The following is a 43,562-nucleotide window of genomic DNA, read 5'->3' as shown; positions in this document are numbered from 1 at the left end:
CACGATGCGCGCACTTGTTTCTACACGATCCGGGTGCAACCAGCTGATCTATCTCGGGAAAACGTGGGGAAACCTCAGGTGCTGCATGGGATTTCGCGCCTGCCCGAAGGCGGCACGCTGTACCTGTCGCTGCGTCAGCGCGGCAGCCAGTTGCAGATCCGCATCGTCAATCCGGCCCCGCAGCCGGGTACTCAATTGCCGCTGCTCGCCGGCGCCGGACACGCCCAAGCCAGCATCTCGCACCGCTTGGCATTTCAGTTCGGTGCCGGGGCCCGGATGGCGGCCAGCTGGGCTGAAGGCTACTATGCCTGTGAGATCACATTGCCGCTGCCGTGAAGGGGAACGTCACTGCAGCGAGGGGGAGTCCATGACGGCCACGCAAGTGCGGGTGCTGATCGCCGATGACGAGCCACTGGCGCGCGCGCGCCTGCGCCTGTTGCTGGGCGAACATCCGCACGTCGACGTGATTGGCGAGGCCGAAAACGGCCAGCAGGTGCTGCAGCAATGCCAACACCTGCATCCGGACCTGGTGCTGCTGGACATCGCCATGCCCGGCGTCGACGGCCTGGAAACCGCACGGCTGCTGCGCCAAAGCCAGCCCCGACCGGCGGTGGTGTTCTGCACCGCCTACGACCAGCACGCGCTCTCGGCCTTCGACGCGGCCGCACTGGATTACCTGATGAAACCGGTGCGCCCGGAACGGCTGGCCGCCGCACTAGACAAGGTGGCCACCTTTCTGGCCGGGCGTGCGCCCAGCGCCACGCCGCCGCCATTGCGCACGCATCTGTGCGCACGTCTGCGCGGCAGCCTGCGGCTGATCGCCATCCAGGACATCCGTTACCTGCAGGCCGAAGAAAAGTACGTCATCGTCCACCACACCCGTGGCGAGGACCTGATCGAAGAGTCGCTCAAATCGCTGGAAGATGAATTCGCCGACCGTCTGGTGCGCATCCACCGCAACTGCTTGGTCGCGCGCGCCGAGCTGGTGGAACTGCGCCGTAGCGGCGATGGACAGGTGCACGCGGTGCTGCGCAACGTGCTGCAAACCCTGGAAGTGAGCCGCCGCTGCGTGGCCAGCCTGCGCGAGCAACTGCGCTAGGTAGGCGTTATGCGTCCGGTCCGTGATAATGGCCGGATGACCACGCTCCGCATCGCCACCCGCAAGAGCCCGCTCGCCCTTTGGCAGAGCGAACACGTCGCCGCCGCGCTGCGCCAGCACCATCCCGGGCTGGAGGTCGTGCTGGTGCCGATGAGCACCCGTGGCGACGAGGTGCTGGACCGCTCGCTGGCCGCGATCGGCGGCAAGGGCCTGTTCCTCAAGGAACTGGAGCTGGCGATGCTGCGCGGCGAGGCCGATTGCGCAGTGCATTCGCTCAAGGACGTGCCGATGGAACTGGACCCCCCATTCGTGCTGCCGGCGATTCTGGAGCGCGGCGATGCGGCCGATGCGCTGGTCTCCAATCTCTACGCCACCTTGCAGGCGCTGCCGCTGGGCGCACGCGTGGGCACCTCTTCGCTGCGTCGCCAGGCGCAGTTACGCGCCGCGCGCCCTGATCTGGAACTGATCGACCTGCGCGGCAACGTCAACACCCGCCTGGCCAAGCTCGACAATGGTGGCTATGACGCCATCGTGCTGGCCTGCGCCGGTTTGCAGCGGCTGGGTTTCGCTGCGCGCATCACCGAGCGACTGGACGTACCGGAGTGGTTGCCTGCACCTGCACAAGGCGCAGTGGCGGTGGAATGCCGTGGCGACGATGCGCACATTCATGACCTGCTGGCGGTGCTGGATGCCGGCCGCACACGCGCCTGCGTGGAAGCCGAGCGGGCGATGAATCGCGCTCTGCACGGCAGCTGCCATGTGCCGGTGGCTGCCTTCGCGCGCTGGGAAGGCGAAGGATTGTTCCTGCAGGGCATGGTCGGCAGCGCCAGCGACGGACGCCTGATCCACGCCGAGGCGCACGGCAGCGCCGAGGACACCGAAGCACTCGGCCGCTTGGTCGCGCAAGGTCTGTTCGACAAGGGCGCCGGGCAGTTGTTGGCAGAGCTGTAACCACAGCGCGTCAAGCGTGCGAACGGCGCAAAGGCCTAAGTGAGCTGCACGCGCATGCATGATTGGAATGCGCGCGTGCGGCGCGATGAAGCGCTTTGATCAAGCCTCACCGCGCCGCAGTATCCTGCAGGTGCGTATCGATCCGGTAGCCAGCGCCGGCTGCGCGTTTCTTTTGCAGTCGCGCTTATTTGAACGTATAGACCAGGTTGACCGTGGTCAGCGTGTCGGTCTTCTTGTCGCCTTCGCTGACCTCGCTGTTGTGGCGCATCTGCCACGCGGCCTTGAGCGCGAAGTGCGAGTTCATGCTGACCTGCACGCCGAAATCGTTCTGCGCATAGGTGTTGTATTCGCCCGATTCCACCAGCAGCGTGTTGATCAGGTCGGTGTTGTCGGTGACGGTGTATTTGAGGTCGAACAGGCCGCGCCCGATCAGGCCGGTCTCATTGCGATCTTCGTCGCTGTTGTGCGCGCGGCGGATACCTGGCCCCACCTGCGCATCCAGATAGAAACGGTTGGCGTTGATCAGGCGCGTGCCGTAACCGATACCGAAGGTGGCTAGGCGGTCATAGGTGGCGAAGTCATCCATTTCGTAGCGACCGGTGGCGGTCAGCTGGCGGTGTTCGCCCAGCTGCAACGCACTGCCCACGCTGCCGGTGTAACGCTCGGCGGTGGTCTGGCGTTCGCGTTCTGTGCTGCCGTCGTCATTGGTATTGGTGTACTCCGAGCTCGACCGCAGCGCGGTGGCATCCAGGCTGTGGATCCAGTCGCCATCGGTATAGCGCAACCGGACACGGCCGTTGAGGCTGTCGGTGGTGCTGTTGCCGTGGGCGGCGGCATAGCCGAGCTCGCCGCTGCTACCGCTCCAAGGTGAGGGCATCAGCGCCGCAGCCGGATCCACCGGCACCGGTGCGACTGCCTGGGCCCAGACGATGGGCGTGATCAACAACAGCGGCAGCAGGGCAGACAACAGGGCACGGCGGGGCATGGGCAGCTCGTTCTGGAGGAGTAGGGTTTATGGGTGTAAGCGGTTTCATGATAACGGACTGGGCGTCTGCGTCATGGCCGGGTGAGCGCCGCGCTTCATTGGCGGTTCGGTCGATGGCCTTAGATGGCGGTCGATTGGGCTGATCGGGCTGATCGGGCGCGCCATGATCAAGCGTGACACTTCCGCCAGTGTCACTTAAGAGCGATACGGCACCGCAGCGGGGCAGGCCAGGCGCGGGTCTGCGCATGCGGACGGCCTGCCATCGTGGGTTCCGCCCATCCACGCTCACCCTGCCGCGCAAAGACTCGGACATAATCGACGCATGGACCGCTACGAACGCATCAACTCCCTGCATCGCTTGCTCAAGTCGGCACGCTACCCGGTCACGGTGGCGCGGCTGCAGGATGAGCTGAGCTGTTCCCGCGCAACCGTGTATCGTGATCTGGCGTTTCTGCGCGATGCGCTGATGGCGCCGGTGGAAGGCGACGGCGAGTCGGGCTTTCGGTATCTGTCCGGCGAAAGCGACCGCTTCGAGTTGCCCGGCCTGTGGTTGAGCTCGGAAGAGTTGCACGCCCTGCTGGCCTCGCAGCAATTGCTCGCGCGCACCGGCGGCGGGGTGTTGTCGTCGATGCTGGCGCCGCTGCAGCAACGGATCGAAGGGTTGCTGGCCGCCCAGGCCGGTGTGTCGCAATGGCCGGTGGACCGGGTGCGGGTGATTCCGCATCGCGGCCGCAAGCTGGACGAAGCCAGCTTCCGCACCGTGGCTTCGGGCGTGTTGGAGCGCAAGCAATTGAGCTTCGATTACCGGGCGCGTTCAACCGACGAATCGACCAAGCGCATCGTCTCCCCGCAGCGCATCACCCATTACCGCGACAACTGGTATCTGGACGCTTGGGATCACGGCCGCGATGGCGTGCGCAGTTTTGCAGTGGACCGCATCAATCACGCGCGCCTGCTCGAAACCGTGCCGCGCGATGTGCCAGACAGCGAATTGGACGCGCAATTGGCGGCCAGCTACGGCATTTTTTCGGGTGCGCCCAAGGGCTGGGCCACGATCGCCTTCAGTGCCAAGGCCGCGCGCTGGGTCGCCGACGAGCACTGGCATTCCAAGCAGCAGGGGCGCTTTCTGCCCGACGGCCGGTACGAGCTCAAACTGCCGTACAGCAACTCACGCGAATTGCTGATGGACGTGCTGCATTACGGCTCGGATGCAGAAATTGTCGAACCGGTGTCGCTGCGCGAGCAGGCCAAGGCGTTGTTGTCGCTGGCGCTGAGCAATTACGACTGAGCGTGGCTGGGCGGTGGCTAACTTGTAGCGAGCCGGCGTGCAACAAGCGCGTGCGCGCAGTGCCACGCGCCTCTCTTGCGCAGCGCTTGGCACTGCGGCCAGAGCCTGTATCGGCTGTTGGCTGCGCACCGCCTTATGCAACCGCGCCAGGCGCGGGCTGATGCTCTAGAAATCACAACGCTGACGACGACGCATTGCATCTGATCTTCCTTCGACCGGCGCATCTGATTAGCTGACGTCTTAACAGCCGAATCTTGCCAGGCAACCGATCGACACGCCAACGTCAGCGCTTGTTCGGTACTTCAAAGCCCAAGCGGTCAACTTGATCGCGAAGCTGCGGCACGCGCTTGAGTTTGTCGGTATAGATCGAATAATCGTCGCGCATCTTGTCGACCAGCTTGCGGTACTGATCGCGGCTCATGTCCGGCTTGCGCGCGAAGATCCAGGCCAGATCGCGCCCGGGGTAGGAGATCAGCATCCAGGAACCATCCGGTGCGATTTCCAGAATGCGCTGCTTGGCTGGGATGACCCTGTAGAACCACACCCGCCAATCGCGGTTGCCGCTCTCCGCATCCACCGACGCGCGTGCGCTGACTTCTTTTTCCGGCTCGCCAAAACCATCGCGATACAGATAGCGCACCACCACCTTACCGTCTTCGACCAGGGTGTACTCGTCGCGGCTGGTGACATGGCCGCGTTCCACCGGATTGGGCATGCGCGCAATCACGTACCAAGTGCCCATGATCTTGGACAGATCGACCGCCGGTTCATCGGCAGACGTGTCCTTGGCGGATGCCACGGGCAAGCCGAGGATGAACAGAAAAGCGAGGGCGATCGTAACGGTCAGGCGCATCGCAACATCACAAAAAGGGCGGTTGAAGCAGTGCACTATCGCATGAAGGGGGCAAAGTTCGCGTCAATGATCGGTTCTGGCGTCGGTGGCCGCATTTTGCTCGCAGGGCCGATGGGCATTGCGATCAGGGTACCGGTGTGCGCTTGGCGCAGCTAACGTCTGCTGTGCCAGCAATGTGGGTGGCTTGAAGGGTGATCGAGCGGAGTCTGGCCTCGGCATGACCAGCCGGGAGGGGCAGCGCAGAAGAGGCCTGTGCGGGCACTGGCTTGTGGGGGGATGCGGTGGCCGCAGCTGCCTGGACATGTTGGCGGCGATCGCATCCGCATCGACCGCGCCACGGCCAGGTCGCAGTCGGTGAGATGGGCGCAGGCAATCCTGCCGGCTTATTGTGATCCTTCCTGCCACGGAGTGCCGCCATGTCGCATCGTTATCCCCTTCGTTCCGAACGTCCCGACCCGGCCGTGCTGCGCCCAGTCCGGCAGATCGCCCTGGCCGGGCTGGCCCTGGTGCTGGTGTGGCCGGCCGCGCGCGGCCACAGCGAGTGGATCGGCTGGCTGCCGCTGTGGCTGGTCGGTATGCCGATGCTGGCGTGGTGGAGCCTGCACCGGTTCGCGTTGCCGACTCTGGTGCGGCCCGGTGCGCGACGCGCTGCGCCACGTCGGCGCGGGCCGCAGGCGCAACGCCGGCGCAGTACTTCACGTGTGGCGACACAGGTGCGCGCGGCCTGACCTTCGGCAGGGCCGGGCGGGCGGAGGGCTGTGCTACGGTCCGGCCGTCCGCTCGTTCTCTCGGAAAATTCATGTCCAAGTTCGCCTCGATCTGCCTGGTTGCCGGCCTGATCACCGCTGGCGCCGTCTCTGCAGAGGAAACCGCCGTGCCCAACGATCCCTACACCTGGCTGGAAGATGTCACCGGCGCCAAGTCGCTGGAGTGGGTGAAGGCGCAAAACGCCAAGACCGAAGTGCGGCTGGCCGCCACCCCGGCGTTCACGCAGATGGAAACCAGCATCCGTGAGGTGCTGGATTCGGACGCGAAGATTCCCGGCGTCCAGAAGATCGGCCCGTATTACTACAACTTCTGGAAGGACAAGCAGCACGAGCGCGGGCTGTGGCGGCGCACCACGCTGGACGAGTACCGCAAGCCGGCGCCCCAGTGGGAAACCGTGCTGGACCTGGATGCGCTCAACAAGGCCGAAGGCGAGAACTGGGTCTGGCACGGCGCCGATTGCCTGCGCCCGGATTACCAACGCTGCCTGATCTCGCTGTCGCGCGGCGGCGCAGATGCCGATGTCACGCGCGAATTCGATCTGGCCGGCAAGCAGTGGGTCAAGGACGGTTTCTTCCGTCCGGAAGCCAAGGGTGGCCTGGGCTGGATCGACAAGGACACCGTTTACGTCTTTACCGATTTCGGCCCCGGCGCACTGACCAGCTCCGGCTACCCGCGCATCGCCAAGCAGTGGAAGCGCGGCACCGCGCTGAGCGCCGCCACGGTGGTGTACGAAGGCAAGCCGACCGATATGTACATCGCCGCCATGCACGATGACACGCCCGGATTCGAGCGCGATTTCGTCAGCCGCGCGCTGGCCTTCTACAACGACGAGATGTATCTCAAGGGCGCCGACGGCAAGCTGGTCAAGGTGGATGCGCCAAATTCGGCCAGCAAGTCGGTCAAGCGGCAATGGCTGACCCTGGAACTGCGCGAACCGTGGACGGTGGGCGGCAAGACCTACAAGGCCGGCTCGCTGCTGGCGACGCGCTTTGACGACTTCATGGCGGGCAAGCGCAACTTCGATGTGCTGTTCGAGCCCACCGACACCACCTCGCTGGCCGGCATCGCCTGGACCAAGTCGCACCTGGTGTTGAATGTGCTGGAAGACGTCAAGAACCGTCTGAGCGTGATCACCCCCTCGCAGGATGGCTGGAAGAAGAGCGCCTTCGTCGGTGCGCCGGCATTCGGCACCGTGGATGTCAGCGCGGTGGACAGCGATGACAGCGACGCGCTGTGGTTGACCGTCACCGATTATCTGAACCCCCACCACGTTGTCGTGGGGGGAGGTGGGCACCGCGCCGCAGCCGCTCAAGACCATGCCGGCGTTCTTCGATGCCGGCAAGGACAGCATCGAGCAGCACTTCGCTACCAGCAAGGACGGCACCCGCGTGCCGTATTTCCTGGTGCGCCCGAAGGCGTTGAAACTCGATGGCAGTGCGCCGACGTTGCTGTATGGCTATGGCGGCTTCGAGATTTCGATGACGCCGAATTATTCCGGCTCGATGGGCCGCGCCTGGCTGGAAAAGGGTGGCGTCTACGTGGTGGCCAACATCCGCGGCGGCGGCGAATACGGCCCGCGCTGGCACCAGGCCGCGCTCAAGCAGAATCGCCACAAGGCCTACGAAGACATGGCTGCAGTGGCCAAGGATCTGGTCGCGCGCAAGATCACCTCGACCAAGCATCTTGGCGTGCAGGGCGGCAGCAACGGCGGCCTGATGACCGGCAACATGCTGACCCAGTATCCGGAACTGTTCGGTGCGGTGGTGGTGCAGGTGCCGCTGCTGGACATGAAGCGCTACAGCCACCTGCTGGCTGGCGCCTCGTGGATGGCCGAATACGGCAACCCGGATACCGACGACTGGAAGTTCATCCAGACCTTCTCGCCGTATCATCTGTTCGACCCGAAGAAGACCTACCCACCGGTGATCTTCCTCACCTCCACGCGCGACGACCGCGTGCACCCGGGCCACGCGCGCAAGATGGCCGCCAAGATGATCGAGGCCGGCAAGGACGTGACCTACTACGAGAATATCGAAGGCGGCCACGGCGGTGCGGCCAACAATGCGCAGGCGGCGCACATGGCGGCGTTGGCCTACAGCTTCCTGTGGGAGCGATTGACCGATTGATTGCTTCAGTTTCGGTTAGCCGGCTGGCTTTGGCTTTGCCCATGCCCAGTCCGGCAACGACTGAATAATTTAGTGCGGCGCAAAACGGGTTGAATTTTAATTTCAATGGGTGTATCAAGAAATATCGGGTGTCCGGATGTATGGCGTCCCGAACTGGAAACTCCCAAAGGGAGTGTTGCGATATACATTTTGATAATAGGAGATATTATGAAAATTATGAAAATTGCAGCGATGGGTATGATTTATTGCGTAGTATCCGGTGTTAGCGCTCAAGATGGAGGGGGGGGCTAATGAGACTATAAGGGCGGCGCTGGACCAGCGACTAATGGATCAGGAGGTTGCTCCGATTCGCTCTCAAGCGGAATTACAAGAATATTTACGGGTTCTGCCTGCTCGATCACCTTTGAAATTTTTGTCTCCTGTGGCGAGAGAAAAGTTTTTAAACAGCCTAGTCTTTTCGCGAAATGGCCTTGCGAGCTATTCGTACAAGGATTTGGCGATCGAGTTGACGGCGCTTGAGGCATATAAAGTTCTGGCGCTGTTTGGTCAGCAGGCAACAGTCACACTCATTCCTGGATTGAGGCAGCCCGATGGGTTTAGCAAGACGATCATGTCTTCTGCAGGTTCCCGTGCATTTGCAAGTCCAGGCGATGGGAGATGCAGCCCGGAAGCGAGCAGTAAAGCGGATTACCCTGACCATGCTTGCGTAGCCAGGGCTACCTGTGTGGAAGCTCTCGGGAAAATTTGTGTTGGCGCCAACTGCTAGTCAGTTCTAGCGCTGGCGTTCGCCAGGCCGCATCGATACATTATGATTGGGGCATGGCGTTTTTTGCCGATGTGGAGAGATGCAAAAGGTGAGGGCGGCTTCCCTTTCTGATTCAGGCCATTGGAGGCTGATGTCATGTCGATTGGTCAGTACCGGTTCCGCTGGGTTCTCGCCCCGGTGTTTCTGCTGGTTACGTGGGTGTGCCGGGCGCAGGGTCCTGCGGAGCCGCTGAATGATGCTTACCGCCGCTTGGTTGAGCTCGATGATGCGACTCTGAGCCTTCCCCGTAACGAACGCCTGCAACGTCTGGCGGATGCTTACGACACTGGTTTTGCGCCTGCGGTCAACGCGTCGCACTTGATTGACGTCTCTGCGGAGGACCTGGAGATACTTTCGCAGGCGAGCCAGCGCCTTGCCTACTACACCAAAGACGAACGCTATTTGCATGACATGATCAAGGTCATGGACGCATACGGCTCATCCGCAGGGCCCGATGCAGTGAAGCGCTACCACCAGACGCTTCTACAGTTCCGCCGCTTCGCTGAGGCAAAGCGACTGGCACTGCATCATCCCGACTTGGCGTTTGAGCCAGTACCCGATGTAGTAAGGGCGGCGTCCGCTGTTCGGCCGAATGCCTATGCCATCGATCAGGACAAGAGGCGGCTGCGCGAAATCCAGGTGCCGTTGCGCGGAGACACACTGGTCGTGGTCGTCCTTCCGCACTGCAGGTTTTCAGTGAGAGCCATGGACGATCTGAGGCATCATCCGCTCTTGCGTGGCGTCACCCTTGTATGGTTGGCGCCTGTTGGGCTGCGTCTTGATTACGAGTTATTTGAAACTTGGAATAAGACGCATACGGATCAATCCATCGTACTGGCACGCCACACTGCGGATTGGTCAATGATCGACAGTTGGGGTACGCCGACCTTTTATCTGATACATGACGGAAAGGTGGTTGCCAATTTCTCAGGCTGGCCGCAGGAGGGAAACTGGACGCAATTGCAGGTGCTGCTTGCCAAACGGTCCGAGGGGCGCATCGAGTCGGCGGCTACGGCAGACAGTGACGTGGGCCAAAGCACGCCAGTAAAGTAGGCACGCAGGCCGCACTGTCAGATGGATGGCGTGAGCGCGTCTGGTACCTCTGTTCCGATGTGCCGCAACCCACGCGCAATGCGCTCAACCGCCTGTCCCAGCCGCGGCAGGCTCTGCGTATACGCGATGCGGACATGCTGGTTGGCGCGGTGGTGGCCGAAGTCGATGCCTGGGGTGAAGGCGACATGTTCGGTTTCCAGGAAGTGGGCGCAGAAGGCCTTGGCATCGCCGGAGAATGCGCTGATATCGGCGTACAGATAAAACGCGCCTTGCGGTTCGACGTCGATTTTGAAGCCTAATGCGCGCAAGGCCGGCAGTAAATAATCGCGACGTTGTTGAAACTCGGCACGGCGGGCTTCGAAGATGACCATGCTTTCTGGCGTGAAACAGGCCAGTGCAGCGCGCTGGGCGATCGTGGAGGCGCTGATGTAAAGATTCTGCGCGAGTTTCTCCAATTCAGGCACCGCCTTGGGTGGAGCGATCAGCCAGCCCAGCCGCCAACCGGTCATGCCGAAATACTTGGAAAAACTGTTCAACACGAAGGCGCCATCGTCCACTTCCAGCACGCTGTGCGCGTCCAGCCCATAGGTCAGGCCGTGGTAGATCTCATCCACCACCAGATGACCGCCACGAGCCCGCAACGCCTGCGACAACGCGGCCAGTTGCGCGCGCGACAGCACACTGCCGGTGGGATTGGCCGGCGAGGCGACCAGTGCACCGACGCTGTCGGCATTCCAGCAGGCGTCGACCAGGCCTGGCGTCAGTTGGTAATCGGTATCCGCGCCAACCGGCACCAGCTGCGCGGCGCCTTCGACCAGACGCAGAAAGTGCCGGTTGCACGGATAGCCGGGGTCGGCGAGCAGCCAGTGTTTGTTCGGGTCGACCAGCAGGCTGCTGGCCAGCAGCAGCGCGCCGGAACCGCCAGGCGTAACCAGGATCCGTTCCGGATCGATATCGCACCCGTAGCGCTGCGCATAGAAACCGGCGATGGCTATGCGCAGTGCGGGAAGGCCGCGTGCGGCGGTGTAGCGGGTGTGCCCGGCGGCCAATGCAGCCTGTCCCGCGGCAACGATCGGTGCAGCGGTGGTGAAATCCGGCTCGCCGATTTCCAGGTGGATCACATCGTGGCCGGCCTGTTCGAGCGCGTTGGCGCGCGCCAGGAGCGACATCACATGGAACGGCGCGATGTCCTGGCTGCGACGGCTATACCCGGAGGAGTGCGGAGGCGTGGTATCCATCGGCAGGATGGTAGACCAGCCAGTGCACAGGTTTTGTTACCGCGCGGCAAAGATCACCGCGTGTTCGTGCACGTGCGAAACCATGGATGCCTGTGGGGACCAGGTGCGTGCTGGTCGAATGCGCGCAGTCCTTGCGCGCAGACACGCACGGCATCGGCATCGGGCGGTCGCTGCCCGCTCTGCCGCACGGCCACACACGATCATCCGGACCTGGGCCATAGGCCATGAGACATCGCCACTTCTCCGTTCCACGCGGTACCAATCTCCTGGCACATGACGCTGCGCGCCGGTCTCTTCTACACTCGGGCGCTGGGATGGCATTGCGTTCATCCAATGGCCCCCAATCTGATGAAGCCTGTCCTGACTCTTGTTGATCGCCAGCCTGATGACCACCTCTGCTCCTTCCGCCTTTGCAGCTCTCCCGTCGCCGCCGGACGTGGCCAAGCATCCGCATGTAGTCAAGACCCCGTTCGGTGCCACCCGCAACGACGACTACTACTGGTTGCGCGACGATAAGCGGCAAGACAAGGCGATGCTCGCCTATCTCACTGCCGAGAACGCCTACACCGACGCGTTGATGGCGCCGCTGAAGCCGCTGGAAGACACGCTGTATACCGAAATTGTCGGGCGCATCAAGCAGGACGACGCCAGCGTGCCGTATCGCGCACGTGGCTACTGGTACTACACTCGTTTCGAAGCCGGCAAGGATTACCCAATCCAGGCGCGCCGCAAGGGCAGCATGGAGGCGCCCGAACAAATTTTGCTGGACGTCAATCAGCTGGCCGAAGGCAAAGGCTATTTCAGTGTCGGCGATGCGGAAGTCAGTCAGGACAATCGCATCCTGGCCTGGGCCGACGACGCCGTGGGTCGTCGCCAGTACACGATTCGTTTCAAGAATCTGGACACCGGCGAGATCTACCCCGACACCGTGGAAGGCGTCGCGGCGAACGTGGTCTGGGCCGACGACAACAAGACCCTGTTCTATATCGAAAACGACCCGGAAACACTGCTCACGGTGCGCGTGAAGAAGCACGTGCTGGGCACGCCCTCCAAGAACGACGTGCTGGTCTATGAAGAGAAGGACGACAGCTTTTACATGGGCATCGGCCGTACCCGTGACGACAAGTACATCGTCATCGGCGTGGAAAGCACGGTGTCGTCCGAATCGCGCTACGCACCGGCCGACAAGCCCGAGCGCTTCACGGTGCTGGCCAAGCGCCAACACGATGTCGAATATCACCCCGAGCATTTCGATGGTCGTTGGGTGATCCGCACCAATGCCGATGGCGCCAAGAACTTCAAGCTGGTGACCGCGCCCACGGACGCGGCCACGCGCAAGCAGTGGACCGATTGGGTGGCGCACGACGACGCGGTCTATATCGAAAATTTCCAGTTGTTCGATGGGTTTACCGCGATCGAAGAGCGCTCCGGTGGGCTGGAACGCGTGCGACTTAAATTCAACAGTCCGCACATGGATGTGCGGGCTCTTGCAGGTGGGGCTCAATACGTCAAGGCAGATGAGCCGGCGTATTCAATGGGCCTGGCGATCAATTCCGAGCCTGACACCGCGTGGCTGCGTTACAGCTATACCTCGCTGACCACACCGGCAACGACCTACGAACTCAATACGCAGACCGGCGAGCGCAAGTTGCTCAAGCAGCAGCCGGTGATCGGCTACAACGCCAGCAGGTACGCTACCGAGCGCGTGTGGGTGACCGCGCGCGATGGCGTCAAGGTGCCGGTGTCGCTGGTCTACAAGCAGGGCTTCAAGAAGGACGGCACTGCCGCGTTGTTCCAGTACGCCTATGGTAGCTACGGTGCCTCGATGGACCCGGCGTTCAACCTGCCGGCAATCAGTCTGGTGGACCGTGGCGTGGTGTATGCCATCGCGCACATCCGCGGCGGCCAGGAAATGGGCCGCCAGTGGTACGACGACGGCAAATTGCTGCACAAGAAGAACACGTTCACCGACTTTATCGATGTCACCCGCGGGCTGGTTGCGCAGGGCTACGCAGCCAAGGATCGCGTCGCCGCGTCTGGCGGTAGTGCGGGTGGCCTGTTGATGGGCGCGGTGGCGAACATGGCCCCGCAGGATTACCGCGTGATGGTCGCGCAGGTGCCGTTCGTCGATGTGGTCACTACCATGCTCGACGCCAGCATTCCGCTCACCACCAACGAGTACGATGAGTGGGGCAACCCGCAGAACAAGGACTATTACGACTACATGCTGTCGTACTCCCCGTACGACAACGTGCGGAAACAGGCGTATCCTGCGTTGTTCGTCGGCACCGGTTTGTGGGATTCGCAGGTGCAGTACTGGGAACCGGCCAAGTGGGTCGCCAAATTGCGCGACGACAACACCGGTACCCAGCCGATCGTGTTCCGCACCAACATGGAAGCCGGCCACGGCGGCAAATCCGGCCGTTTCCGTCGCTATCGCGAGGCGGCCGAATCGTATGCGTTCGTGCTGGATCAGCTTGGGGTCAAGTAGTTGAGGGGCTGGGGTTGGGGGTTTGGGATTTGGGATTCGTAAGAGCAAGAATCTCCCGTCCCTGCGTGCAGACGTACCTTCATCCGCCATTTGGGCACCTTTTCCCGCTGGGAGAAGAGGATGCCCTGACCACCTCAACCCCGACTGGCCGTATCATTTCCCCATGACGCGACCGACTCGATTCCGCTGGGCCTGGTGGTTGCTGGCGTACGCCAGCCTGGCCACCGGTATCGTCGGTATTTTTGTGACCGGTTTGCCGACCACCGTTTTCATCCTGATCTCCGCCTGGGCCGCCTCGCATGGCTCCGAGCGTCTGCACAACTGGCTGCTCTCGCATGCGCGCTTCGGCCCGGCCATCGTTGAATGGCAGACGTATCTCGCGGTCAGCCGCAAGGCCAAATGGATGGCCACCCTCACCATGACCGTCTGCGCCGGCATCATGCTGTGGTGCGTGCCGGTATTCTGGCTCAAATACCTGTCGATCGGCATCATGGCGGTGGTGGCGATCTGGCTGTGGCTGCGCCCCGAGCCGCCACCGCGCGCGCTGCCCACTGCGCACTGAGCGCACGTCAGTCAGGGTGTTCTGGCTATACTTCGGTGCATGAGCCTTATGTCCCGATCGCCTGTTCGTCTCGCACTGATTGGTGCGACCTTTGCCCTGCTTGCCGCCTGCGGCAACAAGGGCCCGCTGGTGATGCCGCAGAAGCCGGTGCCTGTGGAAGCCCAGCCCGTGCCGCAGCCGCCGGACAAGTCGACGCCGGCACCTGCGCCGGTCGACACCGACGCTAAGCCCGCTTCCACTACCGACCAGCCCGCTAGCAGCGGCAATGAGCGCTGACGGTCGCAGCGCGCGTCTGCGTTTCACCAAAATGCATGGCGCCGGCAACGATTTCGTGGTGCTGGACCTGCGCGACGGCATGCCGCCGCCGGATGCCGCGCTGGCCGCACGTCTGGCGGATCGCCACTTCGGGGTGGGTTGCGACCAGATCCTGACCATCCAAGCCCCGCGCAGCAGCGAGGCAGTGGCCGCCTACGGCATCTGGAATTCCGACGGGTCGGCCGCGCGCCAATGCGGCAACGGTGCGCGCTGTGTCGCTGCCTGGTTGGTACGCGCTGGCGCAGCGCAGGACGATGATTTTGTCATTGACAGTCCGTTCACCGCACACCGCGTGCAGCGTCTGGACGCCGGCACCTATGCGGTGGCGATGGGTGTGCCGCACTTCGAGCCCGCACAGATCCCGTTGGCCGGCTTTGCACATGCGCGCGAGGAATACGCGCTGCCGGTGCACGGGGAGACCGTGCGCTTTGGCGCGGTCTCGATGGGCAACCCGCACGCTGTGGTCGAAGTGGGTCGCGTGGATGCGGCGCCGGTCGAGCGCGTGGGTGCGCTGTTGCAGCAGAACGCCGCGTTCCCCGATTCGGTCAACGTCGGCTTTGTCCAGGTCGTCGACCCGACGCATGTGCGCCTGCGCGTGTTCGAGCGCGGTGTCGGCGAAACCCTGGCCTGCGGCAGTGGCGCCTGTGCGGCGGCCGTTGTGCTGATGCAGCGCGGCCGTGTGGAACGCGACGTGCGGGTGTCCCTGCCCGGTGGGGAACTGCGCATCCGCTGGGCAGACGATCAGCAGGACGTGGTGATGTCCGGCCCGGCCGTGTTTGTCTTCGATGGAGAATGGAACTGATGAGCGAGAGCGTGGATAAATTCAGCGCGCACGAAGTGGCAATGTGGTTGCGACGCCACCCGACCTTCCTCAAACAGTTCCCGGATCTGGCGGTGAGTTTGCTGGTGCCGCGCGACGACGGCCCGACCGCGTCGCTGGCCACCTATCAGCTGGAAGTGTTGCGCGACAAGAACCGTGAACTGTCGCGGCGTCTGCACGAACTTGGCAACAATGCGCAGGACAACGAGCGTCTTGCGGTGTGCACGCATCAACTGACTCTGGCGCTGATGCGTCAGACCAGTGCGGCCGACACGCTCAAGGTGATGGCGGCCTCGCTGGCGGAAGATTTCAATGGCGAACTGGTGCGGCTGGTGTTGCTGACGCCGGTCGCCGGACTGGACGCCGACTGGCTGCAGGTCATCGCCGTCGATGATGCGCGTCTTGCCCCGTTTCGCGATTGCCTGAGCGACGGCGAGCCAATCTGCGGCCGCCTGCAGACCGAAAAACATGCCCTGCTGTATGCCGAGCAGGCCGCCGAGGTGCAGTCGACTGCGCTGCTGCCGTTGCCCGGCATCGGTCTGATCGCGGTCGGTAGCAGCGATGCCAATCGCTTCTATCCCGGCATGGGCACGCTGTTTCTGCGCATGATGGGCGAATCGTTGAGCGTCGCATTGCACTGTTTCGACGCATGATGCGCACTGCAGGGCGCGCCGATACGTGCGATCTGCAGTGGATGGGTGCGCCGATGACGCGGCAGCGAGGAGTTTAAGGTGGCATCGGTCGAAGATTTTCTGGCATATCTGCAGGTCGAACGGCAGGTGTCCGCGCATACGCTGGATGCGTACCGACGTGATCTGGCTGCGCTGGTGCGTTGGGCGGCCGAGCAAAAGAGCGAAGATGGCGCGCAGGTGGATGCTGCGCAGCTGGACAGCGCGCAACTCACTAGCGCGCAATTGCGCCAGTTCGTCGCTGCCGAGCATCGACGCGGTCTGTCGCCCAAGAGCCTGCAGCGCCGGCTCTCGGCATGCCGCAGCTATTACGCCTGGCTGTTGAAGCATGGCCGCATTGCGGCCAGCCCTGCCGCGGCGATGCGTGCGCCCAAGGCGCCGCGCAAGTTGCCGCAGGTGTTAGATGCCGACGAAGCGGTGCGCCTGGTCCAAGTGCCGACCGATGCGCCGCTGGGCTTGCGCGATCGTGCCTTGCTGGAGCTGTTCTATTCGTCCGGCCTGCGCTTGAGCGAGCTATGCGCCCTGCGCTGGCGCGATCTGGATCTGGAGAGCGGGTTGGTGATGGTACTGGGTAAGGGCGAAAAGCAGCGCCTGGTGCCGGTAGGTTCGTATGCGATCACTGCATTGCGCGAGTGGCTGCGCGAGAGCGGCGGGCGTGCCGAAACACCTGTGTTTCCCGGCCGTGCGGGCGGCGCGATTTCGCAACGCGCAGTGCAGATCCGCATCAAGCAACTGGCGGTGCGCCAGGGCATGTTCAAGGACGTGCATCCGCATATGCTGCGGCACAGTTTTGCCAGCCACATTCTTGAATCGTCCGGCGATCTGCGCGGCGTGCAGGAGTTGCTCGGGCACTCGGATATCGCCACCACGCAGATCTACACGCATCTGGATTTCCAGCATCTTGCCAAGGTGTACGACGCGGCGCATCCGCGTGCAAAGCGTAAGAAAGCTGTTGGGTGAGTGTGTGTAGTGGCGGGTGGGTGATGCACTGCGCTGCAGTGCTGCCGCACGCAGATCGACGCTGTTGAGCTCCTCTCCTAATGTAGAAACGGGAAGCACGCTTGCTCGAAGAATGCCTGCAAGCGCCGATCCGCAGCAAGCGCCAACGCGCAGCACGCTTCAATCCGCAGCAAAGCACAGATCCGCAGCAAGCGTTGCCAACTGCGCTCACCAGCGCACGCTGTCTGGCGCGTGAGCGCGCTTGACTCAGCTGATGCGGCGCATCGTGGCAGCGCGCTTGAACCCGGCAGGGGCGTCCCCACCTCATTGGAACCCCCCGGAGGACCCATGGACCCCAGCCAGAATCCCAACATCGTTCACGCCACCACCATCATTTCGGTTCGGCGTGGTGGGCATGTCGCCGTCGCCGGCGATGGTCAGGTCACCCTTGGCCACACCGTCATGAAGGGTAATGCGCGCAAGGTGCGCCGGCTCGGCCGCGAGGGTCAGGTGCTGGCCGGTTTCGCTGGCGCTGCTGCCGATGCATTCACGCTGTTCGAGTTGTTCGAAGCCAAGCTCGACAAGCATGGTCAGCTGACCCGTGCGGCGGTGGAATTGGCCAAGGATTGGCGCACCGAGCGTCGCCTTGGCAAGCTCGAAGCCCTGCTTGCGGTCGCCGATAAAGAAACTTCGCTGATCATCAGCGGCACCGGCGATGTGATCGAACCGGAAGACGGCATCATCGCCATCGGTTCGGGAGGCTCGTACGCCTTGTCGGCTGCGCGTGCGTTGCTGGCGCATACCGATCTGGATGCCAAGACCATCGCCACCGAAGCGATCCACATCGCGGGCGATATCTGTATCTATACCAATCGCAATGTGGTGGTTGAGGAGCTGTGAATCGGGATTCGGCAGTCGGGTTTGGAGATTCGCAAAAGCGCTCCAGATCCTGATCGCCGCTCGGACACCTCGATTCTTCCTATCTCGCCTTTACCAATCTCCAATCCCAAATCCCCAATGCCTAATATCGATACCGCCACCATGACTCCGCGCGAAATCGTGCAGGAGCTCGACCGTCATATCGTCGGCCAGCACGATGCCAAGCGTGCGGTCGCCATTGCGCTGCGCAATCGCTGGCGCCGCATGCAGTTGCCTGAAGAACTGCGCAACGAGGTGATGCCCAAGAACATCCTGATGATCGGCCCGACCGGCGTTGGAAAGACCGAGATCGCTCGGCGTCTGGCCACGCTGGCCAACGCGCCGTTCGTCAAGGTCGAAGCCACGCGCTTTACGGAAGTAGGCTATGTCGGCAAGGATGTGGAGCAGATCATTCGCGATCTGGCCGATACCTCGGTCAAGCTGTATCGCGAACAGGCCAAGGTGCGCGTGCGCAACCATGCCGAAGAACGCGCGGAAGACCGCATTCTGGATGCGCTGTTGCCGCGGCGTGCCACCGGTATTGGTTTTGATCCGGAAGCCGCGCGCAACGAGCCGTCCGCACAGGACAACGACACCCGCATCAAGTTCCGCCGCATGTTGCGCAGTGGCGAGCTGGACGAGCGCGAGATCGAGCTCGAAGTCGCAGTCAATGCGAGCATGGACATCATGACCCCGCCGGGTATGGAAGAAATGGGCCAGCAACTGCGGCAGATGTTTTCCAACCTGGGCAGCGGCAAGTCGCAAAAGCGCAAGCTCACCATCAAGGCCGCGCGCCTGCTGTTGATCGAAGAAGAAGCCGGCAAGCTGGTCAACGAAGACGACGTGCGTGTCGCGGCGATCGAAGCCTGCGAGCAGCACGGCATTGTGTTTATCGATGAGATCGACAAGGTCGCCAAGCGTGGCGAAGCCGGGTCGACCGGTGGCGATGTCAGCCGCGAGGGTGTGCAGCGCGATCTGCTGCCCCTGGTGGAAGGCTCCAACGTGTCGACCAAGTACGGCACGGTCAAGACCGACCATATTTTGTTCATCGCTTCAGGCGCATTTCATCTGGCCAAGCCGAGCGATTTGATTCCCGAATTACAGGGCCGTTTCCCGATCCGCGTGGAGTTGACCGCGCTGACCAAGGCCGATTTCGTGCGCATTCTCACCGAGCCCAAGGCGGCGTTGATCAAGCAATACGAGGCCTTGTTGCAGACCGAGGGCGTGAGTTTGACCTTCGGCGCCGATGCGGTGGACCGGCTGGCCGAGATTGCCGCGCAGGTCAACGAGCGCCAGGAGAATATCGGTGCGCGCCGTCTGCACACGGTGTTGGAGCGGTTGCTGGATACGCTCAGCTACGAAGCCCCCGATCGCGATGGGCAGAGCGTCACCGTGGACGCGGCGTATGTCGATGCGCAGCTTGGCGAGCTGGTGCAGGACCCGGATCTGAGCCGCTACATCCTTTAGGGATGCAGGGTTTTGGCAACGCAAAGGCCCGCCGAATCGGCGGGCCTTTGCGTTGCGTGCCTGGGTCACCGCGTATCGGGGTCAGCAGCGCGTGCATGGCTGCAGCCACGCATGCACAAGGCTGCGCGGCCGCTGCGTGCCATCGCTAGCGAGCAGTGCCATGACGCAGATTGGCGCTTTAGCGGTGCAATAACTCCATGTGTATCTGCTCGTAGGCGGTGTCGGTCAGGCTGGTAGCCAGTGGCGAGCCGACCGCAGCCCGCGCCGCTGCCGCGCGCGCCTTGTCCAGATCTTCGCTGCGTGCGGCCAGATCGGCGAGAACGAACACCGTGTCCTGCTGCACTTCCACGTAGCCACCGCAGACATAGATCTGCAATGGCTCTCCGCTGACCGGGCGGATATGCAGCATGCCTTCTGCCAGGATGGTCAGCAGCGGCGTGTGCCGCGCCATCACGCCGAAGCGACCCTCGCTCCCGGGAAGCATGACCTGACGCACTTCGCCGCTCCACAACGCGCCGCTCAGGCTGACGATGTCCAGTTGCAGGGAATGCGCAGTGGGAGTGTTGGACGCCTGTTCGTTGGACGCTGCCACCAATGAACCAACGGGTAAAACGCGAGCTTAGCGCCCGTCCTGTCAACAGACCTTGATTGATATCAAACCCGGCGCGTGCGCGATGACGGCGTTGCGCGCAGGCAGGCACTGTCCGGGCTGCTCAGCCGGGGTCAGTCTTCGCCGATATCTTCGTTCCACACCTCGGGATTGGCCGAGATATAGCCGCCGAGCAGATCGATGCATTCCTGGCTCTGCAGGTCGATGACATTGACCCCGTGTTCGCGCAGCCAGGACACACCGCCCTGGAACGTGACCGATTCGCCGACCACCACCGTGCCGATATTGAACTGGCGCACCAGGCCACTGCAGTACCAGCACGGCGCCAGCGTGGTGACCATGATGGTGTCCTTGTAGCGGCGTTGGCGGCCGGCCTTGCGGAACGCATCGGTCTCGCCATGCACGGATGGGTCGTTTTCCTGCACGCGGCGGTTGTGCCCGCAACCGAGCAGACGGCCTTCGTTGTGATACAGCGCCGCGCCGATCGGGATGCCGCCTTCGGCCAGCCCCTGGCGGGCTTGGGCGATGGCGGTGCCGAGCAGGGCCCGGTAGTCGGGGGTGGTGATCATGCAAGCTCCTGAGTGGCGGCGTCGGCGCGACGCAGCATGTCGATATGGGGAATGCCGTCTTCCAGATACGGTGCGGACGAGGGCGTAAAACCGTGTGCGGCGTAGAACGCTTGCAAGTGCGCTTGCGCGCCGAGTTGCACGGCGCTGGCCGGCCAGTGGTGCTGCACCACGCGCAAGCCTTCGCGTAGCAGCGCATGGGCAAAGCCGTGACCACGCTGCGAAGCGGCAATGACGACCCGGCCGATGCTGGGTTCGGGATAACTCATAGCGGGCGGCAATACGCGCAAATAGGCGGCCGGAACATCGGTGTCGGTGCTTCCGAGCAGATGCAACACGCCCGACTACACGTCCTTGCCATCCAGCTCGGGATACGCGCACTGCTGCTCCACCACGAACACATCCGAGCGCAGTCGCAGCAGTGCATACAGCTGCGTGGTGCTCAGTTGCGCGAATTGCAGGCACTGCCAGCGCAGCGAGGCTGGGGACAGGGAAGACATCCGCGCATGATAGCGGCTGCGTCGGCTCAGTCGACGGCGCTGGTGGTGTCGATCGCCACCACCAGCGACATGCCCTGGCGCAACCGCGGTGCCAGCGGCAGGTCAGGATCCACGCTGATGCGCAGTGGAATGCGCTGGGCAATCTTGACGAAGTTGCCGGTGGCGTTATCGGCCGGCAACACGCTGAATTCCGAACCGGCGGCCGGGGAAATTTCCTGCACGCGCCCGCGTAGACGCGCATTGTTCAGTGCATCCACGGTGAAGCTGGCGCGCTGCCCGATGCGGATCTTCGCCATCTTGGTTTCCTTGAAATTGGCCACGAGCCACAACGTGTCCGGCACCAGCGACATCAGCTGCGTGCCATTGGTGACGTAGGCGCCCTGGCGCACACCAAGCTGACCGAGCTGGCCATCGCGCGGGGCAACAATGCGCGTGTTGTCCAGATTGATCTGCGCCAGTTGCACCGCCGCTTGCGCGTTGGCAACCGCAGCTTCCAGTGCAGCGCGATTGACGCTGACGCTGCGCGCGTTTTCTTCGGCGGCCTGCAAGGCGGCGCGTGCCTGCGCCACGCCGGCATCGGCCTGCGCGCGTGCGGCAAATGCGGTGTCGCGATCCTGTTCGGACACCAATTGCTGGCTGGCCAGTTGCTGGGTGCGTGCGTAGGCCGAGCGGGTGCGATCGCGCTGGGCCTGATTGCTGCGCAGTGCGGCACATTGTTCGGCAATGGTGGCATCGGCGCTATGCCGCTGCTGGTCCCAGTTGGACAGGTTGGCTTCTGCGTTCTGCACCTGCGCCTTGGCCTGTTCGAGCTGCTGGGCATAGATGCGGTCGTCGATTTTGGCCAGCAGCTGGCCATGCTTCACGTGGGCAAAGTCCTGCACCGGCACGTCGGTGACGTAGCCGCTGACCTGTGGCGCGATCACCGTAATCTGACCGTGCACCATCGCGTTCTCGGTGCGCTCGATGGCGCTGACGAACGGCGGCAAGCGCCATGCATACAGCACCAAGGCGACGCCGAGCAGGGCCAGCCCGCCGAAGCCGATCACGCCAGCGATGCGGCGGCGACGTTGTTTTTCGGAGATAGGCGTTGTCTGTGCAGGTGTATTCATGGGCGCGCTATGGAAACAGGAGAGGGGGGCGACACGGGAGGGCGCAGATACCGCCGCCAGACCAGCACGGACAGGATCCATAGCCCGGTGGCGATGGCGATGCAGCCGATCAGCAGAAACACGTCGTTATAGGCCAGCACATTGGCTTCGCGCGTTGCCACGCTGCCCAAGGCACGCAGCCCTTGCGCCTGACGCAAGGCAGTGTCGCCGATGCTGCGGCCGTACAGGCTTGCATAGGCTTGCACGCGCGCGGCCACTTGCGGGTCGCTTAACACCAGGTGCTCGACCAACTGGCTGGAATGGTATTTCTCGCGCAGCACCTGCACCGTGCCGAGCAGTGCGCTGCCTAGCAGGCCGCCCATGTTCTGCGCCATGCCGAACAGCACCACGAAACTGATCAGATTACCGGGCTGCGCGATCACCCGGCCCAGCCCCGCCACCATCGCCGGACCGATGAAAAACGTGCTGCCGAAGGCCAGCAGAAACTGGCTCACGTACATCTGCTCCGGCCGGGTGAGGCTGGTGGCATGGGCATCCATGAAACAACCGATGCAGATGGCGGCCACCGCGATGATCAGATGCTCTGCCACCCGCGCCGGATTGATCAGCCACGCGCTGGAAGCCACGCCGACCACCGCACCCAACAGCATCAGCGCGAACAAGGTCTGCAGTTGCGTATTGGCCAACCCCAGGGTTTGAAAAAAGCCGATCGCGCCGGTGCTTTGTTCGGACAGCACCAGCCGGATCAGCAGAATCGCCAGACCCAGCCGCAGCATGTCGCCGCCGGCCAGCCAGCGCGTATTGACCATCGGGTTGCGGCGGTTGTGCTCAATCCACGCCGCCGTGCACAGCAGCACGATGGAGGCGGCCAGCACCACGCCCAGCCACGGCGTGCTCGTCCACCACAGCAGCCGCCCCAACGAAAGCACCGCAGCCAGACCGGCCGAACCGGCCGCGAACAGGCTGAAGGTGAGAAAATCCAATGGCTCGAACACGCGATAGCGATCGCTTGGCGGCAGCTTGAGCGCCAGCACGCAGGCCAGCGCGAATACCGCCAGGCCGAATTCGAACAGATACAGGCCCTGCCACTGCGCGAATTCCAGCAAATCGGTGGAAAACACCCGCGCCAACGGCAATGCCAACTGCGTGACGCCGAGTCCGGTCACCACTGCCTTGAGCCGGTGCCTGGCCGGAAACGCCTGGATCACGTAGTACAGCCCCAGCGAACTGAGCGCCGCGCCCACCAGCCCGTGTGCGGCACGCACGGTGATGGCCGAGCTCAGGCTGTGCACGAACAGATGCGCGCAGGCGATGGCCGCGTAAAGCGCCAGAAAGATCTCCGTGAACCTGCGCAGCCCGAACTGCTGGCGAAACTTCACCAGCAGCAGATTGGCCGACATGTTGGTCATCACGTAGGCGGCCGGCAGCCAGGCCATTTCGGCGGCGTAGGCGCCCAGCGTGCCTTGCAGATAGGTCAGGTTGGCGGTGACCAGCGCATTGCTCAGCCCGCCGGTCAGCGCCACCACCACGCCCACCAGCCCGTACTGGATGCGCCGCCGGGTGGGGTGCAAGGGCGTGGAGGCCGACCCCGGCAGGGTAGGCTTCTCATGAGGCTGCCAGTCGCGCCGGACGTAGGTGTCGCGCACCGAATGCTCGCAGGGCCAGTCGCAGGTAAGAGCGCGATTGTGGTCCGGTTGCGGTCATGGCGGCGTCAGCAGTGCGATAATCCGCCCATGAGCGAATCTCCCTATACCTCCGGTACCACCCATTTCGGCTTTCGCGATGTCGCTGCCAAGGACAAGCAGAAGCTGGTCGGCGAAGTCTTCAGCTCGGTCGCGCGCAACTACGACCTGATGAACGATCTGATGAGTCTGGGCGTGCACCGCGCGTGGAAACGTTACTTTGTGGCGACTGCGCAGGTGAAACCGGGCGACCGCGTGCTGGATCTGGCGGGCGGCACCGGCGACATCGCAGTGCTGCTCAAAGAGCGCGTGGGCAACGAGGGCGCGGTGGTGCTGGGCGACATCAATGCCGGCATGTTGTCGGTGGGCCGCGACCGGCTGACCAACCGTGGCCTGGTGGCCGGCTTCGATTACGTGCAATGCAATGCCGAGGCGCTGCCGTTCCCGGATCAGAGTTTCGATCTGGTGACCATCTCGTTCGGCCTGCGCAACGTCACCGATAAAGACGCCGCGCTGCGCGAGATGTACCGCGTGTTGCGGGTGGGCGGGCAGGCGCGCGTGCTGGAATTTTCCGAAGTCACCGCCGACTGGTTCAAGCCGATCTACGACTTCCACTCGTTCAAGATCCTGCCGAAGCTGGGCCAGTTGTTCGCACGCGATGCCGCCAGCTACCAGTATCTGGCCGAAAGCATCCGCAAGCATCCGCCGCAGGAATCGCTCAAAGGCATGATGGGCGAGGCCGGATTTGCGCGTTGCCATTTCAAGAATCTGACCGGCGGCATTGTGGCGATCCACTCCGGCTACAAGATCTGAGCGTGATCCGACGCGTCGTTACCTGAGCGTCCAGTCCGGCGTACATCGCGCGCCGGATATCTCGCCAACCAGCTGCGCTTGTGTCCGCTTGCGGTGCCATCGGGACTTGCGCGCCTGCGGTTGCCGACAAACTTTTGAGACTCCCGTCGCGTTGGCTCCACGAATGGTCGGCGACACTGGGCCATCTTTCGCTGGAGACGTGGATGCGCTTGTACGCAGGTCTGTCGCGCGTGTTTCCTCGCTCCTTCAGCGCCAAGCTGCTGGCGGTGACCTTTATCGGCATCTATTTGCCGCTACTGTTGCTGACCGTCTGGCTGGCATGGCAAAGCGAGTTGGGTGGACGCCCGCTGTGGTCGGTGGTGATCGTGGCATTGCTGGCCACGCTGGCGGGCACCGCGTTGACGCTATCTGCGCTATATCGCCTGCTCGCGCCGCTGCGCATCGCCGCCGACGCGCTGGATGCGTACTACGCCGATCAACGCCTGCCCACGCTGCCCGAACATGGCGACGACGAGTTGGGGCGTCTGCTGCGCGGCATCAATCGCAGCCTGCGCGGTATCGACGCCGGCATGCGCGATCTGAAGAAGCACGCCTTGTTCGATTCGCTCACCGAGGCGTTGAACCGGCGCGGTTGCGAGCAGGCGATGCGCGATTCGGTCACCGCCGCGCAGCGCGAAGGCTGGCCGTTCGTGTTGGTCGTGCTGGACATGGATAACCTCAAGACGATCAACGATCGTTTCGGGCATCTGGCCGGCGACCGCATGCTGGTGCGGCTGGTGGAGTCGGCCTACGGCTGGCTGGGCGCGCAGGACTGGATCGGACGCTGGGGCGGCGATGAATTCCTGATCGGTGTGCATGCAAGCGAAGACGAGGCCACGCTCAAGCTCAATCAATGGCTCTCGATGCTCGAACGCGAAGATGCCGACGAAGCGCCGCTGCATGTGAGCGCCGGCAGCGCGGTGTGCGAGCAGGGCCTGGATGGCACCGAGTTGTATCGGCGTGCCGACGCGGCGATGTACCACGCCAAGTTTTCAGGCGGCCGGCGCCTGGTGCGCGATGGGCACGACAGCCCGCGTAGTCATCCGGTGACCTGAGCAACCAGCGATCGCACGGGCAGGCATCGGCCCATGGCGCTAAAATGCCCAATTTCCTCGCTGCGGTGCCGTCGATGCGCTTCCCGTTCCTGTCGCTGTCCCTGGCCGTCTCCATCGCGCTGGCCGGCTGTTCCAACGATTCCCCGCTGCCGGCCACCACCAACGCGGCGCCTGCCGCCACTGCCAAGGCTCTTGTGAAAGCAGACGCCCGCAACCACGACGAAAGCTCCTACGCCCAGCCGCAGTTGGTGGTCATCAAGGACCTGGCGCTGGATCTGAAGCTGGATTTCGATGCCAAGCAGATCGGCGGCACCGCGACCTACACGCTGGAGTGGAAGGACAAGGCCGCCAAACAGCTGGTGCTGGACACGCGCGAGCTGCGCATTGCGCAGGTGCAGGCCGACGACGGCAAGGGCGCACTCTCGCCGCTGCAGTTCGCGCTGGCGCCGGCCCACAAGACCTTCGGCAGCAAGCTCACCATCGAGACGCCGAATCATCCAGCCAAGATCGTGATCACGTATCACACCGCACCGACCGCCTCGGGCCTGCAGTGGCTGGAGCCGTCCATGACCGAAGGCAAGCAACTGCCCTTCATGTTCAGCCAGTCGCAGGCGATCCATGCGCGCAGCTGGGTGCCGTTGCAGGACACCCCGAGCGTGCGCTTCACCTATAGCGCGCATGTGACCTCGCGCCCGGACGTGATGGTGTTGATGAGCGCCGACAACGACCCCAAGGCCGCGCGCGATGGCGATTACAGCTTCACGATGCCCGAGCCGATTCCTTCGTATCTGCTGGCGATTGCTGCTGGCGATGTGGTGTTCAAGCCGATTTCCGCGCGCTCGGGCGTGTGGGCCGAGCCGGCCATGGCCGACAAGGCCGCCAAGGAATTCGAAGACACCGAGAAGATGATCGGTGCCGCCGAAAAACTCTATGCCCCGTATCGTTGGGGCCGTTACGACATGCTGGTGCTGCCGCCGTCGTTCCCCTTCGGCGGGATGGAAAATCCGCGTCTGACCTTCGCCACGCCTACCGTGATTGTCGGCGACAAGTCGCTGGTGTCGTTGGTCGCGCACGAACTGGCGCATAGCTGGTCGGGCAACCTGGTGACCAATGCCAGCTGGAAAGACATCTGGCTCAACGAAGGCTTCACCACCTACGTGCAGGCCCGCATTACCGAGGCGCTGTATGGCGCGGAGATGGCCGAGATGGAGCGCGAGATCGACCAGGGCGATCTGCTGGCCGAACTGAAGGATATGGCGCCGGCCGACCAGGCATTGGCATTGCCGCCGCTGGCCGAGCGCGACCCGGACGAAGCCTTGAGCCAGGTGGCCTACGTCAAGGGCGCGTGGTTTCTGCAGTTTCTGGAGCAGCGCTTCGGGCGCGAGGTATTCGACCCGTTCCTGCGCGGCTGGTTCGACGATCATGCGTTCCAGAGTGCCACCACCGACCAGTTCGTCGATGACCTCAAGAAGAACCTGCTGGACAAGCATCCCAACACCGTGAGCGCGGCCGAAGTGGATGCGTGGTTGAAGCAGCCAGGTATCCCGGCATTGGTAACCAAAGCCCGCTCGCGCAGCTTCTCGATCGTGGACACCGCGCGTATCGCCTGGAGCGGCAGCGGCAGCTTGCCGAGCGCGCAGGTCACCAGCGAATGGGGCACGCAGCAGTGGGTGCATTTCCTCAGCGGCATGGGGGCGACCTTGAAGCCGGAACAGCTCAAGCAACTGGATACCGCCTACCACTTCACCGGCACGCCGAATGGCGAAATCGCCATGCGCTGGTATCCGCTGGCGATCCGCAGCGGCTACACCGACGCACAGGCCGCTGCAGGCGAGTTCATCGAACGCGTCGGCCGCAGCAAGCTGGTGCTGCCGATCTACGCCGAACTGTTGAAGACCCCGGACGGCATCGCCTTCGCCGAACAGGCCTTCGAAAAAGCCAAGCCCAGCTACCACCCGATCACCACCGCATCGGTGGCCGAGATGCTGACCAAGGCGAAGGCGGCACCTGCGCCCAAGTAACATTGCGCGGGTAGTCCATCGCAACGGCGGCCGTAGGGCCGCCGTTATCGTTTCCGATCCATGTCCGCGACGGCTGGTATCGTGGGCGCTTATGTTCCAGCTTCCGGAGTCCACGATGAAGTATCTGCTGAGCGCGGCCTTGTGCGTCGCTGTAGTGAGTGGCTGTACCGACCGCGAGGCGCAACGTAAGGCGCAGGAAACCGCCCAGGCGCAAGCTAAAGAACACGATGCCGATGCGCTCGCCAAGCAATACGACGCGGCGGTGAAGGCCGAAAACTGGGACATGGCACGCGCGCACGGCGCCGCCTTGCTGGAAGGCTTCCCTGGCACCGCTGCGGCCACGCGCGTCGAGCCCGGCTACGCCGACATCAAGGCCAAGGGCGAACAGGCGCGCGAACTGCGCCGCATGCAGGCATTGTGGCAGTACTCGCAAGTACCGGCCAAGGGCGGCACGCAGCGCTCGGCGATGATCGATGCCAAAGAACGCCTGGATGTGGACGGCAGCGGCCCGAAGCCGGTGAGCCTGGTGTTCCGCGATCACCCGCAGTGGAAGCGCCACAGCTATCTCGTGCTCAAGGCCGGCGACTTCAATTGCTACAGCGGCTGCAAGGTGAAGGTCTCGGTCGATGGCGGTGCAGCGCGCCCGATGGCTGCGCATCGCCCCGACACCGACGAAGCGATCGCGATGTTCATCGACGACGACAAGGCGTTGTGGAAATTGGTGCGTAATGCCAAACGCATCAGCATCGCGTTCCCTGTGAAAGCCGGCGGCACGCGCACGGCCGAGTTCGAAGTGGGCGGGCTGGATAACACGCAGATGCCGGACTGGAAGTAGACGCGAGCAACAGACGACTGTGCGGCCAACCGGCGCGCGGTCAGTGCACGGCATCGGCCTGTATCGCTCGACTCCTTTGGTGATTGCGCACCGTCTGCGTCACCTGACGACGGTTCGGCGTGTTGCGCCAGCCACTCTCAAGTCTTCGCACGTAGGAACGGCATGAAAATCGCACAGACATCTCCCGCGTTGTCTCACTACCGCCACTGGGTCTTCGACATGGACGGCACGCTGACCGAAGCTGTGCATGATTTCGCATTGATCCGACGCACGTTGGAGATCCCGCCTGAGGCCGACATCCTGCGTCACCTGGCATCGCTACCGACCGACCAGGCTGCAGCCAAACATGCCTGGTTGCTCGCGCACGAGCGTGAACTCGCACAGACCGCGCGGCCCGCACCTGGCGCAGCGAAATTGGTGCGCGCTTTGCAGGCAGCAGGATGCCGGCTCGGTATGCTCACCCGCAACGCGCGCGAACTGGCGCAGGTGACGTTGCAGGCGATTGGTCTGGACGATGCGTTTGCCTGGGACGACATCGTCGGCCGAGAGGACGCCGCACCCAAACCCGCACCCGATGGCTTGCAGTATTTCGAACGACGCTGGTCAGTGGATGGCGCGGCGTTGGTGATGGTCGGCGACCACCACAACGACCTGGCCTGCGGCCGCGCGGTTGGCGCCTGCACTGTATTGGTCAACACACCGGGTGATCCTTGGCCTGGTTTTGCCGATTGGCGGTTGCACGATTGCATGCAACTGCTGGTGCAGTGGAAAGGCTAGCGTCACATCTCGCAAGTGGGCGAAGAGTACGGACCCAACGCGCGTTGCCAGATGAGGCTGCCCAGGCCTTAACCGATTAATTGGCGCGGCGGCGCCAGTGGGTGGAGATGCTGAGCATGGAGAAGACCCGTCTCAAGCAAGCACCAAACACGCAGGGACACCACGACATGAAGCTGCATATCCAATGGCCGGAGGAGCGCTTGCGCGCCTCGGAGGCGTGCAAGCGCCAGGCGGTGGAGCACAGTCCGCTGGCATAACAGGCCAAACGTCGCCGAGGTGGCGCTGGTGGCGTGCATGCGCAAGCTGCTGGTTATCTTCAACGCGATGGTGCGCGATCAAACAGCCTTCGACGCGACCCTTCACCGGGCTTGACGCCCAACCCAGTTGCTCACCCCGCCCCTGCGGGGCACTTTCTCCCGGTGGGAGAAGGGCTAGGCGGGCTCGACGCTGCTGATCAGCACAGCGTCAAAGCGCATACCCAAACTGCTGCTTGAACTGGTCATTGAACTCGGTGAACTCAAAACGCTGATTCTGCGTGCCTGGATGCTCCACTTTCAGCGCGCCCATCAGATTGCCCATTCGCCCGATTGTCAGCCAGTCGTAGCCGCCCTGGATGCCGTAGATCAGTCCGGCGCGGAAGGCGTCGCCACAGCCGGTCGGGTCCACCACGCGGCGCTCGTGCGCCGGCGGAATGTCGTAGGTCTTCTCCGGCGTATGCACCAGCGCGCCCTTCGGGCCTTGCGTGGTGATGTAGGCCTGCACGCGCGAGACGATGTCCTTCTCGTCCCAGCCGGTACGTTCCTGCAACAGATTGGATTCGTAGTCGTTGACCACCACGTAGGTGGCCTGCTCGATGAACTCGCGCAGCTCCGGTCCGTTGAACAACGGCATCGCCTGGCCGGGATCAAAGATGAAAGGGATGCCGGCTGCAGCGAACTCTTCCGCATTCTGGATCATGCCTTCGCGCCCGTCCGGCCCGACCAGGCCCAGGGTGACGCCGGGCACGTCGCGCACATGGTTTTCGTAGCTGCGCATCATCGCGCCCGGATGGAAGGCGGTGATCTGGTTGTTGTCGTGGTCGGTGGTGATGAAGGCCTGCGGGGTGAACAGATCATCGATGATCTTCACCCGCGACAGGTCGATGCCCAGCGCCTCGAAGTGGTCGCGATAGGGGCCGAAATCCTGGCCAACGGTGCCCATCGGGATCGGCGCGCCGCCTAGCAGATGCAGGTTGTAGGCGATGTTGCCGGCGCAGCCGCCGAACTCGCGGCGCATGCGAGGCACCAGAAACGACACATTCAGGATATGCACCTTGTCCGGCAGGATATGGTTCTTGAACTGGTCCGGAAACACCATGATGGTGTCGTAGGCGAGGGAACCACAGATCAGTGCGGACATCGAGTCAGGCCTTTGCGTAGAGAAATACCCGCCAGTTGCCGGGTATGGCAGCGAGGCGGCGCGAACACCGCGGCGCAAAGGGTAACGGCTGCGACTGATCAGAGCTACAACCGCATGCCACGCCCGGCGTGACCGGCAAATGAAAACCGGGCCGAAATACCTTATTTGTCCTTGCCCGCACCGGGGGGGATTGCTAGGCTAGTGGACTTCGTTTTCTGCCCGATTATCGACCAGTTGTTTCTGCATTGGCGACAGGGCACGCGACTCTTTCAGGAACGGCTCCCCTCGATGTTCAAGAAACTCCGCGGCATGTTCTCCAACGACCTGTCCATCGACCTGGGCACGGCCAATACGCTGATCTACGTGCGCGGACAAGGCATCGTGCTGAACGAACCATCGGTGGTTGCGGTACGTCAGGACCGCGCGATCGGCGGCACGCGCTCGGTCGCCGCGGTCGGCGCAGAGGCCAAGCAGATGCTTGGCCGCACGCCTGGCCACATCACCACGATCCGCCCGATGAAAGACGGCGTCATCGCCGATTTCACCTACACCGAAGCGATGCTGAAGCACTTCATCAAGAAGGTTCACAAGTCGCGCTTCCTGCGGCCCAGCCCGCGCGTGCTGGTATGCGTGCCGGCCGGTTCAACACAGGTCGAGCGCCGCGCCATCAAGGAATCGGCGGAAGAGGCCGGTGCGCGCGATGTGTATCTGATCGAAGAACCGATGGCCGCAGCGATCGGTGCCGGCATGCCGGTGACCGAGGCGCGCGGTTCGATGGTCATCGACATCGGCGGCGGCACCACTGAAGTGGCGGTCATCTCGCTCAACGGCATCGTCTACTCGCAATCGGTGCGTGTGGGCGGCGACCGCTTCGATGAGTCGATCACCAATTACGTGCGTCGCAATCACGGCATGCTGATCGGTGAAGCCACCGCCGAGCGCATCAAGTTGCAGATCGGCTGCGCCTACCCGCAGGACGTTGTGCAGGAGATGGAAATCTCCGGCCGCAACCTTGCCGAGGGTGTGCCGAAGATGATCAAGATCAACTCCAACGAAGTGCTCGAAGCGCTGCATGAGCCGCTGTCTGGCATCATCTCCGCGGTCAAGCTGGCACTGGAGCAGACCCCGCCGGAATTGTGCGCCGACGTTGCCGAGCGCGGCATCGTGCTCACCGGTGGCGGCGCGCTGCTGCGCGACCTGGACCGCCTGATCTCCGAAGAAACCGGCCTGCACGTGCAGGTGGCCGACGACCCGCTCACCTGCGTGGCACGCGGCGGTGGCCGTGCGCTGGAGCTGGTGGACATGCACGGCAACGAGTTCTTCGCGCCGGAGTGATGGGGCCGGGAATCGGGAATCGAGAGTGGGCAATCGTAAAAGCATTTTCTGCATGCGGCCCTGCGCGGTTGCTACGCTGTCCCGCCGATTTTAGTTTTAGCCTCAACCGCACCGAGGGCAGCACACCGCTCTCCGATTTCCCACTCCCGATTCCCCCTTCCCGGCCCTGACAGTGCCCTCCTACGCCGGTCCTCCCGTCGCCTCCCGTCCGGGCGAAGTCACCTCCACGCTGCGCTTGCTGGTCTATCTGGTACTGGCGATCGTGCTGATTGCGCTTGACAGCCGCGGCAGCTGGCTGAGCCAGCTGCGCATGCAGGCCAATCTGCTGATCCAGCCGATCTGGGCGGTGGCTGGGTTGCCGGGGCGGATCGGCTCCCAGGTGCGCGACAACGCCGCCACCCATGCGCAACTGGTGGAAGAAACCCGCGCGCTGCGCAATCAGCTGCTGGTGGCCAAGGCGCGCCTGACCCGCCTGCAGACCGCCGCGCTGGACAACGCGCAGCTGCGCGAGCTGCTCAATGTGGCCGAGCGCCGTGGCCTGGACGTGCAGCTTGCGCCGATCCTGGATATCGATCTGGACCCGACCCGGCAGCGCCTGCTGCTGGATGCCGGCAGCCGCGATGGCGTGCTGATGGGCCAGGCGGTGATCGATGCCGGCGGGCTGATGGGCCAGGTGATCGAAGTCACACCGCTGCATTCGACCGTGCTGCTGCTGACCGACCCCGACCACGCGGTGCCGGTCAGCGTGGCGCGCAACGGCGTGCGCCTGATCGTCTACGGCCGCAGCGACCGGCTGGAACTGCGTGACATCCCGCTCAGTGCAGGCGTGGAGGTGGGCGATGAGATCGTCACCTCCGGCCTGGGCGGCCGCTTCCCGGCCGGCTTCCCGGTCGGCAAGGTCTCCGAATTGCATCCCGACGACACCCACGCCTTCCTGGTCGGCGAACTGACCCCCGCCGCCAAACTCGATCGCGGCCGTGACGTGCTGTTGCTGCGCGCCGGTAAACCGCTGCGCGTGGGCTTGAATCCATCAACCAGCCCAAGCGGTCCCGCCGCCGCTGGAGCTGCACAACAGACCGGCGCGCTGGCACCGTCATCCGCTCCCGCAACTGCCACACCGCCTGCAACGACAATCAGCGGCACCGTGACGTCTTCGCCGCGCACCCCGGCAGCCGGCCACTCTGTCGCTGGTCAGTCCAGTACAACGGGCAAGCGTGCTGCTGCACGCCAGCCAGGCACCATGCCGCCAGCGGCGTCCAATGCCGCACAACGGACCCAGACATCTCCCGTGCCGCCAACGTCCGCGCCAAGTGCTCAACGCGCCCTATCCAGTCGGCGCGCAATGCCCCAGCAACCCGCTCCCACCGATTCCCGAGTCCCCGCGCCCGACTCGCGCTCCCAGCAGCCTGCTTCTGCCGAATCCCCACTCCCAACTCCCCAATCCCGTCCGTCTCCACCGGAGACGGAGCAATGACCCGCATGCGCAACCCCTGGATCCTGCCGGCGAGCTTCGTCATCGCGCTGGTGCTGGGCCTGCTGCCGTTGCCGTTTGTGGTGCAGCCGCTGCGCCCGTATTGGCTGGCGCTGGTGCTGGCGTACTGGGTGATCGAAGAACCGGACCGGGTCGGGCTGGGCATTGCGTTCGTGGCCGGCGTGCTGGCCGATCTGCTGTACGGCGGGCTGCTCGGCGAGCAGGCGCTACGGTTGGTGATCCTGACCTTCATCCTGCAGCGCTTCCGCGCGCGGATGCGCTTCTTCCCGGTCTCGCAGCAGGCGCTGGCGATCGGTGGGCTGCTGCTTAACGACCGCATCGTGTCCTCGGCGGTGCATCTGGCGGTGGGCGAGCCGACCCTGCCGTGGAGTTATTGGTGGGCGCCGCTGCTGGGCATGGCGCTGTGGCCGCCGCTGTTCGTGTTGCTGGATGGGGTGCGGCTGGGCAAGCGGAGCAAGAAGTAAGCCATGCACGGGCGTCGTCATCCCAAGAACCCGCATGCGGAGGCCGAGCAGTTCCGCCGGCGTGCGGTGCTGGGCTTTGTGATGGTGGTGGTGTGCCTGGTCGGCCTGGGCGGCTGGTATTTCAAACTGCAGGTGCTCGACCACGAGGTCTATGCCACCCGCTCGGAAGCCAACCGCATCAAGCCCAAACCGGTGGTGCCCGGGCGCGGCATGATCTACGACCGCGCCGGCCGGCTGCTGGCCGAAAACGTGCCGGCGTTTCGTCTGGACGTGACCCCCGACAAGGTCACCGACATGAACGCGATGCTGGCCGCGCTGGGTAAGGTGATCCCGATCGCGCCGGAAGATCTGGAGCGCTTCAATCGCGAGCGTAGGGCGCGCCGCAGCTTTCTGCCGGTGACGCTCAAGTTGCGTATGAGCGAGGAGGAAATGGCGCGCTTTGCAGTGGAGCGCTGGCGCTTTCCCGGCGTGGAGCTGGAGCCGTATCTGACCCGGCGCTATCCGTTCGGCCCGTTGTTCGCGCACATCATCGGTTACGTCGGTCGCATCGACGAAAAGGACCTGGCGGTGCTGGGCGAGGGCAATGCCGCGCTCACCCACATGGGCAAGTCGGGGCTGGAGCGTTACTACGAGCAGGACCTGCGTGGGCAGGTCGGTTACGAACAGGTCGAAACCAATGTGCAGGGGCGGGCGATCCGCACCGTCGGCCGGGTTGCGCCGCAGTCTGGCGCCGACCTGCGCCTGTCGTTGGATGCCGATCTGCAGCGCGCGATGGTGGCCGCGTTCGGCGAGCACGAGGGCGCGGCGATCGCCATGGACCCGCGCACCGGCGAGATCCTGGGCATGGTCAGCCTGCCCAGCTACGACCCCAATCTGTTCGTTAACGGCATCTCGCACGCCGACTTTCGCGCACTCAACGACAACCCCTCGCGGCCGCAGTTCAACCGGCTGGTGCTGGGTGGCGTGGCGCCAGGCTCCACGCTCAAGCCGCTGATTGCGCTGGCTGGCCTGGATAGCGGCCTGCGCCGGCCCGAAGACCGGGTGTTGTCCACCGGCATGTTCTATCTGCCCGGCGTCAGCCGCGGCTGGGGCGACTCGCACCGCGGCGGGCATGGCTGGACCGATCTGCGCAAGTCGATCGCCCAGTCGGTCAATACCTATTACTACCGGCTGGCGGTGGATATGGGCATCGAGCGCTTCGACCATTACATGGGCGGGTACGGCTTCGGCGCGCCGACCGGGGTGGATCTGCTCGGCGAAATCGGCGGCATCCTGCCGTCTCCGGCCTACAAGTACAAAACCCGCAAGGAGCGCTGGTACCCCGGCGACACCGTCAATATCGCCATCGGTCAGGGCGACTGGAAAGTGACCCCGTTGCAGCTGGTGCGCGGCATTTCGGGGATCGCCAGCGGCCTGCTGCAGCGCCCGCATCTGGTGCTGGAAGAACGCACCGGCTTCGATCACCCGTTGCAGCCGATGATCCAACCGCCGGGCAAGCCGATCAGCCCGAATCCTGCGCATCTGCAAGTAGTGCGCGAGGGCATGATGGACACCATGCGCCCCGGCGGCACCGGCTATGCCATCACCCCCGGCGCGCCGTACCAGATGGCCGGCAAGACCGGCACCGCGCAGGTGGTCAGCCGCAGGGGCGTGGCGGCGGTGGACCCGCGCAGCCTGCCGATGCATTTGCGTCACCGCGGCCTGTTCGTCGGTTTCGCGCCGGCCGACAACCCGCTTATCGCCGTGGCGGTAGCGGTGGAGGGCGGTGGCTTCGGTACCAGCTCGGCAGCGCCGATCGCACGCAAGATCTTCGACGCCTGGCTGCTGGGCAAGATGCCTGCCGGCCTGGAGCCGCTGGACAGCGAGCTCGGCATGACCGCGGTGGGCGTCAACCAGTTCGAAGCCGGCGCCACCGATGCGCGCCAGGCCGGCGATGCAGCCGCCGCCACACTGGACGAGTTGCCGGTGGTGATCGGCCAGAGCGCCGTGGCGCTGGACCCCAACACGCCCGCGCAGCCGGTGGTGCCGGATGTGCCGGATGCGGTCCAGGAGACCGACCATTGAGTGACATCCTGCGCTGGCTGGTGGATATGGTTGCGCGCTTTACGCGCAGCCTGGACTGGGTGCTGTGTCTTGCGCTGGGCGTATTGATGGTGATCGGCCTGTCGGTGCTCAAGAGCGCCGGCGGCACCGCTAACGGCGACCATTTGGTGATGGCGCAGGGGGGGCGTTTCACCGTCGGCATGGCCGCGATGTGGGGCATTTCGCGCATGTCGGTGCTGCGCCTGCGCGCCTGGACACCGTGGGTGTATGGGCTGTCGATGCTGCCGCTGCTGGCGGTGTTCGTGCTGGGCACCGGCAAGTACGGCCGCCAGTGGCTGGATCTGAAACTGTTCTACCTGCAGCCGGCCGAATTGCTCAAGATCAGCCTGCCGATGATGGCGGCCTGGTATCTGCACCGCATGCCGTTGCCGCCGCGCATCTCTACCGTGGTGTTGACCAGCGTGATCATCGGCGTGCCCACCGCCTTGATCATGTTGCAGCCGGACTTCGGCACCGGCGTGCTGATCGCCGCCAGCGGCGTGTTCGTGCTGCTGCTGGCTGGCCTGCCGTGGTGGTGGGTGGCGGTGGGCGTAGGCGCTGTCTCGGCGGCCGCGCCGGTGGCCTGGTTCTGGCTGCTGCGGCCCTACCAGAAGGACCGCATCATGATGTTTCTCAACCCGGAAAACGATGCGCTCGGCGCCGGCTGGAACATCATCCAATCCAAGATCGCAATTGGCTCCGGCGGCTTTGATGGCAAGGGCTGGGGACTGGGCTCGCAGTCGCATCTGAACTTCATTCCGGAGCAGACCACCGACTTTGCGTTTTCGGTCCTCAGCGAAGAATTCGGCTGGATCGGCGTCGCGACTGTGCTCACTTTGTATCTGATCGTGATCGGTCGCTGCCTGTGGATCGCCTCGCAAGCGCGCGACACCTATTCGCGCCTAATCGCCGGTGCCACCGGTTTGGCGTTCTTCGTCTACGTGCTGGTCAACGGCGGCATGATCTCCGGCCTGTTGCCAGTGGTCGGCGTGCCAATGCCGCTGATGAGTTACGGCGGCACCTCGGCCGTATCGCTGCTGGCGGGATTGGGGTTGGTGATGGCGGTCAAGGCGCATCGCCCAGTGCATGGGTATTAGGCTAAGGCAACGCTGATCAAGCACCAGCATCAAGAACCCGCCCAACGGTTGAAGACTCAACGCTACTGACGTGCGTCACAAGCCCGAGAGACTGGTTAAAAACACAGGATATTGGTGACTTGAAGCGGTGTGCGCCGGCTGGCGCAGCCCACGGTGCCCTTGTCGGGCGCAGTTATCCCACCAAGCGGGTGCGTGACAGGTACACAGTCGCCAACCCCAGCGCCACAAAGCTACGGTTGGCGTTGTTGGCCAAACCGCGATAACGCACCTTGGCAAACCCCCACAAGCGCTTGACCACCGCAAAGACATGCTCCACACGCGCGCGCACCTTGGATTTATTGCAGTTGCGGCGCCGCTCGGCTTCATCCACATGTCCGCCCTTGCGCACCCGCTGATTGGTGAAATCACGCGCATGCGGTGCCTGCGCGCGGATCAATTCCTTCTGGCTGGCATAGGCAGTATCGCCGTACAGAGTACAGACGACGCTCCTCGCCGTGCAGCAAATCCCCGATCAAATGCTTGTCGTGGAGAGTGGCTGCGATCACTGCCGCGCTATGCACCAGACCGGTGCGGCGATCAACGCCAATATGCAGTTTCATCCCGAACTACCACTGCTGCCTTTTCCGGGTCTGGTGCATCTCACCATCCCGCGGCTTGTCTGCATTCTCGGTCGAGCTCGGCGCTGCCATCAGCGTGGCATCCAAGATCGTGCCGGTGCCAACCTTCAGCCCGGGTACCTGCAACTGCGCGTTGACCTCAGCGAACAACTCGCTTCCCAGGTCATAACGCTCCAACAAGTGGCGAAACTTCAGCAGCGTCGTCGCATCCTGCACCCGCTCACGGCCCAGGTCGATCCCAACAAAGACCCGCAACGCGGTGCTGTCCAGCAACGCTTCTTCGCACGCCTGATCGGCCAGATTGAACCAGTGCTGAGCAACATACATCTGCAGCATCCGCTCCAATCCGATCGGCGGACGACCCTTGCCCGCCTTGGGATAATGCGGCGCGATCACCGCGCATAACGCCGACCACGGCACGATCTGCTCCATCGTGGACAAGAACACATCCCGACGCGTCGGCCGACGGTAGTGCTCAAATGCGCTTTGCTGATCCGCAGCCATCGCCAGTGTCTGCTGTGTCATCGCTCTGTTCCGAAGCGTCCTACCCAGTGACAAGCTTCGCAGGTTGCTGGGACTTTTTCAGCGTTGCCTTAGAGACCCGTCTGCCGTGCGATCCCCGCTCGCTGACGCGGTGGCCGCAGCGGCTGGGCGAGAATGGAAGGCTTGCTGGCGCACCCCATCAACGCTGCGCACGGCGTCAACGCACGCTGCTGGGGCGCATGTTGCGCGACATGCAGCGCGAGCTGGACCAGGTGGAGACATCCGTGCGCGAACGCATTGCTGTCTGGCTGGAACGTGCGCAACGGCGGTACACGCAGCGCCCGAAAGACACACAAAAACTCTACGCATTGCATGCCCCCGGAAGTGGCATGCCTCGGCGAGGGCAAGGCGCGTCAGCCCTACGAATTCGGCGTCAAGGTCGGCTTGCGGTGAGTGCCTGCAAGGGATTGATCGTGGGTGCGCGCAGCTTTCCGGGCAACCCCTACGACGGCGACACCTTGGCCGAGCAGCTGGAGCAGACGCGTGGGCTGCTGCAGGATCTGCGCGTAGAACCGACGGTGGCGATCGTGGACCTGGGCTATCGCGTGCGCGAGGTCGCTGGCGTGCAGGTCCTGCATCGCGGCAAGGCCAAGACGCTCACGCGACGGCACTGGCACTGGATCAAGCGACTGCCGGCGACGTCGCTGCCGGCTGACAGGTGCACAAGGCGATGCGTTGCACGTGCTTGGCTGCGCCGCCGGCCACACCCTGCGCTGGATCGCCTTTCTGCGCACCTGGATCCGCACGATGGGATGGCCATCCTTGAACCTCGTGCACCGGTCACCGCTGGCGATTGATGTTTGAAAGAGGTTTTCAGAGACGACTAGCGATCACGGCGAGATACCACTACGTCATGCAAAATCGGCATAAGTGGCGGCGTGGATGTCATTTCACCGCCTGCGTGCCGCTGCGCAGCATGGCATGCTTGCTGTTCGGCTGCGTCCCCCCACCAGCTGCGCCCCACCGGCCTGGAGATTGCTGTGACCCATCCCCGTTTCCCTCTCGTGTCGATCTTGTTGTGCGCATGGCTGGCGCTCGCCGGCCCGGCTGGCGCACGCGACATCGGCCTGCTCAACGTGAGCTACGACCCTACCCGCGAGTTCTACCGCGACTACAACGCAGCCTTTGCCGCGCACTGGAAACAGCAACATCCGCAGGACACCGTCACGGTGGAGACCTCGCACGGCGGCTCCGGCAAGCAGGCGCGCGCGGTGATCGACGGCATCGAGGCCGATGTGGTCACGCTGGCGCTGGCCTATGACGTCGATGCGATCGCCGAAAAGGCCAAGCTGATCGACAACGATTGGGAAAAGCGCCTGCCCGACAACAGCGCGCCTTACACCTCTACGGTTGTGTTTCTGGTGCGCAAGGGCAACCCGAAGAACATCCACGATTGGCCGGACCTGCTGCGTTCCGGCGTGGCGGTGGTGACGCCCAACCCCAAGACCTCCGGAGGCGCGCGCTGGAATTACCTGGCCGCTTGGGCCTATGCCGACCGCATCTTCAAGGGCGACCGCGAGCGCATCGTGCGCTACATGCAGGCCTTGTTCCGCAACGTGCCGGTGCTGGATACCGGTGCGCGCGGCGCCACTACCACCTTCGCGCAGCGCGGTATCGGCGATGTGTTGCTGGCCTGGGAAAACGAGGCGCTGCTGGCGCGCGATGAACTGGGCAAGGACAAGTTCGAGATCGTGGTGCCGAAGTTGTCGATCCTGGCCGAGCCGTCGGTGGCCCTGGTTGACAAGAACGCCGACAAGCACGGCACGCGCGATGTGGCCGAGGCCTACCTGCGTTATCTGTACGCGCCTGAGGGGCAGAAGCTGGCGGCCAAGCATTTCTATCGTCCGCGCCACCCGGAATTTGCCGATGCTGCCGATCTGGCGCGTTTCCCGCAGATCACGCTGGTGACCATCCGGGAAGCGTTCGGCTCGTGGGACAAGGCGCAGCAGGAACACTTCGCCGACGGTGGTGTGTTCGATCAGATCCAGGCAAACAAGTAGGCGATGCAGATGGCGGTTGTACCCCACTCGGCGCGGCTATCGCGCCGACGCGTGATGCCGGGGCTGGGCTTGAGTCTCGGCATCACTCTCACCTGGCTGGGACTGATCGTGCTGATCCCGTTGCTGGGCATCTTCATCAAAACCAGTGGGTTGGGTTGGGATGGCTTGTGGCGGGTGTGGAGTGAGCCGCGCGTTTTGTCCGCGTTGCGGGTGAGCTTCGGTACGGCGTTCGTGGCTGGCGTCTTCAATGCGGTGATGGGCACCTGGGTGGCCTGGGTGTTCGTGCGCTACAACTTCCCGGGCAAGCGTTTCTTCGATGCGGTGATCGACCTGCCGTTTGCGTTGCCGACTGCGGTGGCCGGTATCGCGCTGACCGCGTTGTATGGCGGCAACGGCTGGGTCGGGCGCTGGTTGGAGGCGATCGGCATCAAGGTGGCCTATACGCAGTTGGGCATCGTGCTGGCGCTGGTGTTCGTGGGCCTGCCGTTCGTGGTACGGGTGGTGCAGCCGGTGCTGGCTGAAAGCGAGCGCGAACTGGAAGCTGCTGCCGCCACGCTTGGCGCATCGCGTTGGCAAACGGTGTGGCGGGTGGTGTTGCCGGGGCTCTGGCCATCGGTATTGACCGGGTTTGCATTGGCATTCGCGCGCGGCGTGGGTGAGTACGGTTCGGTGATCTTTATCGCCGGCAATCTGCCCAATTCCACTGAGATCGCGCCGCTGCTGATCACCATCCGCTTGGAAGAGTTCGACTATGCCGGCGCCACTGCGATTGCCGCGGCGATGCTGCTGCTGTCGTTGGTGATTTTGCTGGTGGTTAATACGCTGCAGGCACGCCTGCTGCGCTATCAACGGAGGACTGCATGAACGATGCTGTTTCGTCGCTGCCCGCCATGTTGCAGACCCGCACGATGACCGAACAGGCGCGCAGCATCACCGACTCTGCCACCAACGAACCGCGTTGGATACAGTGGTTGATGATTCTGGGTGCGCTGCTGTTCTTGCTGGCGTTTTTGCTGTTGCCGCTGGTGCTGGTCTTCGCCGAGGCGCTGCGCGGCGGCTGGGAAACCTTCTTGCGCGCAGTGGTCGACCCGGATGCGTTGTCGGCGATCAAGCTGACCCTGATCGTGACTGCGATCGTGCTGCCGCTGAATCTGGTGTTTGGTGTGGCCGCGGCGTGGGCGGTAAGCAAGCATCACTTCCCTGGCAAGCGCTTGCTGATCAGCCTGATCGACCTGCCGTTCTCGGTGTCGCCGGTGGTGGCGGGTTTGATCTTCGTGTTGATCTTCGGTCGCAGCGGTTGGGCGTGGCCGTTGATCGACGACGGCTGGCGCGTGCAATTGCCAGTGCCGGGCGAAATGTTGATCCAGCTGCCGCGCATCGTGTTCGCGTTGCCTGGCATCGTGCTGGCGACGACCTTCGTCACTTTCCCGTTTATCGCGCGCGAGTTGATGCCGCTGATGGAACAGCAGGGGAGCGATGAAGAACTGGCCGCATTGAGTCTGGGCGCGCGTGGTTGGCAGATGTTCTGGCGGGTGACCCTGCCCAATATCCGTTGGGGCCTGATGTACGGCGTACTGCTTTGCACGGCACGCGCGATGGGCGAGTTCGGTGCGGTGTCGGTGGTGTCCGGGCATATCCGCGGGCGCACCAATACGCTGCCATTGCATGTTGAAATTCTTTACAACGAATACGCCTACAGCGCCGCGTTTGCGTGCGCTTCGCTGCTGGCATTGACCGCGCTGCTGACGCTGGCGCTGAAGACGTATCTGGAATGGCGACACGGCGATTCGCTAGCCGCCAACCACCGACATTGAGGTGAACATGGGTATCCGCATCCACCGCCTGCGCAAGCAGTTCGAGACGTTCACCGCGCTGGACGACATCACGCTGGACGTGCGTCAGGGCGAGTTGCTGGCACTGCTGGGGCCGTCCGGCTCAGGCAAGACCACCTTGCTGCGCATCATGGCCGGGCTGGAGCATGCCGATGGCGGGCAGGTGCTATTCGGTGACGAAGACGCCACCCGTATGAGCGTGCAGTCGCGCCGGGTCGGCTTCGTGTTCCAGCACTACGCGCTGTTCAAGCATATGGATGTGTTTGAGAACATCGCCTTCGGTTTGCGGGTGCGGCGCGGTAACGCGCGCTGGGCCGAAGCGCGCATCCGCGCACGCGTGGAAGAACTGCTGGCGCTGGTGCAACTGCATGGCCTGGAACAGCGCTATCCCACCCAGCTGTCCGGTGGTCAGCGTCAGCGCGTGGCGTTGGCCCGTGCGTTGGCGATCGAGCCGCGCGTGCTGCTGCTGGACGAGCCATTCGGTGCGCTGGATGCGCAGGTGCGCCGCGATCTGCGCCGCTGGCTGCGTGAGCTGCACGAACGCACCGGCCTGACCACGGTGTTCGTGACCCACGATCAGGAAGAAGCGCTGGAACTGGCCGACCGGGTGGCGATTCTCAACCGCGGCCGCATCGAACAGCTCGACACCCCGGCGATGATCTACGACAAGCCGGCATCGCCGTTCGTGTATTCGTTCGTGGGTGCGGTGAACCGCATCCCTGGCGTGCTGGCGGACGGCCAGATCCAGGTGGCCGGGCATGTATTGCAGGTGGCCAATGCGGCGTTGGCTGCAGGTCCGGTGGAGGTGTATGTGCGGCCAGAAGATCTGGTGCCGGATGATGCCGGTTGGCCGGCCACGGTGGCCTGGTCGCAGCGCAGCGGGGCGCGTTTGCGTCTGCGTGCAACGCTGGATCCGGCAGGCAACGAAGTGGAAGTGGAGCTGCCGGCCTCGGCAGGGAGCTTTCAGCCAGGGCAGCAGCTAAGGCTGGCTGCGCGCCATTACGGGGTGTTTCCGGCCTGATTCAACGCCGGCATGTGCCGGCCTTGAGCCGGGATTGAGAGTAGGAAAGCGGGATTCTGAGAGCGGGCTCCGCTTGTGCTTTGGGATTAGCAATCCCGAATCTCCAATATCAAGATTCTGCGCAGTCAGTCGATGACACGGAAATCCTGACCAGCCCCCATCGACGGTAAAGCACGTGTGCGGGATCAAAGGAGCGCGACGTTGATGTTGCGCTGCAATGACAGTTGGATTAGGGCCTGTTAACACTAATGGCCTGAGCGAGTAAACTATCGGGTATGGAGATCACACCAGAGCAATTTTCCCTAAT

37 protein-coding genes and 6 pseudogenes are annotated in these 43,562 nt (G+C 63.6%); 33 read left to right on the top strand and 10 right to left on the bottom strand.

Annotation, left to right across the window (positions count from 1 at the left end):
- The 3 genes and pseudogenes from XpopCFBP1817_RS05000 to hemC all read left to right on the top strand — a co-directional run.
- A pseudogene (locus XpopCFBP1817_RS05000) lies at positions 1-336 on the top strand (hypothetical protein); the annotation flags it as partial.
- A gap of 31 nt (positions 337-367) precedes the next feature.
- Positions 368-1,099, top strand: a complete 732-nt coding sequence (locus XpopCFBP1817_RS04995) for a LytR/AlgR family response regulator transcription factor (RefSeq protein ID WP_128416258.1) — start codon at positions 368-370, stop codon at positions 1,097-1,099.
- Positions 1,100-1,135: 36 nt separating this feature from the next.
- Positions 1,136-2,050: a hydroxymethylbilane synthase gene (gene hemC / locus XpopCFBP1817_RS04990; protein ID WP_128416257.1), complete on the top strand. Its 915-nt coding sequence runs from the start codon at positions 1,136-1,138 to the stop codon at positions 2,048-2,050.
- A 184-nt stretch (positions 2,051-2,234) separates the two neighbouring features.
- Here the strand turns inward: hemC and XpopCFBP1817_RS04985 are convergent, their stop codons facing one another.
- Entirely contained in the window at positions 2,235-3,035 is an 801-nt protein-coding gene (locus tag XpopCFBP1817_RS04985; RefSeq protein WP_128416256.1) for a DUF481 domain-containing protein, read from the bottom strand.
- A gap of 322 nt (positions 3,036-3,357) precedes the next feature.
- Here XpopCFBP1817_RS04985 and XpopCFBP1817_RS04980 point away from each other — a divergent pair, with 322 nt between their 5' ends.
- A complete protein-coding gene (locus tag XpopCFBP1817_RS04980) occupies positions 3,358-4,323 on the top strand; it encodes a helix-turn-helix transcriptional regulator (RefSeq protein ID WP_128416255.1) in 966 nt (321 codons plus the stop codon).
- A 283-nt stretch (positions 4,324-4,606) separates the two neighbouring features.
- Here XpopCFBP1817_RS04980 and XpopCFBP1817_RS04975 read toward each other — a convergent pair whose 3' ends face one another.
- Entirely contained in the window at positions 4,607-5,176 is a 570-nt protein-coding gene (locus XpopCFBP1817_RS04975; protein ID WP_128416254.1) for a lipocalin family protein, read from the bottom strand.
- A 416-nt stretch (positions 5,177-5,592) separates the two neighbouring features.
- On the opposite strand from XpopCFBP1817_RS04975, the gene XpopCFBP1817_RS04970 reads away from it, so the two are divergent.
- The 4 genes and pseudogenes from XpopCFBP1817_RS04970 to XpopCFBP1817_RS04955 all read left to right on the top strand — a co-directional run bounded on the left by XpopCFBP1817_RS04970 (position 5,593) and on the right by XpopCFBP1817_RS04955 (position 9,928).
- Positions 5,593-5,904: a hypothetical protein gene (locus XpopCFBP1817_RS04970; RefSeq protein ID WP_128416253.1), complete on the top strand. Its 312-nt coding sequence runs from the start codon at positions 5,593-5,595 to the stop codon at positions 5,902-5,904.
- 71 nt (positions 5,905-5,975) lie between these two features.
- Positions 5,976-8,070: pseudogene (locus XpopCFBP1817_RS04965) on the top strand (prolyl oligopeptidase family serine peptidase).
- A gap of 259 nt (positions 8,071-8,329) precedes the next feature.
- Positions 8,330-8,836 carry a hypothetical protein gene (locus tag XpopCFBP1817_RS04960; protein ID WP_244171059.1) on the top strand — a complete coding sequence of 169 codons (507 nt, stop codon included), beginning with the start codon at positions 8,330-8,332 and terminating at the stop codon, positions 8,834-8,836.
- A gap of 135 nt (positions 8,837-8,971) precedes the next feature.
- On the top strand, positions 8,972-9,928 hold the full coding sequence (locus XpopCFBP1817_RS04955) for a hypothetical protein (RefSeq protein ID WP_128416252.1): 957 nt from the start codon (positions 8,972-8,974) through the stop codon (positions 9,926-9,928).
- Between the two features lie 17 nt (positions 9,929-9,945).
- Here XpopCFBP1817_RS04955 and XpopCFBP1817_RS04950 read toward each other — a convergent pair whose 3' ends face one another.
- The gene (locus tag XpopCFBP1817_RS04950) at positions 9,946-11,166 is read right to left on the bottom strand and encodes a pyridoxal phosphate-dependent aminotransferase (protein WP_128416251.1); all 1,221 of its coding nucleotides are present in this window, start codon (positions 11,164-11,166) and stop codon (positions 9,946-9,948) included.
- Between the two features lie 385 nt (positions 11,167-11,551).
- On the opposite strand from XpopCFBP1817_RS04950, the gene XpopCFBP1817_RS04945 reads away from it, so the two are divergent.
- The 8 genes from XpopCFBP1817_RS04945 (at position 11,552) to hslU (ending at position 19,367) form a co-directional block, all read left to right on the top strand.
- Positions 11,552-13,657 carry a S9 family peptidase gene (locus tag XpopCFBP1817_RS04945; protein ID WP_128416250.1) on the top strand — a complete coding sequence of 702 codons (2,106 nt, stop codon included), beginning with the start codon at positions 11,552-11,554 and terminating at the stop codon, positions 13,655-13,657.
- Between the two features lie 163 nt (positions 13,658-13,820).
- The gene (locus tag XpopCFBP1817_RS04940; RefSeq protein WP_128416249.1) at positions 13,821-14,219 is read left to right on the top strand and encodes a YbaN family protein; all 399 of its coding nucleotides are present in this window, start codon (positions 13,821-13,823) and stop codon (positions 14,217-14,219) included.
- A gap of 39 nt (positions 14,220-14,258) precedes the next feature.
- Entirely contained in the window at positions 14,259-14,495 is a 237-nt protein-coding gene (gene lptM, locus XpopCFBP1817_RS04935; protein WP_128416248.1) for an LPS translocon maturation chaperone LptM, read from the top strand.
- The gene (gene dapF / locus XpopCFBP1817_RS04930; protein ID WP_128416247.1) at positions 14,485-15,336 is read left to right on the top strand and encodes a diaminopimelate epimerase; all 852 of its coding nucleotides are present in this window, start codon (positions 14,485-14,487) and stop codon (positions 15,334-15,336) included. The genes lptM and dapF overlap by 11 nt, the downstream gene beginning before the upstream one ends.
- Positions 15,336-16,007, top strand: coding sequence for a DUF484 family protein (locus tag XpopCFBP1817_RS04925; RefSeq protein ID WP_167393831.1), 672 nt, complete (start codon positions 15,336-15,338; stop codon positions 16,005-16,007). Before dapF ends, XpopCFBP1817_RS04925 begins: the two co-directional genes overlap by 1 nt.
- A gap of 78 nt (positions 16,008-16,085) precedes the next feature.
- Complete coding sequence (gene xerC, locus XpopCFBP1817_RS04920; RefSeq protein WP_128416245.1) at positions 16,086-17,003, top strand: tyrosine recombinase XerC; 918 nt, start codon at positions 16,086-16,088, stop codon at positions 17,001-17,003.
- A 327-nt stretch (positions 17,004-17,330) separates the two neighbouring features.
- A complete protein-coding gene (gene hslV / locus XpopCFBP1817_RS04915) occupies positions 17,331-17,882 on the top strand; it encodes an ATP-dependent protease subunit HslV (RefSeq protein WP_128416244.1) in 552 nt (183 codons plus the stop codon).
- A gap of 117 nt (positions 17,883-17,999) precedes the next feature.
- On the top strand, positions 18,000-19,367 hold the full coding sequence (hslU, locus tag XpopCFBP1817_RS04910) for an ATP-dependent protease ATPase subunit HslU (RefSeq protein ID WP_128416243.1): 1,368 nt from the start codon (positions 18,000-18,002) through the stop codon (positions 19,365-19,367).
- A 178-nt stretch (positions 19,368-19,545) separates the two neighbouring features.
- Here the strand turns inward: hslU and atpC are convergent, their stop codons facing one another.
- The 5 genes and pseudogenes from atpC to XpopCFBP1817_RS04885 form a co-directional block, all read right to left on the bottom strand.
- Positions 19,546-19,959 (bottom strand): ATP synthase F1 subunit epsilon, encoded by a 414-nt coding sequence (gene atpC, locus XpopCFBP1817_RS04905; RefSeq protein ID WP_128416242.1) that lies wholly within the window; start codon positions 19,957-19,959, stop codon positions 19,546-19,548.
- A 131-nt stretch (positions 19,960-20,090) separates the two neighbouring features.
- Positions 20,091-20,546 (bottom strand): nucleoside deaminase, encoded by a 456-nt coding sequence (locus XpopCFBP1817_RS04900; protein WP_128416241.1) that lies wholly within the window; start codon positions 20,544-20,546, stop codon positions 20,091-20,093.
- Positions 20,543-21,043: pseudogene (locus XpopCFBP1817_RS04895) on the bottom strand (GNAT family N-acetyltransferase). The gene XpopCFBP1817_RS04900 and the pseudogene XpopCFBP1817_RS04895 overlap by 4 nt, the downstream one beginning before the upstream one ends.
- A 26-nt stretch (positions 21,044-21,069) precedes the next feature.
- Entirely contained in the window at positions 21,070-22,152 is a 1,083-nt protein-coding gene (locus XpopCFBP1817_RS04890; RefSeq protein WP_128416240.1) for an HlyD family secretion protein, read from the bottom strand.
- Positions 22,149-23,798 (bottom strand): efflux MFS transporter permease, encoded by a 1,650-nt coding sequence (locus XpopCFBP1817_RS04885; protein ID WP_128416239.1) that lies wholly within the window; start codon positions 23,796-23,798, stop codon positions 22,149-22,151. Before XpopCFBP1817_RS04885 ends, XpopCFBP1817_RS04890 begins: the two co-directional genes overlap by 4 nt.
- A gap of 87 nt (positions 23,799-23,885) precedes the next feature.
- On the opposite strand from XpopCFBP1817_RS04885, the gene ubiE reads away from it, so the two are divergent.
- The 7 genes and pseudogenes from ubiE to XpopCFBP1817_RS22575 form a co-directional block, all read left to right on the top strand.
- Entirely contained in the window at positions 23,886-24,647 is a 762-nt protein-coding gene (gene ubiE / locus XpopCFBP1817_RS04880) for a bifunctional demethylmenaquinone methyltransferase/2-methoxy-6-polyprenyl-1,4-benzoquinol methylase UbiE (RefSeq protein WP_128416238.1), read from the top strand.
- A gap of 203 nt (positions 24,648-24,850) precedes the next feature.
- On the top strand, positions 24,851-25,741 hold the full coding sequence (locus tag XpopCFBP1817_RS04875) for a GGDEF domain-containing protein (RefSeq protein ID WP_128416237.1): 891 nt from the start codon (positions 24,851-24,853) through the stop codon (positions 25,739-25,741).
- A 74-nt stretch (positions 25,742-25,815) separates the two neighbouring features.
- The gene (locus tag XpopCFBP1817_RS04870) at positions 25,816-27,762 is read left to right on the top strand and encodes a M1 family metallopeptidase (RefSeq protein WP_208619542.1); all 1,947 of its coding nucleotides are present in this window, start codon (positions 25,816-25,818) and stop codon (positions 27,760-27,762) included.
- Positions 27,763-27,877: 115 nt separating this feature from the next.
- Complete coding sequence (locus XpopCFBP1817_RS04865) at positions 27,878-28,597, top strand: hypothetical protein (protein ID WP_128416235.1); 720 nt, start codon at positions 27,878-27,880, stop codon at positions 28,595-28,597.
- 162 nt (positions 28,598-28,759) lie between these two features.
- Positions 28,760-29,374 (top strand): HAD family hydrolase, encoded by a 615-nt coding sequence (locus tag XpopCFBP1817_RS04860; RefSeq protein ID WP_128416234.1) that lies wholly within the window; start codon positions 28,760-28,762, stop codon positions 29,372-29,374.
- Between the two features lie 116 nt (positions 29,375-29,490).
- A complete protein-coding gene (locus tag XpopCFBP1817_RS21525) occupies positions 29,491-29,631 on the top strand; it encodes a hypothetical protein (protein WP_158251272.1) in 141 nt (46 codons plus the stop codon).
- A 10-nt stretch (positions 29,632-29,641) separates the two neighbouring features.
- Positions 29,642-29,746 (top strand): annotated as a pseudogene (locus XpopCFBP1817_RS22575) (IS110 family transposase); the annotation flags it as partial.
- Between the two features lie 93 nt (positions 29,747-29,839).
- Here XpopCFBP1817_RS22575 and XpopCFBP1817_RS04855 read toward each other — a convergent pair.
- Positions 29,840-30,772: a carbohydrate kinase family protein gene (locus XpopCFBP1817_RS04855; RefSeq protein ID WP_128416233.1), complete on the bottom strand. Its 933-nt coding sequence runs from the start codon at positions 30,770-30,772 to the stop codon at positions 29,840-29,842.
- 288 nt (positions 30,773-31,060) lie between these two features.
- On the opposite strand from XpopCFBP1817_RS04855, the gene XpopCFBP1817_RS04850 reads away from it, so the two are divergent.
- The 5 genes from XpopCFBP1817_RS04850 (at position 31,061) to rodA (ending at position 37,242) form a co-directional block, all read left to right on the top strand.
- Positions 31,061-32,107: a rod shape-determining protein gene (locus tag XpopCFBP1817_RS04850; protein ID WP_023905168.1), complete on the top strand. Its 1,047-nt coding sequence runs from the start codon at positions 31,061-31,063 to the stop codon at positions 32,105-32,107.
- Between the two features lie 172 nt (positions 32,108-32,279).
- On the top strand, positions 32,280-33,581 hold the full coding sequence (gene mreC / locus XpopCFBP1817_RS04845; RefSeq protein WP_128416232.1) for a rod shape-determining protein MreC: 1,302 nt from the start codon (positions 32,280-32,282) through the stop codon (positions 33,579-33,581).
- Positions 33,578-34,063 (top strand): rod shape-determining protein MreD, encoded by a 486-nt coding sequence (gene mreD / locus XpopCFBP1817_RS04840; RefSeq protein WP_128416231.1) that lies wholly within the window; start codon positions 33,578-33,580, stop codon positions 34,061-34,063. Before mreC ends, mreD begins: the two co-directional genes overlap by 4 nt.
- 3 nt (positions 34,064-34,066) lie before the next feature.
- Positions 34,067-36,127 (top strand): penicillin-binding protein 2, encoded by a 2,061-nt coding sequence (gene mrdA, locus XpopCFBP1817_RS04835; RefSeq protein ID WP_128416230.1) that lies wholly within the window; start codon positions 34,067-34,069, stop codon positions 36,125-36,127.
- Entirely contained in the window at positions 36,124-37,242 is a 1,119-nt protein-coding gene (gene rodA / locus XpopCFBP1817_RS04830; protein WP_128416229.1) for a rod shape-determining protein RodA, read from the top strand. Before mrdA ends, rodA begins: the two co-directional genes overlap by 4 nt.
- Before the next feature lie 172 nt (positions 37,243-37,414).
- Here rodA and XpopCFBP1817_RS04825 read toward each other — a convergent pair.
- Positions 37,415-38,384 (bottom strand): annotated as a pseudogene (locus XpopCFBP1817_RS04825) (IS5 family transposase).
- Positions 38,385-38,431: 47 nt separating this feature from the next.
- On the opposite strand from XpopCFBP1817_RS04825, the pseudogene XpopCFBP1817_RS04820 reads away from it, so the two are divergent.
- The 5 genes and pseudogenes from XpopCFBP1817_RS04820 to XpopCFBP1817_RS04800 all read left to right on the top strand — a co-directional run.
- Positions 38,432-39,206, top strand: a pseudogene (locus XpopCFBP1817_RS04820) (transposase family protein); the annotation flags it as partial.
- Between the two features lie 176 nt (positions 39,207-39,382).
- Positions 39,383-40,402 (top strand): sulfate ABC transporter substrate-binding protein, encoded by a 1,020-nt coding sequence (locus XpopCFBP1817_RS04815; protein WP_128416228.1) that lies wholly within the window; start codon positions 39,383-39,385, stop codon positions 40,400-40,402.
- Positions 40,403-40,405: 3 nt separating this feature from the next.
- Positions 40,406-41,266, top strand: coding sequence for a sulfate ABC transporter permease subunit CysT (gene cysT, locus XpopCFBP1817_RS04810; RefSeq protein ID WP_128416227.1), 861 nt, complete (start codon positions 40,406-40,408; stop codon positions 41,264-41,266).
- Positions 41,263-42,216: a sulfate ABC transporter permease subunit CysW gene (gene cysW, locus XpopCFBP1817_RS04805; protein ID WP_128416226.1), complete on the top strand. Its 954-nt coding sequence runs from the start codon at positions 41,263-41,265 to the stop codon at positions 42,214-42,216. Before cysT ends, cysW begins: the two co-directional genes overlap by 4 nt.
- Positions 42,217-42,223: 7 nt before the next feature.
- A complete protein-coding gene (locus XpopCFBP1817_RS04800) occupies positions 42,224-43,255 on the top strand; it encodes a sulfate/molybdate ABC transporter ATP-binding protein (RefSeq protein WP_128416225.1) in 1,032 nt (343 codons plus the stop codon).
- Positions 43,256-43,562: the final 307 nt, after the last annotated feature.

It is taken from the genome of Xanthomonas populi (assembly GCF_002940065.1).
Taxonomy (GTDB): Bacteria; Pseudomonadota; Gammaproteobacteria; order Xanthomonadales; family Xanthomonadaceae; genus Xanthomonas; species Xanthomonas populi.
This window is presented reverse-complemented; position numbering and strand designations above follow the sequence as displayed.

What these genes read in the sequence shown, in the direction of transcription:
- XpopCFBP1817_RS04970 (WP_128416253.1), top strand. Translation starts at nt 5,593, where the DNA reads ATGTCGCATCGTTATCCCCTTCGTTCCGAACGTCCCGACCCGGCCGTG.
- cysT (WP_128416227.1), top strand. Translation starts at nt 40,406, where the DNA reads ATGCAGATGGCGGTTGTACCCCACTCGGCGCGGCTATCGCGCCGACGC.
- XpopCFBP1817_RS04890 (WP_128416240.1), bottom strand. Translation starts at nt 22,152, where the DNA reads ATGAATACACCTGCACAGACAACGCCTATCTCCGAAAAACAACGTCGC.
- mreD (WP_128416231.1), top strand. Translation starts at nt 33,578, where the DNA reads ATGACCCGCATGCGCAACCCCTGGATCCTGCCGGCGAGCTTCGTCATC.
- XpopCFBP1817_RS04865 (WP_128416235.1), top strand. Translation starts at nt 27,878, where the DNA reads ATGAAGTATCTGCTGAGCGCGGCCTTGTGCGTCGCTGTAGTGAGTGGC.
- XpopCFBP1817_RS04950 (WP_128416251.1), bottom strand. Translation starts at nt 11,166, where the DNA reads ATGGATACCACGCCTCCGCACTCCTCCGGGTATAGCCGTCGCAGCCAG.
- XpopCFBP1817_RS04980 (WP_128416255.1), top strand. Translation starts at nt 3,358, where the DNA reads ATGGACCGCTACGAACGCATCAACTCCCTGCATCGCTTGCTCAAGTCG.
- hemC (WP_128416257.1), top strand. Translation starts at nt 1,136, where the DNA reads ATGACCACGCTCCGCATCGCCACCCGCAAGAGCCCGCTCGCCCTTTGG.
- XpopCFBP1817_RS04855 (WP_128416233.1), bottom strand. Translation starts at nt 30,772, where the DNA reads ATGTCCGCACTGATCTGTGGTTCCCTCGCCTACGACACCATCATGGTG.
- XpopCFBP1817_RS04985 (WP_128416256.1), bottom strand. Translation starts at nt 3,035, where the DNA reads ATGCCCCGCCGTGCCCTGTTGTCTGCCCTGCTGCCGCTGTTGTTGATC.
- XpopCFBP1817_RS04955 (WP_128416252.1), top strand. Translation starts at nt 8,972, where the DNA reads ATGTCGATTGGTCAGTACCGGTTCCGCTGGGTTCTCGCCCCGGTGTTT.
- lptM (WP_128416248.1), top strand. Translation starts at nt 14,259, where the DNA reads ATGAGCCTTATGTCCCGATCGCCTGTTCGTCTCGCACTGATTGGTGCG.
- XpopCFBP1817_RS04850 (WP_023905168.1), top strand. Translation starts at nt 31,061, where the DNA reads ATGTTCAAGAAACTCCGCGGCATGTTCTCCAACGACCTGTCCATCGAC.
- XpopCFBP1817_RS21525 (WP_158251272.1), top strand. Translation starts at nt 29,491, where the DNA reads ATGGAGAAGACCCGTCTCAAGCAAGCACCAAACACGCAGGGACACCAC.
- XpopCFBP1817_RS04975 (WP_128416254.1), bottom strand. Translation starts at nt 5,176, where the DNA reads ATGCGCCTGACCGTTACGATCGCCCTCGCTTTTCTGTTCATCCTCGGC.
- hslV (WP_128416244.1), top strand. Translation starts at nt 17,331, where the DNA reads ATGGACCCCAGCCAGAATCCCAACATCGTTCACGCCACCACCATCATT.
- XpopCFBP1817_RS04900 (WP_128416241.1), bottom strand. Translation starts at nt 20,546, where the DNA reads ATGATCACCACCCCCGACTACCGGGCCCTGCTCGGCACCGCCATCGCC.
- XpopCFBP1817_RS04800 (WP_128416225.1), top strand. Translation starts at nt 42,224, where the DNA reads ATGGGTATCCGCATCCACCGCCTGCGCAAGCAGTTCGAGACGTTCACC.
- XpopCFBP1817_RS04870 (WP_208619542.1), top strand. Translation starts at nt 25,816, where the DNA reads ATGCGCTTCCCGTTCCTGTCGCTGTCCCTGGCCGTCTCCATCGCGCTG.
- XpopCFBP1817_RS04945 (WP_128416250.1), top strand. Translation starts at nt 11,552, where the DNA reads ATGACCACCTCTGCTCCTTCCGCCTTTGCAGCTCTCCCGTCGCCGCCG.
- cysW (WP_128416226.1), top strand. Translation starts at nt 41,263, where the DNA reads ATGAACGATGCTGTTTCGTCGCTGCCCGCCATGTTGCAGACCCGCACG.
- mrdA (WP_128416230.1), top strand. Translation starts at nt 34,067, where the DNA reads ATGCACGGGCGTCGTCATCCCAAGAACCCGCATGCGGAGGCCGAGCAG.
- hslU (WP_128416243.1), top strand. Translation starts at nt 18,000, where the DNA reads ATGCCTAATATCGATACCGCCACCATGACTCCGCGCGAAATCGTGCAG.
- XpopCFBP1817_RS04995 (WP_128416258.1), top strand. Translation starts at nt 368, where the DNA reads ATGACGGCCACGCAAGTGCGGGTGCTGATCGCCGATGACGAGCCACTG.
- dapF (WP_128416247.1), top strand. Translation starts at nt 14,485, where the DNA reads ATGAGCGCTGACGGTCGCAGCGCGCGTCTGCGTTTCACCAAAATGCAT.
- XpopCFBP1817_RS04860 (WP_128416234.1), top strand. Translation starts at nt 28,760, where the DNA reads ATGAAAATCGCACAGACATCTCCCGCGTTGTCTCACTACCGCCACTGG.
- ubiE (WP_128416238.1), top strand. Translation starts at nt 23,886, where the DNA reads ATGAGCGAATCTCCCTATACCTCCGGTACCACCCATTTCGGCTTTCGC.
- XpopCFBP1817_RS04940 (WP_128416249.1), top strand. Translation starts at nt 13,821, where the DNA reads ATGACGCGACCGACTCGATTCCGCTGGGCCTGGTGGTTGCTGGCGTAC.
- XpopCFBP1817_RS04875 (WP_128416237.1), top strand. Translation starts at nt 24,851, where the DNA reads ATGCGCTTGTACGCAGGTCTGTCGCGCGTGTTTCCTCGCTCCTTCAGC.
- XpopCFBP1817_RS04925 (WP_167393831.1), top strand. Translation starts at nt 15,336, where the DNA reads ATGAGCGAGAGCGTGGATAAATTCAGCGCGCACGAAGTGGCAATGTGG.